The sequence below is a fragment of the Fervidobacterium gondwanense DSM 13020 genome, assembly GCF_900143265.1.
Classification (GTDB): domain Bacteria; phylum Thermotogota; class Thermotogae; order Thermotogales; family Fervidobacteriaceae; genus Fervidobacterium; species Fervidobacterium gondwanense.
The window spans coordinates 1-57,671 of record NZ_FRDJ01000008.1; the positions used below are offsets into that span (position 1 = coordinate 1).

The window sequence follows — 57,671 nt, forward strand, 5'->3', positions numbered from 1 at the left end:
TACCTTGAGGAGAGTTCTCAACAGTCCCACTACCGATGAAATCAGAAAAGAAAGAAAGATAGTTCTTTGAGACATCAATAGCTAAAATAGCCAAAGGAATCACCTCCGGATTGAGTACAGCCTTACAACCTCGCGGTACATAAGAAAACGAGGCAAAACATTTTCCGGCAAGTAAAAAGCTGTACTCTAGTTAGGCAATCTTATTTAAGAGAACAAAGTCTCAAGGAGGGGCAACCTGAAACTATTTTACCAGAGGTGTTAAAAAATATGCATTCAATTTTCAAAGACCAATTTTAATTTTTACCGAACTTATTATACGAGGAGGGTAGTAGATATCCTCTGGCATAAGCTTTACAACGCGCTCTACTTTACTGACTCCTATGCCAAATAATTTATTACCATTTCTGATAATCAAGAACCTTTTTTGTGTTTTATCAGTTTTACCTGCAAGCAAATATTCAGAACTTACGACTGGTACTAACACACCGTCAAATTCAATTTTACCGATCACTTCTTTTGGAGCGTTGGCAACAGTGTGAACTTTTGCGTCCTTGATTATGTACTGAATTTCTGAAGAGCTGACAGCATAACTATTCTTGCCTGATGAAAAAATTACGAACTCGTTTTCAGAAGTTTTTTGGAGCACTTCTTGCTCTGCCTTAATTATTTTTCCTTCCGCAAATTTTTCCTCTTTCATGTATTTTTTAAACAAGCTTTGAACATTCAATATGTTTATAACCACACCTTTTTCGACGTACTGATGCGAAACTATTACCCCTTCTGGTTCATTAGAGTGTTTCAAATTGTTGCCTTCTACCTCCATTATGCCTTTCACTCTGTCGACAATTATCCCTATTTCAAGACCTTCGTTGTTCAATATAACTATTCTTGCGTTTTGAAAGTTCTCCTCTCCACCCACAGCTTTTTCCGAATCTTTGATGAGTATTTTCAAATCGACTACTATCAGAATTTTTCCGTAATAATTTACAAGCCCTGCAACTTCTTCTGTTGCGAGTGGTAACGGTGTTATGTTTGATATTTGAGCAATGCCTGAGACAAAATTCAAAGGAACGGCAAAATCATTTTCTTCTAAAGCAAATACGAGCATCTTCTCAGAGGGCATCTTTTTCCCTCCTACTTAACTATCTTTCGCAAGTTCTCAACGACATCAATTATTTCTTCTGAAACTTCATTTATCACATCAAGACCAGCGAGTTTGTTATTCATTGCCAGAGAGGCTTGCTCAATAGAGAATGCTGAATCTACAATGGCTATTTTCAGTTGTTCGAGCGCTTTGTTGCTTTCCTCTATTGCAGAGTTCACCGAATTCAGCTCGCTGCTCATAGCATTAAATGCGGTGTCAAGTGAAGTTATCTTTTCCTTGAGATCTTCAGTGTATTCAATTGCAAAATTCGACTTCTCAATTTCCTGTTCAGTTTCTTTAATAGAAGATTCTAACAAGTCCCATATTTTCGAGGCTGTTGGCAGGATCTTTTGGAGATGATTTTTCATTTGTTCGGCATTGTTTTCAATTTCCAAAGCCAAATTTCGAATGTCGTTGGAGAGAACGATAAAGTTTTTCTTGTACTCTCCTGCCCTCGAGGCTTCAATGAAACCGCTGACGGCAAGTGTACCTGTCTTTAGTGCGATTTTATCTATCTTCGCGAGTATTCTTTCAACGTCATCGAAGTATGTCCTTATTTTTCCGATGCCTTGAAGGAGTTTATCCAAAATATCATTTATATTAATTAGTTTTGCACTAAGATCTTGTACGGCGGAGAAATTTGCCTCTACAAATCTCAAGAGTTCTGGTATCATTCCTTTGTTATCGTTGACCATTTTCGTTATGTCAGTAGATTGATTCACAAGTTTTCCAGCTATATTTGAAAGTTTTTCAACCATCTGACTCAAGAACGAGGACGATTTAGTAAGCTGATTAAGAGCTGCTCCAACTTGATGACTCGATGTTGAAATGTCCTGAACATAATCGCGCAATTCCCTTGCCGCGTTGGAAAGTTTCTGAGTTAGTAAAGGCAGATTTTTCGATGACTTTAACTCGCCCGAGAGAGAAAGCAAATTCTGTGAGTATTTGTTAAGGTTTGCAAAAGTTTTCACCTCTTGATTGAGCGCTGTTGAAGATTGTATAGTAGCACTTGCTATCTGCGATGCCTGTAGCTCAACTTCGAGGAAATTCCTCAGCATTTGATCAGACAGTTCCTTTACGAGATCAAAATCCTCGTTTTGCTTTGAGATGCTGGAAATGAGATCCTGAAATTTGGTTGTTATCTCATCTAAGATTTGTGAAATCGCATCGCCTGTCTTTTTCAAATCTTGGGTAGCACTTGTCAGACTTTCACTGTTGTTTGCTATATCATTTGATGCCTTTTGCAGATTGTCGAAGACTGATTTTGCGGTCTCTGCCTGCTTTTCCGCTTCTTGGGCAAGATTTCTTATTTCATCGGCGACAACGGAAAAGCCTGCCCCCACTTCTCCCGCTCTGTTAGCTTCTGTTGCTGCATTCAAAGAGAGGATAGTTATGTCATCCGCTATGTCCAAAACGTCGCTAAGAATATGCGACAAATCAGCCAATTCTCTGCCAAGCGTACTGACAACGTTTAGAATCTCTGTGTTTCTTTTATTAATTATGTTAGCGGTTTTAATTATGTCTTGGATATAAAATGACGTGTTTTGCGATAACGTTTGCGAGTTCTCAGCATCTTCTTTAATTTTGGAGAGAGAGGCTTTTATACTTGCTACCGATTTGTTTATTTCGTTAACTGCTATCTTTGATTCTTCGGCTGTGGAAGCGTATTCTTGAGCCATTGTTGCCAACTGTTCCATTGTTTTTTGTATTTGTTGTATAGCTGCTGCGGATTCTTCGACAGTTGAGCTTAATTGCTCCGCCGCCCATATGATGCGCTCAGCAAAGGCTGTCTGTCTTGCACTCAATTTACTTTCCGATAAAGTTGTTTGCGCTTTCTGAATAGTTTCGCCGACATTCTCAGGTTTTTCCGTGCTAAGTTCTGATGGTTGTACATGAACATCTGCTATCTTCTTCTCACCATCTGGTACCTCGAGCCTCTTTTTATCCATGGTTGCCCTCCACCTCCGGTATTCTATCCTTATTTCTCAGTGACAAAGTCAAGAACTGCCAGAACCTGTCAGGATCAAGAATCAAGGCTACTGTTCCATCGCCGGTAATCGTCGTTCCGCTATAGAAGTTTCCCGGACTGCCGTATGGAAGTTCCATTCCAACATATTCGCCTTCTTCTATTATCTTATCCACAGTTAGCGCAAACCTGCTTTTTTCTGTTTTGACAATCAAAGCGTAGTATTTGCCACGTTTATCAAACGTGCTTTGCGTAGATGGACTACCTGAACTGCTGAGCAAATCTCTTGCTGAGAAGATAGGTATTAATTCCGTCATATATCTGATGAATTGTTGATTCTTGTACGAATGGATGTCTTTGATGTGGATGTTCTGTACGGCCTGGAGGTATTCCATTGGGATGGCGAATTTTCGATTTTCAACTTTAAATATCAGTGCTTTAATGTAGAGTGTATGTAGTGGTATTTTTAAACTTATTTTTGAACCCTTGGAGGGGATCCAGTCAAGATTGACCTGCCCGCCGATTTTGTTCATCGTTGACAATACTATATCCATTCCGTATCCGCGTCCGGAGATCTGACTGACTTGATCCTTTGTTGAAAATCCGGGAAGGAATATTAAATTCGCTACTTCCTTCTCTGAAAGCTTATCTGCTTCTTCCTTGCTAATAAGGCCTTGTTTCACGGCTTTTTCTTTTATCTTTTTCGTGTCAAAACCTCTCCCGTCATCGCTTATTTCAATCATTGCGAAGTTACCACTGTAGCTCGCAGAAATCTTTACAGTACCGGTTTCTGGTTTGCCGAATTGTTTTCGTTCTTCAGGATACTCTATTCCATGATCTACCGCATTCCTGAGCATGTGCGTTATGGGATCCACAAGTAACTCTACGATATCTCTATCAACCTCTACATCTTCACCTTCAACAATAACTTCTATTTTTTTGCCCAAGTTTTTAGCGAGCTCTCGTGTTGTTCTACGGAATTGGTTAAAAAGGTATCTTAACGGTATCTTTCTGACATCCAAAGCTACATTCGACAATTCGTACGTAAGCCTCGAAAACTTTCTCTCGAAATTCTCAATAACTTCTGCTGCATTATCAGTAAAGTGGCTTGTTCTAATAAGATGTCTGAGTTCGTTTTTCATCGTGATGAATTCACTTGCAATTTTGTAAATCTCGTAGATTTTAGTTTTTGCCACCCTTATAGTCTGGAGTTCTGAAGAGATTGGTGATTTTGGCTTTTCTGACTCTATTCGCGTTTTAGGTGTTTCTTGACGCTTTTCAGGTGCGATTCGCGGAGCCTCTTTGAGAATTGTATTCAGTTGTTCTAACGCACTCTTTACATCGCCTGAATCTAAGTGTTCCTTTATACTTGAAACGCGCAATGCTTCTTCTTTTCTGCCAAGTCTTTCAAATGTTTCGCAAATTGTTTCCGCCAAACTCAATGCGATTCGGGAAGTTTCTGATTTTTCAATCGGAGTTTTTGAATCAAAATTGTTCAAAAGATTCATAAGCTCTGAAATCAGGTCATTTATCTGCGATTCTGATAAAGCTTCAGTTACTTTATATGGTTGTACTTTTGGTTTCTCGTGTTCTTTCTTACTGGTTGTTTCTGACAGTCTTTCCAGTAAAACGTTAAGTCTCTCGGTTTCTTCAAAAGGTGTATCGGAAGATATGGCGTTCTGAAATTCTACAATAATATCGACTATTTCATAAAGAATTTCAATATCAGCATTTTCACCCAACTGAATTTTGCTCGACACGTACGTTTCAGCCAAATGCACTAATTCTTGGAGATTTTTGATGTTTTCTAACGACTTTATGATGTTTCCGATTTCTTGAGATAGGGAAAGTACCAACCTTGCACCACCTTTTATGCTGTGAAAAGTTCTCATGATAGAGTGGGCTACGTCCTTTTCAAATGTCTTTTCATAATCCTGGATAAGTCGATCTAATTCCTGTATTCTATCTTCAAGCTCGTCTAAAAAATCTTTAAGAGTACTTTGTGCGAGTTCATGCTCGAATTTTTTCTCCTGTGTACTTGTTTGCTCTTCTTGTTTGCCTTCTGTGTTAGTGTTCTCTTTAACATTTTCCTCATCCTTGCTGTAACTCTCTTCTTTTTGTTCCGAAGGCTCTTCGTTTAGTGATTTTGCCTGAGTCAAAAGATTGCTGAGTTGAAAATTCTCTGGTTTTATCTCTATAAATTCTGTGCTTTCGCGTACTATATCCTCAAGCTGAGAGCATATTTTCCGCACTTCGTTAATGCTGTCAAACATAAAATCGATAAGTTTGTGTGTTGGCTCAACGCCTGAATTAAGAACGTCTTTCAGTGAGCTCTCAATGAAATGTGAAAGTTCTACGACATCTTGCAATTGTAGGAAACCTACAACGCCCTTAATAGTGTGGAAAGCCCTTATCAAGTCAGTCAGCTGTGATTCAGACCACTGGTTTATTACTATTATCTCTTCTGCTTTTGAAAGCAACGTCTCCACCTCTTCAATTATTGCACGAACTATCTCAAATTCTTCTTTTTGGAATTTCATCCTTTTCCTTCCTCCAATATTTGTTTTACCAATTCTATGATGGAGTCTGGTAGAATTGGTTTTATTACGTAGGCACTTGCACCAGATTCCTGGCAACTCTTTGTTCATTCCTTTCATCTACAGTGGTAACAACTATTATCGGTAAATTAAGCGACAGCTCTTTTCGTATTCTTTTTATCATAGTTATGCCGTCGAGTACCGGCATGTTTATATCGGTGATTATACACCTTATTGATGAATTCTGTGGGTGTGATACCAATATTTCAATAGCCTGTGAACCATCCACGGCTTCTAAAACCTCATAACCTGCGAATCTAAGTATATGCGCAAGGTAGTTTCTTGTAGTTTTGGAATCATCGACAATCAGGATTTTAGAGCTCATCTGTCATCACCATTCCTGTAGGTTTTTGATAAACAACCACATTGTTTATCCTTCTTGTGTTGAAAGAAGTGGATATCCGCGCCAAAGACTCTACTTGACTTAAGAAGAGAAAGCCTCCCGGAACAAGCATTCTGTAAAATGTTTGGATGACATCTTTTTTGGATATGTCAGAGAAGTATATCAGAACATTCCTGCAAAATATGAAGTCATAGTTTTGACCAAGCATTAACATTCTTTCAGTGTCCATAAGGTTAACCTTGTAGAACTTTACAAAACGCTTTATTTCGCTATTTAAGACATAAGAGTTTCCATCTTTGAAAAAATACTTCTCCAAATATTTAGACGGTACATTCCTAACATCTCGTTCTTGATAAACACCTCTTACCGCCTGTTTTAATACGTTATCATCAATATCAATTGCATCGACCCAATAGGAAAAATCATCTTCTAACATTTCTCTCAAAATGATTGCAAGTGTGTAGGGTTCTGCGCCATTCGAACAGCCAGCCGAAAGGACCTTGAATGTTCTATTGCCGTTTTCTATTAATTCCGGGATACAATACTCTGCAAATGTTTGAAGCTGTGGAAATTCCCTAAAAAAGTATGTTTCATTGATGGTGATGCTCTGTATCAATTCATTAAGCTCACTTTTATCTTTATCCAAGAATTTTAAATATTTGAGGTATTCCCTGAAATCATCGATTCCAAGAACTTTTAGTCGTTCTTGCAACTTCAAGTTTGTTATGTACAGCTGTTCGTCATTGATGTAGATTCCACATTTCTGATAAACGATATCCCTTATTTCCTTAAATTCTCTGTAGCCAAGTTCCAAAGTCATTCACCCCAGGAGAATATGTTTGAGAAACTAATAGTCACTTTCTAAGTTATGCAATGCCCGCATTGCCGCTACGTACAATGCAGCTTGTTCAAAGCCTTCAAGATTCTTTGATGCATCCTGGATTATTTCAAGTATTCTTGGCTTTACATGTCCGCATGATTTTAGGATGTCTGAATTTGCTGATCCGATAAAATCTAAGACAGCTACGACGATGTATTTGTCTTTGTTATCAAGGAGTTCTGAAATATTTGAAATTAAGTAATCGGGTTCAAAATGAGCCATTAACCGTACAAGTTCGTATTTATTAACAGAAGGCGTTTGCTCAGAGTTGAGTAATTCGCAAGTGTATTTTATAAGCTTCAACTTCTCTGGCTTGTCCAATGAAGCGGCATACTTTGAGGTGTATGATTTGAGGAAGTCTATTAATTCCTTGTAATAAATGTCCTTCTGCTCGATGGCCTTTTCAATGAATTCGATGTCTTCTTTTCTTGATATGGCGCTCAAAAAACGCAAAAAGGAGGGGAGTATTATTGGGGTATAAATATCTATCGGAGAGATTATCGATGGGAGTTTTGTAAAGCAGGTTTCGTCGCAGATTTTCTCAAGTGATTCTAAAGCTGTAGATATAAGCATCGGTTCATTTATTCGGTTCATAACGTCTATCATTTTGTCTACATACTTTGACTCGTAGTATTCGCCTATATATTCGACAGCAGCTATAACGTTGTTCAGCTCCGGATCATCTAATCCTTTTGCAATTATTTCTACCGCATCAGGACTTTGCGTCATGTTTAATATATCGAGTGCATGTTTTCGAATATGCTTGTTTGGATGCTCGACTAATTTTTCCAATGCTTCCCTCGAAGCTGGCCAGATTTGGGCTAATATAACCGACCCAACATTCCTCGCATGTGCATTTTCCGAGAAGAGTAAGGTTGCTACTTTATCCGCTATGTCAGGCGACTGAATCTTGGAAAGGATCAAAGAAGCTCGTTCAATGAGAACTCGTGGACTATCTGAATTTAGTATATTGAGTAGGAAATCTATATCATCGTCCACGTAATTTTGCGTGATAATGTTTTTTTCTATTTTATCAAGCTTTTGAAATGTACCTTCTTCATAGGGGAGCATCCTATCCCTCCTGGGTGTTGAAAGTTCACATGAATATTATATCACTTTTTTATTTGTAAATACAGCTTAACAAAGAGTGCTTTTTTATGATGTATGGTAAAATTATTCAGTAGAATATGTATTCTAATTCAAAAGGTGTGAGTGACTATGAACAGGTACTTATTGCTCGTTGTTGTAGTGATCTTTGCTTCATCTACATTTTTTCCTTACAATGTTTCATTTAAGAACTCCGTCGTTACTTCCGGCGGTCCGGTGACAATGTTGGAACTCACCGAGGCTTCAGACACTGATGTACCACCAGAAGTGCTTGAAAAGATAATCGTTGCATACTTGCCAGTTGGCAATTCGATATTGCTAAACAAGAGATATCTCGTGAATCTAATAAAAAAACGCGTCGGAGTTGTTGATGCTGTAATTGATGACGTGCCTGTCTTTGTACAAGCGAGGGCAACAGAGGTCAATCTTGAAGGCAGACAACAGGATATTTTAGATAGTCACTCATTACCTCAGAGAGTCATAGAAGAGTTATCAAAACACTATCCCAAAGATACCGTTTTCAAGTTGAAGAGCCAGACAGGTCAGTTGTTAGAGCACGATAGTTATCAAATTTCCGTTCAAGTTTCAAACAAAGCGTATCCGTTTGTTAGGGTGACATTCAAAAAGTCCGGCCGGACGGTTGGTTATGTGACTCTACAGTATGATGCTATCTTAATTAGGAAGGTGGCATCTGTAAATAGAAAAGTAGATAAGGGAGAAATTATAGGTGTAAACGATGTAAAGTACGTTGAGGTCAATGTTTTAACCTTAAATAAAGTCCCTGTTTTTGAAGAAGATTTGCCACTCATGACTGATAAGGTCTTTCTCAAAGACGAGATTTTGGATCAAAGGTATATGAAAGATGTCCCGATTATCGTCAAAGGTCAGCTTGTTAAAGCTTATAGTGTTGTAGGTGGAATAATGGTATCAACGTTAGTACAAGCTTTAGAGCATGGGTATGTAGGGAACGTAATTAGATTGAAGAATTTGGATAATGGGGCAATAATAACAGGTACTGTGAAAGAAGACGGAAGTGTGAGCGTTTTGGAGGTGAAGTGACTCGTGAAGAAGATAAACTATCTAAGTTTTGTTGTTTTCTTTATTCTGTTTACATCCGTTGGTTTTTCAACATCTCTTTACACGTCATCCACAAATCCTCAGTTTCAAAATCTTTTAGGTACATACAAACCTTCAAAAGTTGGCGACTACGTAACTATAGCCGTTTATGAATCGCCGAGGATTTCAACTTCCTCGCAAGTTAATTCTCTTACCGGTGCGTTTATAAATGCCATAAACACTGGGACAAAGCTCGTCGGACTCGACCTGAGCAAGTATTTGCCAGCTAATTCATCGAGCACAGACAAGAGGGACAACAAGAGCCAGGCTAATGCTGTCATCGAATTAACCGCAGTCGTCAAGGAAGTGGACGCGACTGGTAAGATGTTTTTAGAAGGTAGAAAGCAGATTAAGGTGGGAAATGACCTAAGAGAGATAATAATTACCGGCTGGGTGCACCCACAGGCGATAAAACCGGGAAATATAGTAAATTCAACAGACCTCATAAACGCACAAATTTGGGAAAACGGAAAGGTTGTTTTCCAGGATGACCCGCAGCAGAGTTCTTGGCTTGGTTTGTTACTCTCTGCCATCGCAGGTTTGTTCAAGTAAGAATAGTAAGGACAAGGAAGTGATAGGTGATGAGAATGAAAAGGACGGTAGTTGTAATTCTAATCGCACTACTCAGCATATCGACAATTTTTGCAGCAAATGTGAGGATAAAAGACTTTGCAAAATTCCGCGGTGCAAGGGATAACCAGCTTTTTGGTGTTGGACTTGTTGTCGGTCTAAACGGTACTGGTGATAGCGGTACTTTGAATTCAACACTCCTGGCGAATATGATGAAAAATTTTGGCATAAGTGTGAATCCAAACGACTTAAAAACGAGGAACGTCGCTCTTGTCATGGTCGTTGCTGATATACCACCGTTCTATAAATCCGGCATGAGGCTCGATGTTGAAATAGCAAGTATAAATGATGCGAAGAGCTTGAGAAATGGGATTCTTGTTCAAACACCGTTGTACGGTGCTGATGGAAATGTATATGCCGTTGCACAAGGTCCAGTTTCGGTTGGTGGCGAAGAAGTTAAAGGGACTGCAAACCTTCAAAAGAGATTTCCGGTTGTAGGCTACATACCGGGTGGTGCTATAGTTGAAAGAGAGATACCAATGAGCATCGTTGATGCTAATTCTATTACGATACTTTTGGATAGACCTGATTTTACAAACGCTGCAAGAACAGCTGTGGCAATAAATACAAAATTCGGAGTTAATATTGCAAAAGCAGTCGATGCAGCGAGCATAAAGGTGAATATACCGAACGTATTCGCTGATGATGTGATTTCTTTCTTGGCGCTCTTAGAAGAGATAGAAGTTCCACTTGATACAATCGCACAGGTTGTAATTAACGAGCGAACTGGGACAATTGTCTTCGGTGGGGACGTGAAGATTTCTGATTTCGTACTTTCTTATGGTAATTTCGTCGTTGTTATATCCAACGGTCAGATAGGCGACAAGCAGGCAACGATTGGAAACCTTGTTACAGCGCTTAAATCACTCGGCGCAACACCACAGGATATTATCGCAATCGTCCAGGAACTGTACAAAGCAGGTGCGCTCTTTGCTCAGCTGAAGATTATGTGATGTGAAACTCTCTGTTATTATGGAGGGAGCGGAAAATGGGAATTGATATAAAGAAAATAGAGCAACTTACAAAGAATTTCAATTCGCCAGAATATCAAAAACAGCTCCGGAAGGTCTCCGAGGAGTTTGCTGCTTGGTACGTGTACGAGGTATTCAAAAAGATGTATGATACAGTACCAAAGAGTGGACTTTTACAGGAAAGCTTTGGCGAGCGCTGGTTCAGAGAGATGCTCTTGCAACAGTACTCACTAAAAGCTGCAAGAACAGACTTAAAGGACTTGTCGGATATGATATACAGAAGCTTGGGCGGTAAGACCTTGAGCGAAGATGTTAACTCGGCTAAGAGTTTCGAGAATAAAATGAATATGTTAAACGCCCTGAACTCTCTGATTTCTCAAAATAAGGAATCTGGAGAGTGACGGCGAGCTGAAAAGTGTGAACTCACCTGAATTTCCTATCACTACGTACTGACTTCCTATCCTGTTAAGTGCACTTCTCAGCAAGTATGCCTTTGTCTTCACTGAAAATTCAGCACTTGCCTCGGCGTTGACTGAACCTTTGTATGCAATCGAGCCTTGCTGGGAGACTACAACGATTTCATCATGCCTTGAGTACACCTCTACATCGGAGAACCTTCCTGAGATGAGTGAACGGCGCAGAAGCCTTTGGATTTGTTCTTTGTACACGCGTGCGACAGGTACAATACTCCGCACGACTTCCCTAATTCTATCAGGTGCCCGCTCAGGTCTATCTCCACATATCGTGTAAACATCACCGCAGTATATAAGAAGCTTATCTGAATTTGGGTTATAAGAAAGCTCTATACTGTCGGTTTCTTCTGTATCTAATGCTTTTAGAAGATGTCTTGTTGAAACGTACGGAATGCTCAGAGAGAACCTTTCTGGTTTTTCGCCCGTACCATCGGATTGCTCATTTGTAGGCCTATTCTCAATCTTTGAATATGCAATAAGCCCAAGATGGCTTGATACAATCTCAAGTCGGTCAAAAGCGTAGAATAAATCTGTATAGCTACCTTCTTCAAGAAAGCATGAAACAAAATCAAGCTCAGAGAGGATACGCTTTTTTTGGAAAACTACTTTGTTCTCAAACCTTGGTAATTTAATCTCTTCTTGTATAAAGTTCATTCTCAGGCGCAAAAGCTCATTTTGGGACTTGAGCGTAAGTATTCCATCTTGGAATGACAACGTGAGTTTACCGTTCAGTTCAGATACGAACTGTTTCACAACATCGAGTGGTATCTCGAACGGATGGAGTGATTTGTAGAAAAATGTGGTGAGAGGGAAGAATCCGGTAAAGCAACCATCTGAAGCTTTCAGATAAAGCTTCTCATTTTCCGCAAAGAATGTGAGCTTTCTCATAGAAGGCTCAAGTGTGCCGCAAACCTTATCTGCCTTTTTGATAGCTTGCCTGATTTGTTCTGAGTCGACCTCGATTATGTAATTTCCCACCTATCTCACCACTTGCTCACCACTGAATTCCTACCATTTTCTTCACCATTCATCTCCAATCATTTCAAAGAGATTTGGCGACGGTTCAAGTCCCAGTCCATCGTTTTTGCCGTCTTCAAGCAATGCCATTCCAGCACGGGCTATCATTGCGGCGTTGTCTGAGCAAAATTCAAGAGGAGGAATGAAAAAGTTAAATTCCAAAGTGTATTCAGCAAGTTTCTCGCGAAGGCGGCTATTCGCAGCAACGCCACCTGCGAGGACTATATTTTCTATTCCGAAATCCTTAGCTGCTTTTGTGGTTTTGTGCAACAACACATCGATCATTGCTTCTTGAGCACTTGCTGCGAGGTCTTTAATCGGAAGTTCTTCAATCCCTGCATCCTTTAATCTCTTGATTTCGTAGAGCACGGAAGTTTTCAACCCGGAGAAGCTGAAGTCGTAGTCGGGATCGTACATCTTCGGTCTTGGAAATCCAAAAGTCTTTGGATTACCATCTTTTGAAATCCTGTCGATTTCTGGACCGCCAGGATATCCAAGTCCAAGCAGCCTTGCAACTTTGTCAAAAGCTTCACCGACTGCGTCATCTACGCTTCTACCGATTATCTTTATGTGCATCGATTCATTGACTTTCAGTATTAACGTATGCCCTCCCGAAACCATCAATACGATGTACGGAGGTCTGAGTTCTGGGTAAGCGAGATAATTGGCATAAACGTGTCCAACGATGTGATTCACACCAACAAGAGGTTTGTTGTATCTTATAGCGAGTCCCTTGGCAAAAGAAACGCCAACAAGGAGTGCACCGATAAGTCCAGGACCTTTCGTAACTGCTATTCCATCGATTTCATTGATGTCTATTTGTGTTTCTTTCACGAGTTGAGAAAAAAGAATCGGGAGCTTTTTCAAATGCTCCCTTGCAGCGATTTCCGGCACAACTCCGCCGAATTTCTTATGAGTTTGTATCTGCGAATAGACAAGGTTAAGAATAACATCGTTGTTGTTAACAAGTGCAATCGATGTTTCATCGCAGCTTGTTTCTATTCCGAGTACGAGCATGTCAGATTCCTCTCATTATGCTGATTCTTTCATATATATCTTCGGCTTTTCGCGTTTTGTTACGCATTCTTCTGTGATGATAACCTTTTCAACCGCTTTGAGGTCTGGTATATCGAACATGATGTCTATCATTACCTCTTCAAACACGCTCTTTAAGGCTCTTGCGCCAGTTCCCCTTCTCAGTGCTTCCTTCGCTATGGCGTACAGTGCCTCTTCCGATATCTCAAGCTCAACGCCATCAATTTCGAAGAGTTTTCTGTACTGTTTAAGAACGGCGTTCTTTGGCTCTTTGAGGATGCGAACCAAGTCTTCAACGCTGAGGTCACTGAGCGTACCTATGACTGGGAACCTTCCTACGAATTCCGGCATGAGTCCGTACTGGACGAGGTCATCAGGCGTGACATGCTTGAGTATCTCGCCAAGGCTTAATTGCTCTTTGCTCTTTATTGGTGCGTTGAATCCGATTGTGCTGCCTTCGATTCTTCTCTTGATTATCTCATCGAGTCCGTCGAAAGCACCGCCGACGATGAAGAGTATGTTAGTCGTGTCAACTTTAATGAATTCTTGATATGGGTGCTTTCTTCCACCTTGCGGTGGAACGTTTGCGATTGTTCCCTCGACAATTTTTAGTAAGCCTTTTTGGACACCTTCACCACTTACATCTCTTGTTATAGATGGGTTTGGCGATTTTCTTGCAATCTTGTCTATTTCGTCTATGTATATGATTCCGTACTGTGCGCGTTCAACGTCAAAGTTCGTCACTTCGAGCAGTCTCAATACAACGTTTTCAACATCTTCACCGACGTATCCAGCTTCTGTTAGAGGTGTTGCATCTGCGATTGCGAAAGGCACATCAAGAATCTTGGCAAGGATTCTTGCCATCAATGTCTTACCGCTTCCTGTTGGTCCTATGAGGATTATATTCGATTTCTCAATCTCGACATCTGACGTGTCTTTACCGAAGAACACACGCTTATAGTGATTGTATACCGCAACGGAGAGTATCTTCTTAACGCGCTCCTGTCCGATTACGTACTTATCGAGCTCCGCTTTTATCTGTGATGGAGTTGGTAATTCTTTCCTTTCTCTTGTACCTATTCCTGCTGGTTTAATTTTCTTATCACTCTGCAATATATCGTGGAAGAGCTCAACACACTCGCTGCAGATGTAGACATTTCCGGGTCCTGCTATGAGTTTTTCCACCTTATCCGCTGCGCGTCCGCAGAAAGAACAAAACTTTTGGGCCATACCTAACCTCCTTCAAACTTACCTTATCCGATTCGGCTTTCGAACAGATAGCAATACTATTATACGATGATATTATAAACCAAAATAAAAGTTTTTACAAATTCTAAGAAGTTAAGAGTAAATAAAATTTTGTTAATAATAAAAACCGGCACCATTGGTGCCGGGATTTCTGCTTTTTATGTTGATTACTCCACCGTCACGCTCTTTGCCAGGTTTCTTGGCTTGTCTGGGTCGTAGCCTCTCTTATCGGCTATGTAGTAAGCAAACAATTGAATTACTGGTGCGATTACCAACGGGTACAGATCTTCATGGACTTCAGGTACGTACAGTACATCGTGCGATATCTTCTGTATTTCGGTGTCGCCTTCGGTAGCGATTGTGAGTATCCTTGCGTTTCTTGCCCTTGTTTCTTCTATGTTACTCCTCATTTTTTCATACAGACTGTCTTTTGGAGCTATTGCGAACACTGGGAATGTTGGGTCGAGGAGTGCTATAGGACCATGTTTTAATTCGCCTGCGGGGTATCCAACGGCGTTGATGTAGCTTATTTCTTTCAGTTTGAGAGCACCTTCGAGCGCAGTTGCCGTGTTTACTCCTCTTCCGATATACATGAAGTGTTGGTAGTTTTTGTAGTGGTCAGAAACTCTTTCTATCTCTTTATTTGAGATTATCTTCTTTATAAGATTTGCCGACGAAACTATTTGTTTTGCAATCTTTTTGTGCTCTTCTGTCCAGAGGTTTCTTTTCTTAATCATGTAGAGTGCAAGTGTGTAAAGGAGTATAAGCTGGTTGACGTAAGTTTTGGAAGCGGCAACACCGATCTCTGGACCTGCGTTCATATATAAAGTAACGTCGCTTTCTCTTGTGATTGTTGAACCAACGACGTTAGAAATGGCGACGACTTTTCCGCCGGCTTTTTTAACAGCTCTTATGCTTTCAAGCGTGTCAGCTGTTTCGCCAGATTGCGATATGGCTATGGTCAGTGTTTCATCGTCAATTCTTATCGGTCTGTATCTGAATTCGGAAGCAACGTCTATCAGGACGTCGACGTTAAGGTATTTTTCTGCAAAGTACTTGAACACTAAGCCTGCATGGTAGCTTGTACCGCAAGCTACGAGGAGTATTCTCTTTATCTTTTCTATATTAAATTCATCGAGTTCGTGCATGACTGGATTGTAGTCGTCGTCAAAGCGTCCGACCAACGCGCTTTCTATCGATTCTGGTATTTCATCAATTTCTTTGAGCATGAAGTGTTTGAATCCGCCTTTTTCAGCGGCAGATTCGTCCCAAGTGATGTTTGTATGTTTTCTTATCACAGTATTACCCGAAAAATCTGTGATTTTCATTTTGTTGCCTTCTATAAACACAACATCGCCGTCTTCGAGGAAGACGACATCTCGTGTGTATTTGATGATTGGCGTGACGTCAGAAGCTAATACGCAGAGTTCGTTGTTGCAACCGACAACAAGCGGGCTTCCTTTTCTTGCACCAACCATTACGTTAGGATGGTCTGAGTGGATAACAGCTATTGCGAATGCACCTTTAAGGTGTTTTAAGGTATCAAGAACAGCCTTGTATAAATCACCCTTGTAATTTTCCTCTATTAAGTGGGTTATTACTTCTGTATCTGTTTCTGATTTAAATTTATGACCTTTCTGGATAAGCTCCGTCTTTAGCTCTTGGTAATTCTCGATTATTCCATTATGCACAACTGCTATTTTGCCTGTACAGTCTGTGTGTGGGTGTGCATTCCTATCGCTCGGAGCACCATGCGTAGCCCAGCGTGTGTGCGCAATCCCGCCCTTTATGACTTTATTTTCTTCAACAACACTTCTTAAAGTATCAACACGACCAACGCTTTTGCTCAAGAAAAGTTCCTGACCGTTAACAGCTGCCAATCCAGCTGAATCATATCCTCTGTATTCGAGTTTTTTTAGTCCGTCAATTAGATCAGTTACCTTAAATTCATGTCCAATAATTCCAACAATTCCGCACATTTATTTCCACCCCTCAAGTTCCCTTTTTAGATTTTCGTTCAGCCCGCCTTCGACTCCTTTTAAGGCAACGTTTAAAGCGTTTTTGATGGCTATTCTATCTGAGTTGCCGTGTGCTTTAACGACTATTCCATCGACGCCTAAGAAAAATGTGCCACCATAAGTTCTTGGATCCAAGTTTTTCTTGAGTTTTTTTAGCACTCTCGAGAACAGGAAAGCCCCTAAAATTCCATCAATGCTCTTTTTGGCTTCTTGCTTTAATATATGTGAAATGAGTTTCGCAACCCCTTCCATTGTTTTCAAAGCCACGTTTCCGGTGAAACCATCAGTTACGACAACGTCTACAGTTCCAAGAGCTATGTCGTTTCCTTCAACATTCCCGTAAAATGTATTATCGAATCGCTGTTTTAAGAGCGCATAAGCCATTTTTTGCATCTCGGTACCTTTATTTTCTTCTGTACCGACGTTTAGTAGACCTACTTTTGGGAATCTTTTCCCGAGAATCTTAGCGTATTCGATGCCCATTGCAGCAAATTGTGGTAAGTAATCAGGTCTTATTTCAGCATTTGCACCGCCATCAATTAAGACAGTGAAGCCGTTCAAACTTGGAATCGGGACTGCAAGTGCCGGTCTTTCTATTCCGGGAATTCTTCCAACCACAAGTGTAGCGCAAGCCAATAATGCTCCCGTATTTCCAGCGCTTACAAAAGCATCAATTTTTTTATCTCTGAGCAACTGAGCACCAACATACATGGAGCTTTCTTTTCTTCTGAGCGCGTCCGTTGGTTTGATATCCATAGGCAGGTAATCTCTGGCTATTTCGATGGAGAAATAGCTCTTGAGCGGATGGTTCTCAAGATCTTTTAAATCATTTTCAGTACCTATAAGCACGAGGTGGACATGTTTTTTTGATTTTTTAATTTCCTCGGCAAACAACAAAGCGCCGGCTTTCGTCTCTTCCGGCGCCTTATCTCCACCCATTACATCCAGTGCTATGCGAATCATTTCGCTACCTCAAACACCTGCTTCTTGCCGTAGTAGCCGCAGTTGAGGCATACTCTGTGTGGTTGTTTTGGAGCGCCACAGTTTGGGCATGTTGTCACTGCAACACTGAATGCTTTGTAAATCTTTGCTCTTTTGTGGTGTGTTCTGCTGTGAGAACGTTTCTGCTTTGGTACTGCCATGGTTATCCCTCCTGTTTATTCTTGATTTTCAACAATTTTTCGAATCTCGGATCTATATTTTCCTTTGGAGCATGTTCGCAAACATGGTCAGGCTCTTCGTTCAAATCGGCACCACAATATGGACACAACCCCTTACAGTCTGGGTTGCAAACAAAAACATCCGGCGCACTGCTTACAATGGCCTCGACAATTCGCTCTTCTAAGTCTATTATATCACCATTCAGTGGTATTTCGTTAGTGAGATCTTTGAGCTCCTCATTTCTTGGAAGCTGTTTCTTCTGAAAAGTATACACCGCTTCGATGACTCCGTCAATGTACATTTCAGATATTTTCAAACATCTGTCACAAGGTCTCTCAACATATCCTCTGACATATCCGCCAAGAACTATTTTATCATCAGCATGAGCGAGCACCATTCGAACTTTGAAACCATCGTGTAAAACTTTATAGGTGCCGGTGTGGAGTTCTATGTTCTCAGGTTTGTAGTATCCTTCAATAACCTTTCCTTTTTCTTTTATTACCTCTTTCACATTGATTTCCCACATTGAAATCACCTCGGAACTTTGGTATGATAATTATAGCCTGTTTTTGGGATTTGTTAAGTGATAAAATATTAATAAAGTGTAAATTTTTGAAAATTTCATGGTATAATTGTCAATTGGCTTGGGAAGTGGTGGTGAATTAATGGACTGGTTTAGAAAATTTTTGGACTGGTTTGCGAATATTCCGAAGTGGTGGAGTGGTATATCAAAATCACAAAAGCTAATAATCATCATGATTGCAGCCTCAGTAATATTGGCTGCAGTGTTTCTTGCTATTATAAATGCGCCAAAATACGTGTTATTACTTACAACTAAGACGGAGCAAGATGCAGGTCCTGTTATACAGCAATTAGAGTCATTGGGAATACCTTACATAGTAGAAGCCGGAAACAAGATATTGATTCCTTCAAATTACAACGTATACGAAGTTAGAATGCGACTGGCTTCTGCCGGAGTGCTTGGAGGTTCTAAAAGAGGATTTGAAATACTTGATGAAACTTCCCTTGGTGCCACAAGTTTTGACAAACAAGTAAGGTATCAGATAGCTCTGCAGGGTGAACTCGAGAGAACTATTTCTACTATTCAGGGCGTTGACTCAGTTCGAGTTGTTTTAACCTTACCGAAATATACATACTATGTCCGTGGCGAGATGTCGGAACCGCGCGCTTCTGTTATGGTCGTTATGAAACCGGGGCAGAGTTTAGCAAAGGAACAAGTTGTTGGTATAGTCTCCTTGGTTCAGGGTGCGGTCGAAGGTATAAAACCTGAGAATATAAAGGTTGTTGATCAAACAGGTAGAGATTTGAGCGGTCTTTTAAACCTCGATACTTCAACAGCTCTCGCTTCAACTAAAATGGAATTGAAGGTGAATTTGGAAAATTATTACAAGCAAAAGATAAAAGCGCCGCTTGAAAATGTATTCGGACCAGGCCGAGTGGAAGTCATTACAGATGTAAAACTGAACTGGGAGAAGATTGAAAAACAGATTACCACATACACTGCGCCAAACAAGAAAGAAGGGCTTGTGAGGAGCAAAGAAACTGAACAGGAGTATTCTACAAATCAAACAAGTGTTGGTGGTCCAGTGGGTACTGAATCAAATATTCCTCCAACAACATACGAAACAACATCGACGGGTGGTCAAACTACTTATCAGAAATCACATGAAATTGTTAACTACGAACTAAATCAGATTGTTGAAAATATAGTCAAAAATTCTGAAGGAGAAATAGAAAACGTTACACTTTCTGTAATCATCGACGCATCCTCGACGGTTTTAGAGAGAACACCCAAAGACCAAGTTGAGAATCTGATTAGCTCGATAATCCAAAAATCAGTTGACGCAAATACGCCTGAAGGTTCAGTGACTTATGCTATAGCTTTCATTCCGTTTAGCAGAGAAGTCGAAGAAAGCCTCTACCAGCAAGTCCAAAGCATGACAGAATTGCAAAAGATGCGCACAAGGCTTGTTCTCTTATTGCTCGCATCAATCTTGATATTCTTCGCCACGTACCTTGGATTACTGCAATATCGTAAGGTAAAAGCTCGCAAGTTAATGATGCAGCGTTACAAAGCACTCCAAGAAGAGGCGCAAAGAACAATCGAGGAACTTACGCAGGAAGAAATTCCAGCGGGAGCCGAAGAGGAAGCACTCTTGGAACAGCTTAAAGCTTATTTACAGCAGGTTGCAGAATCTGCGCCAGAAGATGTTGCTACTGTTTTAAAGGTTTGGATTGCCGAGAAAGGATGATTATATGGCAGGTAGGTTAACGGGAAGGCGAAAAGCGGCAATATTGTTGGTTACGATGGGTCCTGAAAAAGCTGCTAAAGTTTTGAAAAATCTTGAGGATTCCGAGGTAGAAGCTCTTACAATAGAGATTGCAAATCTTGGGAAAGTAACAAACGATGAACGCAGGGCTGTCCTTGAAGAATTCCAAAACTTAACAAAGGCACGTGAGATGATAATTAGCGGTGGCATAGATTATGCGAAAGAAATGTTAATAAAGGCATTTGGACCTGAAAAAGCAATGCAAATAATAGAACGACTAGTCTCTAACTTGTCTGTCAAACCATTTGAGTTCATGAAAACTGCTGACGTTGTTCAGATAGTAAACTTCTTACAGTCAGAACACCCTCAAACAATAGCCCTTGTCCTGAGCTTTTTGGAACCAAGAATCGCTGCTCAGGTACTTGGAGCTCTGCCGGAGAATTTACAGCTGGATGTAATAAAGAGAATATCTTTGCTTGAAAGAGCATCACCGGATGTTGTAAAAGAAGTAGAGAAGCTACTGGAGAAAAAGTTTGCTGGAGTTGCGACACAGACAATGAGTGCAGTTGGCGGTCTTGATACGGCTGCAGAAATCATGAACAGCCTTGACAGATCAACCGAAAAGACGATAATGGAGCGCTTAACGTACGAGTCGCCTGAACTTGCAGAAGAAATCAGAAGAAGAATGTTTGTGTTTGAAGATATCCTTAAGCTCGATGATAGGTCAGTGCAGCTTGTTCTGAGGGAAGTTAACTCGCAGGATCTTGCTGTCGCTCTGAAAGGCGCTTCAGAAGAGCTCAAAAACAAGATATTCAACAATATGTCAAAGCGTGCCCAACAACTATTAAAAGATGAGCTTGAATTCATGGGACCAGTTCGTGTGAAAGACGTTGAAGAGGCACAGCAAAAGATAATTAACGTTATTAGAAGACTTGAAGAAGCTGGTGAAATAGTTATTGCGAGAGGTGGAGGAGAAGAGTTAATAACATAACCAACCGTGGTTTTTGGACAAAACTTACTAAGGGAGAACAGAATTGTGATCTGGGATGAAAATGTGTACTGCGCTGTTGACATAGAGACAACAGGCATAGACCCTTCTGCTGGAGATCGAATTATCGAAATTGCAATCATACCAGTTTACAAAGGCAAGATTGTCAAAGAATGGATTTACTCATCGCTCGTGAACCCAAAAGTTGGAATACAAACGTATGCTCAGGGTGTTCATAAAATCTCGATAAAGGATATAGAGCAAGCTCCAGGATTGGATGAAATCCTCTCAATCGTTAGGAAGTATTCGAAAGACACGATTTTTGTTTTTCATAATGCAAGGTTTGACCTGACATTCCTTGACTACGCTGCAAAAGAAGTCGGACAGCTACCATTAGATATTTTTTACATAGATACTCTCGAGATATCTCAAAATGTTTACGGAAAACGCAGAAAACTGGAGAGCTTAGCCGTCGAGATGAAAATTAATCATAAGGTTACACACAGAGCATTTGACGATGCTTATGTTACTGCTAATGTTTTTATTAAGTTTTTTGAAAAATTTGGCTGGGAGATTATACACGAATTCTTGAGAAGGTGGGCGGGGAGGGAGTATTAATGGTAAAGAATTTCATACTCGATACAAATGTTTTGATACACGACCCGGAAGCGGTTTACGCGTTTCAAGATAACAACGTTTTCAACCCTTTGCCAGTTCTTGAAGAACTCGATAAGTTAAAACGTGAACAAGGAAGAGTTGGGAAAAACGCAAGGCAAGCAATAAGGGTTTTGGAAGAACTAAGAAATAATGGAAACTTGCACGATGGTGTAAAACTTGAAAATGGTGGTATGCTTTTTATATCGGTACTAAGTGAATCAGATTTTGACAAGCATCAGGTAAAATTCTTATTCGAAAAGTACGTTGACAACTGGATCATTTCCTACGCAATGTATCTCAGGCAGACCAGGAAAGAACCAACAGTGATCGTTTCGAAAGACATTAGTTTGAGGCTGAAGGCCGGAGCTCTTGGGTTACACGCTGAAGATTACCTGACTGATAAAAGTGAACTTTCACGTCTTCCTGTCGGCTACATGGTGGCGGATAAATTATCGGATATTGATAAATCCTTACTGTATCCAAATTTATATGTGGAATGCAATGATGGATTCTTTAGATTCAATGGTGAAGATTTTGAGAAAGTAGATTCCAAAATAAAAGTATTTAATGTAACCCCCAGAAACAAAGAGCAGTTATTCTCGCTTGATGCTCTGCTAAACGATGAGATTAAACTTGTTTCGCTTATCGGTATAGCTGGAACAGGTAAAACTTTTCTTGCGCTTGCAGCGGCTCTGCAAAAGATTTTGACAGAGGGTGTTTACGATAGGATTATCGTTGCGAGACCATTAATTCCAATGGGCGGGAAGGATATAGGTTATCTGCCTGGAGCACTTGAAGAGAAAATCTCGCCTTGGATGAGCGGGGTTATGGATAATCTCGAGTATCTCTGCAGGTTGAACAGTATTAGCTTTAAGGAATTGATGAAGAAAGATGTTATTGAGCTCGAAGCTCTAACATATATCAGAGGACGTTCGATACCAAGACAATTCATAATAATAGACGAAGCTCAGAATCTTACACCACTAGAAGTCAAGACGATTTTAACACGAGCTGGAGAGGGTACGAAGATAGTTCTTACTGGTGATCCGTATCAGATAGATACCCCATATCTTGACGAAAGCAGTAACGGTTTGGTCCATGCAGCTTCTAAATTCAGAGGCAAGGAACTTGCTTGTCACATAGTACTTAGTAAAGGTGAAAGGTCTGATTTGGCAAGTTTGGCCGCAGAATTGTTGTAACACAATGCAGAACTTCTGGATAAAGGGGAGGAATAGGTGTGTTAGTTGAGGTTAACAATTTAGCTTTATACGATGTTTATAGCGGTTTTTCCAAATACAGTGAGCAGATATTCCAATGCAAGGTCAATTTGTTGATAAAGCTCTCGAAAACCTATCAAGATGCGCATTTTGTTTTCTATAACGTAACTGGACAGTATGGACTTTTTGAGGATGTATATAGGATTCTTGAGGATCTATTCGATTCTTTCGAGATTTCAAACGACTCAGTTGATAAATTCAACTCCTCCCCAATCAACAATTTTCCAAAAATTAGGGTTGATGGTAACTTGGTAGAAATAAATGACTGTGAGACGATAGGTTTAAAGAAGATATTGAAGGTTGAAAACCTGAAATGTGAGTACAGTACATGCTATTATTACTTAGAAAATCCAAGTGAGAAAGATTTGGATGAGAAGATTTTCGGTATAAAAGTTGAAATTTTGCCGAAGAAATTTATAGAATCAGACCTTTTAAACTCACTGGATAGTACTGGCAAACGTTATCTTGTTTTGAAGCTTCTCAGAGGTGAAGAGATATGTTTGTAAGAAAAATTCATATTGACGGCTTTGGAAAGTTTGTTGATAAAGACTTTCAGTTCGGTCCGGGTTTAAATGTTGTCTATGGTCCAAACGAGAGTGGAAAAACTACACTCTCTAAATTTTTACTTTATTCATTGGCAAGAATAAATACAAATGTTTCTAAGTACAAACCATGGGGATTAGATGTCTTTGGGGGTTATGTTGAAACCTCTGATGGAAGGTACATATTTGGAGATGATGAGAACACGGCTCAGAAGTATGAAATGTCTGTTCTTGAGAACGTTGCATTTTTGCTTGAGGATGATGATTTGGAAACCATCCAAATCGATAAAAATATTTTAGAAAGCTCTCTTAGGAAGAAAACAGAGAAAAGCGAAGAGGGAAGATTAATCAAAGAAGCTATAAGACGTGCTGAGCGTTTGAATCTAAATGCTTGCTTATCCGGTTTGAATGAAAAGCTTAAAGAGGTAGAAAATGAAATTTCCGCAATCAGTGCAGAAATTAAGAAAAAAAACGAGGTTTTCGTCCAAATAAGAAAGTTGTTGGAAAGCAGTAGAAAGGTTGAAAGAGAGATAAATGAACTCAACATTGTGCTCGGCAATTTGAGAGAAGGACAGAAAGCAGAACTCCAAAGTAATATCTTTGAATTGAAAAAAGAACTTGAAAGCGTTAAATTGGAACTTTCAAAGTATTCTTGGATTGAGAGTATAGAGCCATCTGTTGTTGAGGAAATACAAAATCTTATATTGCGCTCCAATTCCATCAGCGCCCAACTTGATAATGTTGAGAATGAAGAAAAGATTTTAAGAGAAAAACTTGAGCAGAAGGAAAGAGAAATAGAAGATAAATTGAAGACCTTAGGAGAGACTTCGCAAGAGGAGTTGGAAAGCGTTGGTTTACGCCTGAAACATTTAAACTTGTTATCGAGAATGTATAGTGAAAGGGTCCAGAACGTTAGTGAAGAAGAGCCTTTATGGAAAGTGTTCCTCGAAAATCCAAACATACTTGACGATGTTGAGGAGGAAGAGCAAAGATACCGTGAAGAAGTCTCAACAATCGAATCCCAAAAGCTTGCGATCCAAGATGAGATCGAAAGGAACGAAGCAAGAGCCAAGTATTCACGGGACTTAGCCGTGCTTTCTACAAGCGCTGGAATCGTACTCTTTGTTCTCGGTCTCCTATTCAAGAATCTTTCAATCTTCATGTACGCTCCTTCCGCACTTTTCCTACTGCTTGCGGTCTTATTAGCTATAAATTGGAAAAAGAAGATATCATTAGTATCTGTACTACAAGAAAAACTGTTGCAGGTTTCAATGAGTACTCCAAAGCAACCTCAAACTCTGAAAATTCTCAGTAGCTATGGAATAGGCAATATCAAGCAACTGCGCAAGAAGTATGCGGAATTCTTAGAATGGAAAGTTCAAAACATTGAGAGGCAAAGGCAAATAAATGAGCTTAAAGACATTGAGCAAGAGATAATAAGGGAGCTTTCAAAATTTGGCGTTACTGGGGCGGCGCAGATGATAGTGTCCGCTGTTGAGAATTTACAGAGAGTATTTAATGAACTCCAAGAAGTTCTATATGAAAAGGAAACTTTGGAAAGGAAAATTACTCAACTTCGTGGTGAATATCTCTCGTTGCAGAAGGAATATAAGAATATTGTAGAAGTCATTTCTGCTAAGCTTGAAAATTACAAGATAGGCAAAGAAGAGATTGAATTGTACAGAGCAAATTATGAAAGATACCAGACATTAAAAACAAGACACAGCGAACTGACTTCTTTAATAAGGCAGTTAAATGAGGAACTGGACAATGAGGATGTAAATCCAAAAATTCTTGAACTAAAAATTATCTTAGGAGAGCAGATAAGAAGAAAAGGAGAGATTGATAAAAAGATTGGTGAGCTGAATAGCCTCTATTCTTCGATAACAGTTGACAAAACAAAGTTGAGTGAGCTTTTTGCAGAGAAGGATATTTTGGAGCTCAGAATTGGCATAATCGGCAATTTAATTGCAAAACTCGGAGAGGTCAAGGAATTCTTGAACGAAAAGTTTGAAGCATTTGTTCAGGCTTACCATACAGTTTTTAACGACAAGTTTGTAAGATTCTTCGATAGAATTTCCGGAATGCCAAGGAATTTTGTTGTGATGCCAGATCTTTCTATCAAAATTGTTATTGAGGGGGACGTTAAAGACCCGGGAGAATATTTGAGCGGCTCAACGAAAGATTTGCTAATTTTTGCAATAAAGGACGCTCTTTATAAAACATTCTACGATGGAAACTTGCCACTTGTCATAGATAATACGCTAATTCGCTTTGATGATGACAGGCTAAAACGAATCTGTGAGTTCTTAAGGACTGAATCTGATTACAGGCAAATAATCCTGTTGACAAGCGACAGAAGGATACTTGATATATTCAAAGACTCAAACGTTCATATGATAAATCTGGAGGGGTGAAAATGTACAAGCGTGTCTTATTAAAACTCAGTGGTGAAGTCTTGAGTGGGGAGTCACAAAAAGGATTTAGTGAAGACCATGTTGAATATCTTATAAGGGAAATTAAAGCGGTCTCTGAGTATGGAGTTAAACTCGGAATAGTTATAGGTGCAGGTAACCTTTTCAGGGGTAGAGATTTCGAAGGTCTTCGGCCGACGATATCTGATCAGATAGGTATGCTTGGAACAGTAATAAATGCGCTGTATCTTAAAGATAGGTTCGAGCATGCTGGGATAAGAACTGTTGTTGTTTCGCAAATAGTCAGCCTTCCAAGCGTAAAACTTATAAATTATGATGATATAGATCTTTACTTTGATGCGGGGTATGTTGTGATCTTTGCTGGTGGTACGAGCAATCCTTTCTTCACAACTGATACTGGTGCGGCGTTGAGGGCAGTTGAAATGAAGGCAGAGCTGTTAATTAAGGGCACAAAGGTTTCAGGGATCTATGATAAAGATCCGAAAGTATACAACGATGCTGTTAAGTACAGCGTTATAACCTACGACGAAGCGATTGAAAAAGGTCTGAAAATAATGGATACAGAAGCATTCTCGATATGCAAGAGGTACAACATGAAGATTCTTGTAATGAACTTTTTCGAAAATAATAATTTGATAAAAGCTATTCGTGGAGACAATGTTGGAACCCTTGTTGTTCCAAAGTAATTTTAGGAGGTAAGGTAATCCCTGATGGATGAAAATAAAACAAGCATATGGTATCCTGGGCACGTTCAAAAAGCAAAAAGGCAACTCAAAGAAAACTTAAAGAAAGTTGATATAGTTGTTGTGGTGCTTGATGCTCGAGCTCCTGTTGCCACAACAAGTTTTGAGTTAAAAATATTCAAAGATAAGAAAGTAATAATACTGTTAAATAAATCTGATCTGGCTAATGAGGAACTTAATAAAGAATGGCAAAAGGAGATATCAAAATATTTTCCGGTAATTCTCGTAAACAAGAATACCGATAGAAGGAACATAATCCGCCTTATTAAAAGTGTTCCGGTAAAATCTCCAAATCCAAGAATAGTGGTTGTCGGGGTGCCAAACGTTGGAAAATCTACCATAATAAACAAGATAATCGGACGGCACAAAGCAAAGACGGGAGCACAGCCTGGAGTTACTCGTGGAGTTCAGTGGATAATGGTGGATGGGTTTACAGTTCTTGACTCTCCGGGGATTCTTTTTTCTGAAGTTTTTTCAAAGGATATTGCAGCTAAACTGCTTCTAATAGGTTCTGTTCCTGTTGAGAATGTCACAGATGAGATATATAATCGTGCTTTTGCAATATATGCCGAGGTAGCAAATGTTGGGGAAGATATGGATATATATTTGAGAAACTTCGGAAAACAGCGTGGATTCTTGAAAAAGGGTGGAGAAGTTGATATTGAAAGAGCTAAGAATCTGTTTTTCAAAGAACTTTCCGAAGGTAAGTTCGGAAGGTTTACATACGATGTTGACATCAGCAAATTCGAGGAGGTGCTTTAAATGGTCGACGTAAGGATAGTTAACTCTGTTTTGGCTTCTGCGCAAGGAACATATGAAGCGGTGTTGCAGATGCAAGCTCAATTTGGTAAGCCACAAGCAGTTAAGAATATAACCCCTAAGTACAATATAGTTACAGTCATAGGTTTCCTTGGTGATATTGAAGGTAATTTTGTCTATTCATTTAGCGAGACGACAGCGTTAAACATAGTTTCTAAGATGATGGGAATGGAATATAATACTTTAGATGAGCTTGCTCTAAGTGCAATAGGGGAGCTTGGTAACATGACTTCAGGCAGTATAGCAATGAACCTTGAAAAGCTCGGCTACAAGATCGACATTACGCCACCAACGGTAATTACAGGTAAAGATATGATGATTACTGCTGAAGGGTTAATAATTAGACTTCCAGTTTCGCTATTTGAAACAGAGGATTTAGAACTTCACATTGCTATACGAGGAGGTAAGTGAACCTCAAATAAGATCAGTGAGTTTTCACTGTTTGACATTGTTGAATATTCTTTATTGAAGAAAACGAGGTGTTATATAGATGGTCGTTGTGACTGGTGTGCTGAAAGAAGAAATAGTGGGCGTTTTTAGAGAGATGTTACCTCTGCTTGAGAACGGCGAACTGATAAAAAGAAATTATGCACGTGGGATAATCGGTGGAAATGAGGTAGTCACTCTCTACGGTTTAGTTGGTAAGGTTGAGAGTGCAATGCTTGCACAGGCGATAATAGATAAGTTCAACCCAAGGTACATTATACACTGCGGTTCAGCTGGAGCCATTCATCCTGAACTGAAAATTGGAGATTTAGTCTGCGGTAATGTGTACTTCGAGCATGATTTTAAATCAGAAAAGAAAGTTCCTATAGAAGCATCAACAGCTCTAATAGAAAAAATATCGGACGTTTACGACAGTATAAACTTTGGACCTATAGTCAGCGGAGACGTTTTGGTAAGTGACAAGGAAACGAAGATGAGGCTTTACGAAACTTTTGGCGCGTATGCTGTTGATATGGACAGCGCAGCCATTGCAAAGGTTTGTTACCAAAATGGGGTTGAATTCTGTTCACTTAAGGTCATCGTTGATACAAGCGAAGAACAAGCTCGCATCGAGTATGAACAAAATTTCAGAAAGTTTGCAAGCTTACCCTCAACGATCATTTCTGAATTGCTTGATAAACATCTTTTGTGAAGAAGTACGAATCAGCAACGGGGTTGAATATATGAGAAAAATTCGCACTAATAAGTCGGAAACTGAAAGTACAAATATCGATTCTGATTCCAAGGTTTCGTCAAACGTATTTATTGTTGACGAAAGTAATTATTTTTCGCGTATTGACAAATTCCTGAGGAACGCGCTCAAGAATGTTCCGCTGAGCGCTATTTATAAAATCTTGCGAACAGGAAAGGTATACATCAACGGCAAAAAAGCAAAAGAGCCTTCGGAGAAGATCGAAATAGGTGACAGAATAGAAATAAGGGGCGAAGATGTATCAAAGTATAACCGAGATTTCAAAGAACTCAGACCCGCAAAGATGAAGCTGAATATACTGCTTGAAGATGAAGATATAATAGTTCTCAACAAACCAGCGGGGGTATCTGTCCATCCTGGAAAGTTCGTTAATAAACCATCACTCATAGAAGGTCTCAAATACTATGGTGAGAAGAATGGATTCGAACCCTTTCTTGTGCATAGATTAGATAAGGACACTTCAGGTGTCCTTATTGTTGCTAAGAATCGACAAGTAGCACGAGAGTTAAGTGAACTCATATCCTCACGAGATGTTGAAAAGGTTTACATCGCATTGGTGTTTGGAATAGTCAAACCTCAGAGGATCACACTGCCTGTTGATGGACAAGAGGCGGTTAGTGTTGTTAGCCCGATTAATACATTCAAATCGAGATTATCCTCAAAAGCACAGGATTTAACTCTACTGCGTGTTGAGATTGAAACTGGGAGAAAACATCAAATTAGAAAGCACCTTGCTGGAATTGGCGCGCCAATTGTTTGTGACAACGATTACGGAGACTTCAGAATGAACAGAGAATTCGAGAAGAAGTACGGACTTAAGAGACACTTTCTGCACTGCAATAGAATGTCGTTTTACTTCAAAGGTAGGTACTACAATTTGGAAGCAGAGTTGGGCGATGATCTAAAACATGTTCTAAAAGTAGTGGAATCAGAAAACTCTCGAAATCCTAAGAGGTGATAAAAATTGAAACTCCCGCTCTTTCCTAAAAACGAGAAATACGTAAATACAGTCATAACAGTTTTTGCGGTACTGGCTTCGATTTTCATTATATTTCGAATGCCGAACGATAAGGCTAATCTTTCCGTAGCGGTTTATTTTGAAAATGATAAAAGCATATTGTTTTATTCAGGCACTGAAAAAATACCAGACACTGTCAAAATAGTAGTGCCTGTTGAAGGGATAAAGGACTCTCCAAAAGATTTTTTAGAAAAGGTTAATAATAAATACGTTGGAGTTATGGAATTTTATGGCGATACGAAGTTCATACAGGAATTCTACAGAACCACCGGGTACAAGAATATAGTAAAGGTTCATTACGTAAAACCTCAAGAGCTATCGAGGTATAATTCTTATACACTCTTCAAGAGACTTTGGAGAGCCGTTATGGAGAGAAGCATAAATGTGATAATTCTGCCGGAAGGGGAATTATCCACACAGGCTCTAAGCGAGTTCAAAAAGTTCTTTCAAGTTGAGTCTAACATACCAAAACCAGATGATACGACTTGGAAAAACAAAGTATTTGGAATCGTACTTGCAATGTATGTGATTGCCCAAGCACCTATTGGTGTTTTATCATTTCTTTTCTTCAATAATTATTGGCTGTTTGTCAGTGTTATTAGCATTTTCGGAACGGTAGTGGCATATTTTATTTCCCAAAACAGATTTACAAAAGTCGCAAATGTGTTTATCTTGGGAGTCTTAACGAATTTCGCTTTGTACAAATTTGAATATCTGAACGATATAGAAGTGTACAGAGGTGTAAAACTTTCCCTGACTGTCCTCCCCTTTATAGTTGCTCTAATAACGTTTCGAGATTTGTACAAAGAGAAATCTATAAAAAGGTGGCATATTATAACAACTGGTGTTGTTGGAATTGCAGCAGTTGGTTATATGCTTTTGCGCAGTGGTAACTATGGCTATGTTTTGGACTTTGAAGAAAATCTACGGATAATGCTTGAAAACATGTTCATTATCAGACCGAGGATTAAAGAGTTGTTATTCTTACCGATGTTTTTCATTGCGGGAAATGTTGAAAACAAATTCATTAGCGGTATCCTTACCTTTTTCGGCACTTTCGGTTTTGTCTCGATATTCAATTCATTCTGTCATTTAAAAGCACCGATATACATAGTTTTTTATAGGGAATTTACCACCGTTCTTGTCTCGATCGTGGTATACTTGGTACTTACTATTTTCAAGAGTCTTCTCATGATTTGGACAAACAAAAAATAAAAGCGGCTAAAAGCCGCTTTTTTATTTGTGGTGGGTGTGGTAGGAATTGAACCTACGACCCCTTCCTCGTGAGGGAAGTGCTCTTCCACTGAGCTACACACCCTGAGAAACTAAGGCTACGTTTATTTTATCATATACTCTCCAAATTTCAAGTATTTAAAGGAGATTAACTGAGGTTAGCTAAAGCAACTTTCTCTTCGCTGGTTAAAAGGCTGTCTACCTCAAGAGTCAAAATCATCTCATTTGGAAGTTTTATAACTCCTGAAATAAACTTCGCATTAGCCATTCCGGCAACATGAGCAGGTGGTTCGTCTATAACATCCTCAGTCACAGTCAAAACTTCCCTGACATCGTCTACGAGGAATCCTACTTTCTTTCCGTTTTCGAGCTTCACAACAATGACTTTAGTTTTTTCTTTATTATCAAAATCTTCAAGCATGAACTTTTTTCTAAGATTAATAATTGGAATAATCTCACCCATAAGATTTATTATTCCTTCAACATAGTCCGCTATATTTGGCATTCTTGTTGTCTTTTCGTACTCTTTAACTCTTTCTACTTTCATTATATTGATAGCAAAAACTTCTCTACCGAGATGAAACGTTAAGAATTTCAGTTCCATAACCCCACCTCCAAAAATTTGTGTAAATTGATGCACATCATATATTCTATCACAGGTGTGGGGGAAAAGTGAATATTCATTTAAAAAGCGAAATTATTACTGAAAGTGCAAATGAAATACCAGCATACATCAACCAGCGAAATCCAAGAGCATTGCTCTCTTTCGACTTTCGTTCGTTTTGGTTTCTATATGCTCGAAGTCCGATTTCAAAAAATACTATCGCCACTACCATAGCTGCAACAAAGGCTATGAAAAAAATATTTGAAATAATATATGATATTCTCATATCATCACCCAAATAGTCGTAGTTTAGAACGCAAGGTTTATCTTCGGTTTGTTAACATCTATCTGACTCGCAGTACTACCTGCAAGTTTCATAGCTTCACGCCATGTTGTGAGCAAATCTTCCAGCAACACCTTTACATCATCGAGCTTCTTTTTATCTTTCTTGATATTCGCTTCTACTAGTGTTCTAAACATGTAATTGTAAAGGGCTCTTAAATTGTGTGCTATTTCTCCGCCTTTCTCCATGTCTAATGAGAGGTTCAATTCCATAATTATATCCTGAGCCCTCACAATCTTTGCGTTAGCGTTGTTGAAATCTTTTTCGTCTATAAGCCTCTTTGCTTCTTCAATTACGCTTATACCTTTTTGAATAAGAAGCTCTATAAGCTTTGCCGGACTTGCGGTTAAAACCATCTGTTCTGTGTAATCCATATGTCATACCTCCTTGTTCAGTTTACATGTTCAATAGTTTCGAGTACTTTGGAAAAGTATTCTATATAGTAATCTAACACGTCTGGGATTTTATTTTCGATTACATCAGAAATCTCAAAATTATCCCTTCTATCAAGGACTTCGACAAGCTCTTTCAGAATCAGTGTAACGTCTGATTTATTTGTACCAAGTGCGAGTTCGTTGTCACTGAGCTTTGTAATCTGAATCGTAGAATTTCTAAGGTTTTCCATCGCTGAAAGCCCTTCAGCGAGATCCTTTATCGCCTTCCACCCTGCTTCTTCACCAGTAAGTATGCTGCTTGCAACTTGCGGTAGCAAAGTCTTGACGTGTTTTATATATCCTAAAACATCATTCAAGGTTTCTTTCAGAAAACTCATCGTATCTTGCGTTTCTAACTCGATGAGAAGCTCTTCGTCCAATCTTGCTCCTTTCAGCTCATCTACAAAAGCTACAGGAATGTCCTTACTGTTTATTCTCAGGGTCTTTAAGACATGTCCCTCTGGCAAAACACTTTTCAAAAGCTCGCCAAAACTCTCAAAGAGCCCCGATTCGAACTCCTTTTCAATACCGTTCAGAATGACTTTAACCATCCTTTTCACCTCTTCAAATACTTAAATCTTTTTCATTTCCTTGAACTTAAAGTAAGCCCTCATAATACCCGCAACTGTCTTTGCGTCAGTTATCTCGCCACTTATACATTTCTGCACAACATGTTCGAAATCCTCAATCTTTGTTTCAATTATCTCATCTTCGTCCGGATTAGAATCTCCGGGCGTTAATCCCTGCGCCAAGTAAAGATGTATTACTTCATTTGAAAAACCGGGCGTTGTGTGTATATAGCCTAAATAAGTATAAGATTTTGCTGTGTAACCGGTTTCCTCCTCCAGTTCACGCTTGGCACATTCAAGAGGGTCTTCACCGGGCTTGTCAAACTTACCTGCAGGGATTTCCAATAGTTTTGACTTTATTGGATATCGGTATTGTTCAACGAGAATAACTTTTCCATCATCGGTTACCGGGACAATAGCAACTGCACCCGGGTGGAGTACGTGTTCTCTTGTGCTCATCGCTCCATTTTCAAGGACCACTTCGTCTCTGAGTACAGTCAAAAGCACGCCACTGAATATCACCTTTGAACTTATCGTCTTTTCCATACGTTTTCTTAACCTCCTACATTTGAATTTTCTAAAAATTTATCATCGATTTTACATCAGTTGTCAGAATATTCTTACCGTCAGTTGTTATTATCAATCCAAGAGATTTTGAAAGCGCAATCGATAACACGGACTGCCTGAAATCGGAATAGGTACCTATGCTATTATAATTCTCATCCCATACTTTGAGAAGATTATCAGAGCCTGCGGTAATTATTTTTCCATCGTAAAGGATAACCTTGAATATAGTTGAATTGTGCCCTTTAAAGCTTTTTATGTCTTTCAGTTCCTCGTTCAAAACAAACACCCTACCGTCCCAGCCAGCAGTATAGATTCTTACTTTTCCGTTTCCATCAGCCACACCTTCGATAGTCCAAAGTGTCTGCGGTGACAATTTCAGGCTGGAGATTCCCTTATTGCTAACTGACACAACGTACCCTTCCAGAGTGGAGATGTATGCTGTTGAGCTTGAATAGGACCAAATATCAGTTGCAGAGAATTTTATGTCGTAAATTGCTTTCAGAGAATAATCCTTCAAATTCCAAAATAAGACCTTCCCATCCCAGCCACCGCTTATGAGCGTATCTCCCACAACGAACAAACTCCAGACGTATCCAGTATGCCCAACCAACGTTCTTTTCAGCTTTCCTGTCTTCAAATCCCAAAACTTTATAGTTCTATCGTTGGAAGCGGATATAACTGTATCTTTGTATCTCACAACTTTCTTTACCGAATCTGCGTGGTCATCAAGTACCATAGATAATTCTAACTTCCCGCCGACGTACTTCCATACGCTCACTTTTCCATCTTCATGTCCACATACGATTATGTCATCAGCATATATAGTAGATATCTTCCCAATATCGCCTGAAAATTTCCTGCTGGGCATAACGTTAGTGAGCTCTACAACCACACCGTTTGACAGAACCGCATACAGAACATTGCTTGCCTTTTCATCTTTTACGACATCGAGAACAGGTGCTTCGAAACTCAGAGATTTATCTTTAATCTTGATACCGTTCCCTACCAAAATAAGATCTTTTCCGGATAAATATACACTGTAGAGTGGAGAAATTTCGGAATTCTTGAGCTGCCAGCTCTTGCCGTCAAAGATAGCGTATTTGCCATCGAAGAAGAAAGCATAAAGACTGCTATTCACCATCAAGATAGAAACAGCACAACTTGGATAGTTGTAAATTCTCGAAGCCTTTCCGTTTTTTGTATCAAAAGTGTATACATTTCCCGCGTTTGTGCCTATGTATATCACATTGCCACTGTATGATAGAGCCGTTATCCACTCGCCCTCGAGTTTTAAGACAGGTTTAATGCTCCACCTGTCTGTTTTCTCGAGCAAATAGACTTTTCCGAGTGAGCCTACGTAAAAGAGATTATCTTTGAGCTTTAGGTAACTGATTAAAGCGTCTTCAGTTACGATAGACGCAGTCAATTTTCCGCCTTTCAATAAAAAGAGCTTTCCAGAGCCTGAGCCGACTACGATTTCATCCTTTGCCTCAGCAACGAATCGTGCAGATGTGCCTATATTGTATGACCATTTAAGCAAACCCGTTTGAATGGAATAATTCTCAACATTTCCATTTTCCCTTGCAACGATAAGTTCATTATTCTTGTAGGATTTTATTATCTTGGCTGAAGAGAAGAAATGCCTTGGCGACTTAGCTTTATAATCACCCGTAATTGAATATGAATATATCTCCCCCTGCCTGTTGCCTGCAAAAATCGTTGCTCCAACAACCTTCAGAGTACTTACCTCCGATGGCGAAACATTAATCTTACGCATCTTCTTAAAAGATCCAGCTTTCTTCTCAAATAAAAAAACACTGCCCAACTGTGAAACATAAAGATAGTTACCTTGACTATCGATTGCCTCGACAGGTGAATCCAAAGAAAGTACCTTTCTGTATTTAACATCCCTGCCAACTATCTGAAACTCATAAACAGTACCATTTGCTGTTCCCACGATGAGAGAACTCTCCATAATACTCATCGCATTAACCATAGAACCCAACTCGAACATTTTCACCAAAGAAAAATCAGCTATGTTGGAAAAAACAACACGCCCATTCTCATCTCCGCTGACTAAGAAATCACCAAAGACAACGATCTTGCGTACCCACGCATCGTGGTACTTCAAACGTTTAAAAAGCTTGAAATCTTTCCATACCAAGATACTGTTGTCCGAACCGCCTGAAAACAGATAGTTCTTGTAGAAAGATAGCGTAAAAACAGAAGCTGTATGCCCCTTTAACGTATAGAGGAATTTTAGGTTCGATTTATCGTACACCCTAATCTCATTATCTGGCTTATACCCTCCAACAGCTATATATTTATCACTCAGCGCAACGCACCTTGCCCAGCTACTGTGAGTTGTAACTGTGTTTAGGAGCACGAGCTCCTTACTCCACACTTTTAACGTTTCATCTGCGCTTACTGAATAAATCAAATTACCGTCTGTTTGGAGCTCCCAAACGGCATCTTTGTGACCAAAGAGGACGAAATCGAGGGGGAATGAAAGTGTTGTCAGCAAAATAACGAAGACGAAAATAGCAGGAAATGGACTTCTCTTCATCTCGTACAACCTCACAATGACAATCATAGGGATATTCACCTTGTTCAGAGTTATTATACACCTATTGTTAAGAATCTAACTTTATCTCTAAGCAATATAAAGATTTCAATAAAATTAATTGTGATTGACTTTAACAAGTCAAAAGTGATAAAATTCATATAGATATAAACTGAAACAGGCAAAGTGAAACAGTATTGTATCTGAAAGGGGATTGATATTATGTCTCTTGATTCGCTAGTTGGTTATATGATGTTTTCTGTAATTATCTCTGTTGTTACTCTAGTACTTGCAATTGCCTATGGCGTCGTGATTTATTTTGCCATAAGGAAAACAAGAGAAATGTTGTTAGAAATTCATTCATCATCAAAGCAATTATTCGAAATTGTTCAGCGCATTGAACAAAGGAGTGAAGTACTAAATACTGTGGACTTAAGGTTACAAGCCATAGAGATGCGACTGAAGGAGCTCAAGGAAGCTGTTTCTAACCAATTCTATGAAACAAAAACAAACTTATCAGAAATAGGTAGCTCCTTAGATGATACCATGAATCACATAGGGGAGATTGATTCTAAACTTATTAGACTAAACCAAATTTTCGAACAAAATAAGGAAACTATAGAAAGACAGCTGAAAGAAATCGGAGAAAACGTTTCTAAACGATTTGATGAAACAAAACTGAATATATCCAAAATAATTAATTCCTTGGATGAAACTAAGAGTCGAATAGAAGAAGTAGATTCTAAATTATTAAGGCAAAACCAAATTCTTGAACAATACCAAGAAACTCTAAAAGAGTTACTTGAATTAAATACTAGAACGAGCGATTTGATTTCACAAACGGAAATGCTAAAGATAGAAATTCAAAGACTCAGGGACGTTCTAAACGAACCATTAGATCTCTCAGAGTGGGTTGATGGAAATGGAACAAGCAAAGAATGAGACTATAATAAATTACATAGCCTATTTACGTGACATAAGCAGGAAGATCGGAACCAAAACAGATTTTGCTAAGATTTTTACGAACGCCCTTAAGAGAAGGGGAATGGGCAGCTACGTGATTCCGATATCTAACAGTCAGGAGTTTAAAGTGGTATCAGAAGATACTGTTGATATCAGGCGGAATAGTAGACTTTATGAAGCACTCCTCAAAATCTATCCGACGTTGGAAAAATATTCAGATAAGAAGTTGTTTCTCGGTGTAGGAGGTGTATTTGGTCAAAGGAAATATGCTGGTCCATTTTTAGTTGCTGAGTGCGAAATTGAAGCTTATAAAGGAAGTGGTTTTTCTTTATACATAGACGTTTCATCGTCAGTACTCAACTATGACCTAATTTCAAAGTTACTTGACAAAAAACGAGTTGTTGCGGATGATGAGGAAGAGTATGTTGACCCCGAGTTAGAGAAAGAAATTGAAGCTATAAGTGACATAGAGGATAAATTATCAGTCATAAGCGGAATTTCCGAGCTCTTAGAATTTGGTCAAAAAGCTTTCAAACTATTACAAGACAGTCTGAATGATTTCAAAGACATATTTGATGTTTCCAAAACGTGTTTAATCAATTTACCTGAAAATGATACCTTACATTCAAAAGATTTTGAAGATCATGAATGGATTGATAGATTGGATTTTCTTTACAAATCAAGCAAAATTCTCTTCTTAAACGAAGGATATTTATTCATGGCTCAGGTTCCCAATGAAATATCTACCTATCAATCTTTAAGCCGATTGATCGATGAAGTTAGAAAAAATGAGAGCTTTGAGAATAGAGTGCTTGAGAAATTGCTGAACGGTTCCTTTTTCAGCGATATTCAACGTACCGAGTATGAACCAGAGGAATTTGAAAATATATCAACAGTTATAGAAAAACTTATGCCAATTCCCTTGTCACCGGCACAAGTGAGAGCCTTGCAAAATGCTTTCAGCCACGATATGAGCTACATTCAAGGTCCTCCAGGTACCGGAAAGTCTCACACGATTTCTGCAATGGTTTTAGCGGCAATATTAACAGGAAGAAAAGTTTTTGTTGTATCACAAAAACCACCGGCAGTAAAAGTTGTAAAAGAAAAAGTAGAAGGTGTTTTGAAGGATAATGACTCTAACTTAAAGATTTTACCGCTCATATACTTTGACAAACAAACAAAAGCTGATCTTAAAGATTCATTGAAATCTCTACTGAATGAATATTCTAATCCGTATTACTTGGAATCGAGAATTAAGACTATAAGAACCAAGAAGCAAGAAATAGAAAATCAACTTCAGTCAAAGATTACTGATCTTAATAGGATTCAGAATGAGTATGAAGAAAGTTTAAGAAAACAGAAGCACTTTATCAATTTAAGCAATGAGCTTCAAAAGATGAAAGACAAGTTCAGATATGCTTATAACTATGATTTGTCAAAGGAGGTGTTAGCAAACGTATCTGATGACAACTTGAAGAAAATATCAAAGCTATCTGTGCTAGCGAGAAAGCTTGACAACATTTCAGAAAATAGGGTCACAATACTTTACAAAATAAACCTTGGAAAGGTTGTCATGAAAATATCACCTGTTAAACTTAGTGGAAGAGTAATATTAAACATTCTCAAAAGAAGGATTTTCCACCAATTTCTTCAAGACATTATCAACGTTGGTTCTCTGAATCTAAGTATTCGTCGCACAACAATTAAGGACCCGGCCTTTTTACAAGAGGAAATATCAAGGATAAAGAAAGAGCTTTGGGACTTGAAAAGGCACTATATAGTGCTGGAGAATCAAGTTAGAATCTTGGAAGGTATTCGTACATCTCGTGAGCAGATAGAGTATTTTTCAAAGCTTTTATCGTACAAGAAACCAACACTAATTAAAGAATACCAGTCATATATCGACTGGGAAAAGATATTGGAAGTATTTCCTGTGTGGATTTCTGAAATCAGGAATCTCACAGAGATTTTACCGGTGAAAGCAAATATGTTCGATTTAGTTGTAGTCGATGAAGCTTCACAAGTTAACTTAGCTGAAATTATTCCCGCTTTTTATAGGGGAAAGAAAATATGTATAGTTGGTGATCATAAGCAACTCAACCTAAATGCCACAGGGTTAGATTTTCTTATTAGCAAGAATCTTGACAGACTGACGTGGGAAAAGTATCGTCCAAACAACCTGACATATCAGGAAGCTCGTGCAAAACAGCTTACTGTAACAACTTCTTCAATATTAGATTTCATAATGCAGGACGAGAGAGCTTTAGCACTTCCTCGTACGATGTTGGATGAGCATTTTAGATCCCTACCCGCCTTGGCTAAATTTAACAACGAGAAGTTCTATGAGGGAAAGCTTAAAATAATGACTGAAACACCTGAAAAGATTTCATTAACGTGTTTCTTCCCAATAAAGGTTAACGGAAGGAGACAAAGCGATAAAACTGTTATTGAAGAGGCTGAGAAAGTAATAGAGATTATTACTGAACTTATCAAGTATAGAAAATGCAAAGACTTTGAACTCCATCATTTGGTACCAAAGGATTTTACCATAGGTGTGGTATCGTTTATTAGAAATCAAGTAGAACTAATCAAAGACCTAATTTATGAAACATTCGACCCTGATACTACAGGAAAACATGATATTATTACAGGAACTCCTGAAGAGTTGCAAGGTCATGAAAGAGATATAATGATACTTTCATTGGCTTTGGATGAGAGTTCATCGAGGAGTTCAACATTCTATGAGAATAAAAATCGATTTAACGTTGCAACTAGCAGAGCTAAGTACGTTACCTTTGTTGTTTATTCAAGTGTACCTGATAATTTTGCTTTAACGAGAGCATATTTCAGCAATTTTGGATTTGAACCCAATGTCTTTGGTAGTACCGAGCAACAGAAATTTACATCACCAATAGTTTGGAAGCTGGACTTAATGGCAATGGAATCGGAATTTGAAAAAATCGTATTCAAATACCTAAATGAGTACATACAAGGGAGAAAAGAAGTATCTGAACTTAAAATATTCAATCAGGTAAAGTCTTGTGGTAAGAGGCTGGATTTTGTAGTTTATAATCCTCGAAATGGTCATTATGTTGCGGTAGAAGTTGATGGAGTACATCATTTTGTTGAAGATGGTCGAAACTATTCAGAAAGCCATATCGAAAGGATGGAAATGCTCAGAAGGGCTGGTTGGAAAATAATTAACACGCCGTACTATAAGTGGTACAATCATGGATGGCTTGATGAAAATTCTGAAATCTTAAAAAGAGAAATAGAAAGGATCTATAAGGAACTTGATAAATCGCTTGGCATAAGAATAGATTAAATTATCGAATTTGGAGCTGCAAATAATTCTAAGCCCTGGATTGTCCAGGGCTATTTGTTTAATCTTAACCTGAACGGCGATCCAAATGTTTGCAATAAGCAGAAGAATGTGATTAAATATTATAAGCTTCAATAACTTCTTTCTTCAAGGAGCTGGTCTTACGAAACGATACTGGGTTAAACTGAATCCTATTGTCTACATCGTATTTGGCGGATTACTGTTTGCCAATTTTCTTATCTACAACAAATACATATGGCTACTCGATATAGCTGCCGCAGGTTTCGTTTGGCATTACCTTAACCTGCTTAACACTGCAAAGAGAGTCGCAGTAAACGTAAAAGCCAGGGCAAGGGTTTTTGCAAATGAACCTTTTGAGCTAAGCATTGAGTTAATCTCCAAGAACAGAAGTAGCGTAACCATTGAAGTGATTCCGCCCGTGATTATAAAAAAAGAGCCAGTCTTCATCACGCTTCAACCAGATAAAAGAGAAGTCGTCACATTCACAACGGCATTCGGCACGAGAGGAATCAAGAAGTTGGGGGCTTATTCTGTTAGAATCAAGAGTTTCACAGAACTTTTCAGCATTTATATAACAGAGGAAATAAATTCAGACGTGAGGGTACTGCCAAATCTGGAAGAAGCCGACGCCTCGGTTGAGAGGATATTGGAAATGTTGCCCGTTTTGAAGAGCAAGTACAAACTCGCAGAGGATATTTCGTACATAAAAAACATACGGGAATACCAAAACGAACCGATGAACCGCATCCACTGGAAACAGAGCGCAAGGATGGACAAACTGATGGTGAAGGAGTACGAATACTCAGGAACTGCGAAAAATTACATCGTCTTGGATTTGAATTTACCGGGTGGGATATATTCAAAAGAAGCTTGGAGATACATCCATAAAAAATATCAAGAAGAGTCCATCAAGGCAGTTGCGGGTTTGGTTAAGCACTTCTCCGAAAGGCACGAAAAGACTAATCTCTTCATCTCGCACTCGAAAGGCATATACGACATCACAGACAGCGACTACGTCTTCTTCTTTGACTACCTTTCGGAAGTTGAGGGAGCTATCGATAACAATAATTCCACCACGGAACTGCTCGAGCATATCATAGAAGGCGTTCAGCCGACTGATACGGTGCTGGTAATAAGCATGTTCTTGACGAAAGAGGAAGTGGAGAAACTGATTAGACTGCGTTCAAGATGCGGCAGGGTTCTTGTCCTACTCATGCCGTATGGATATCGCGAAGCGACAACGAAAAAATTCAAGTCGTACTTTGACGTCCCGGTTGAAATCAGAGAACTCTACAAATTCGCAAGAACACTGGAAGAGGAGAACATAATCATCCAGATATGGCACGAGAACACGAGCTTGGTGGAAGGGCTGTTGAAGATATCAGGTTCTGAAATGTGAACAGAAGGTGAGCTGATGATATTATGACATTAGCTTTATCAAAATTCTTAATTATGTTCTTTTCATTTGCCAGTATTGAAAAGAGCTTAATACTCAATATCCATTTTTGGATATACTTAGCTCTTGCCATAATATCAATCATATTTATGTACAACAAAAAGAAACTACTCACTTCAATTTTTTCGATTGTAACAATACTATTCAGTATCTCTTTCTTGGAAACATATGTACTTGCTTGTATATCAGCACTGTTGCTCGTTTTAGCCTCGCTGAGCAAAAAATACTCGAACAAATGGTTGATAAGCTTTATCTACATATTTATCCTCAGCTTAACGCACCATTCACTGTCTCCGATTCTTGCTCTGATCTACATCTTGCTGACATTCCCTGAATTGATGCAACCTAAGAGAAATGGAGAAAATAAAATATGGATATTTGTATTGTTGATAGCATTAATCTTTATTGCTCCCTTACCTGATTTAAGGTTCAACACGGACGCTTTGAAAGAAGATAACGGTGTTGTGTATACACCTAAGGATTTAAATGTTACTCCAGAACAAAGCGGAAATACTCAAGCAGTGCAAACAAACAAGAAAAACACCGCTGAGAACTTGAACAAATCGGAAAGCTTAACTGCAGATGCTTATGCGGAGAGAATTTCGCTAATCAGAAAAATAGATTATTTTATCAACATTGACTTCATTGTCGGACTCGTAATAGGCTTGATATTCATAGCATACATCTTTACATCTGTCCTGAGAACTTCGGACAGCAAGCAGAAAAAGAAATTGGTAAAATCACTTGTCCTAAGCTTAGCAGTTTTGATAACCTTCTTTGCAATTTTTCCATTTGTTTTGAACATAGCTGGAAATAGAACAGTAGAGAATATAAACCAGATGAGAACTGCAACGAACTCAACATCATCAGGAACATCAGGCTTAAATTCTGTTGCGCAAATCCCAAAAACTTCACAAAATAACACTGCTGAGATTACTAAGAACAGCTTGAACGATGAACTCAACAAACTAAGGCTCATACTCATATTCAAATTCATCACAGCGGTGATTGGAGTGGCTTCTCTAATTTGGATTGGGAAATCTTTCGTAGAGATGTTAATGACAAAAGAAGTAGCACAAGAACAGGCGGAAAGTGCCAACGCTCAGGGTGAGGCTACCGGATACAGAACACCGCACAGTTACGATGAGATATTAAAAATGAACGGTGCACAATTCGTGCACCATGCGTACCACTATATACGCCAGACATTTTATCCAACGCTCAATCACTTGACGCCGTATGAGCTGCTTGAAAAATTCCCTTCAAAAGAATTGAGGAACTTAACCGATGCATATGTCTTGGTTGAGTATGCCTTTAAAGTTAATGTCGAAGATGAAAATATAGAATCTCTTAAACTCAGCTTTTCACACTTTATAAAAGAAATGGAAGCATTGCTATTTGCAAGAGATGACAACAGAGAACAATTCATTTGATAAACTCATTCTTTGCTTATAACGGCAACCTTACTTAGTATACTTTCTATAATCTCCTCTTTCGTTTCCCTAAGAATTTTCGATTCTGTAGTTTGGATTATTCTGTGGACAAGTACGTACGGAGCAACGTTTTTAACATCGTCAGGCAAGACAAAGTCGCGGTTGTTCAAGTAAGCCCACGCCATGCTCATGTGCATCAATGCCAGACTGCCCCTTGGGCTCGCGCCGTATTTGAGTGATTCGTGATTTCTCGTAGCATCGACTATGCTGACTATGTATTCTTTCACCTCGTCGCTAACTCTTACGCTTCTTACTTTGCTTTTTTCCTGTGCAAACAACTCACCGTTACCAACAGGTTTGAGTTCTTCAATTGGATGTCTAACTTTTTGCGATTCCAGAACTTCCATTTCACTTTCTTTATCGGGATACCCAATGCTTATGCGTACCATGAACCTGTCAAGCTGAGCTTCTGGCAGAGGGAAAGTGCCTTCGTATTCTATTGGGTTCTGGGTTGCGATGACAAAGAAGTTGTTCGATAGTTTTCTGGTTACGCCGTCTACTGTGACTTGTCTTTCTGCCATCGCTTCAAGTAGTGCGGATTGTGTTCTTGGCGTAGCGCGGTTGATTTCATCGGCTAAGAGTATGTCTGTGAATATAGGTCCTTCTTTGAATGTGAATGTGTCGTTTTTCCTGTCGTAGATGGACAAGCCTGTTAGGTCTGTGGGCAACAAGTCGGGAGTAAACTGGACACGTTTGAAATCCAGTCCTAAGGATATCGCAAGTGCACGTGCGAGGATTGTTTTGCCTACGCCCGGGACGTCTTCCAACAAAACGTGCCCGCCAGCGTACATTGCGGCAAGTACGAGTCTAATCTTTTCGTCTTTTCCCTTTATTACTTTCTTGACGTTTTCTAAAACTTTTTCATGCAATTTTTCCATTATTTTCTTCCCCTGTCTCTTATGAAGTTTTCAATCGACCTGTCCCAAGTTCTTTCCCCTTCTTTTGTGAAGAAGCAACCCGGTATTTCGCCGAGGCTTCTGTGATAAGCCACACACTCGCAGCACTTTCCTCTTTTGTCGCACGATGTGTAGGTGCATGTACAATTCTTGAGGTTCCTTTCGAGTGATGGACAACCTGTCGGCATCGATATTCCCCCCATTCTTGTTTTCTTACTTTGTAACAATAGTTCATATATTATTATATCGAACCTTCTAAAAATTCCAAGTCTTCTTTATGTTCAGTTCTCTATCAACTAACACAAGCCTTGCCGGATATCCTTCTGCGATTCTTCCACCTTTCAAGTTTAAGTCTATGCACGTGTTGTATGAGCTTACCTTTGCAAGCTCTGTCAGGGAACATTTGGTAAATTTTGCGAAGTTCTTGAGTGCCTGAGAAAATCTCAAGGTGCTACCTGCAAGTGTGCCATCCATTAGTCTTGCAATTCCATCTTTTACTTCAACAGGCAAATCACCAAGGACATATTTTCCATCTTTCAATCCTGCAGCTGAGATGCTGTCTGTTACAAGCATTATCTTGTCAGCGCCTTTTATTTTGTAAACTAATGCAACAAAGTCTGGCGATGAATGTATCCCGTCTGCTATTATTTCAAGCGTGAAGTCAAAGTATAGACCTGCACCGGTAACACCCGGCTCCCTGTGGTGTAGTGGACTCAACGCGTTCGGAAAGTGTGTTATTCTCTTGAAACCTTTTAGAAAAGCCTCCTTTGCTTGGCTGAACGTTGCGTTTGTGTGACCTATGGAGATCCTTATTCCCCTATCTTCGCAACTTCTTGCGAACGATTCGAATGTATCGTATTCTGGGGCGACGGTTATCATACTGATTTTAGATAAGTCGATGTATTTTTCGAGTTCTGTGATGTCATGTGGTGGCTTTCTGATATAGCTTTGGTTGTGAGCTCCTTTCTTGTCTGGTGATATGAAAGGTCCTTCTATGTGTAATTTTAGGTCGTCGCATATCTGAATTTCTGAGAGTTTTTCAATGGGGCATGTCACTGTGGTCGGCTGGAAATACCAAACGCCTTCGAGCGCTTCATATTCTTTGAATTTTCCATAGTCTTCCAAAGAAGCGGTCATGGTATCGATGCCTTTGATACCATGTATGTGCGGGTCTACGAATGCAGGTAGAAGAATGTGTTCGTATGATGTCTTGTTCTCTTTTTCAATTTTCAGTATGATATCGTCAAACTCAACTGAACCTACGTATTCACCATCGACAGGATCGACGATGAGGACGTTCTCAATAACCATCCGGATCCCTTCTTTCAAGAGATTTCAGTTATCCAAAATCACTGACTTGCTCAATCCCTTCGGTTTATCTGGATTTAAGCCTTTGAGTATCGCTCTTTTGTATCCTAATAGCTGACCATAAAGAGTCAAGAATTGAACCTCAAACTCTGGTCTGTCTGTCATCGCGTTCAGTATATGCACACTGCCTCCTCGACTTACAATATCGTTAGCCAGGTCTGTCTCCAATTTGTGAGGTTCTCGATATTTAGAGAAAATTACTACGTGCGCGTGAGGTGATAGCAGTGCAATAGGTCCGTGCCTGTATTCGAGAGTTTCGTAAAATTCTGTATGGTCCAGAGACATCTCTTCAACTTTCAATGCACTCTCTTTTGCTACATAGTATCTTTCTTGGCATCCTAAGAAGACGAAATGAGATTTTTCTTTCAGCAATTCTTCGCTTAGGAGTGAATCATAGCTTTCTAGATATTCATCAGGTGATATTGGGTATCTCTCAATTCCGTTGAGAAATAATCTCAAAATCGCAGAAAAACTCGAAGTCATTACAACGGATTCTTCATGTGCAAAATCGAGTTCGTAATTCATATCACACAAGGCACTTAAAGGGCTATCCTTTTCACAAGTGATACCTATGCTTTCTATCTTACCTTTCAGCATTTCAGCAACCTTTAACGTCTCCGTTGTTGTTCCGGTGCGCGACAACAAGAAAGCTACATCGAACTTTCTCGCAATTTCATCAGCGGTATTTTCCAGCAACACTTCACCAGAACTCGCAGCCTCTGCAAAAATCCCTTGTTTTTTCAAAATTTCAGATAAGATTAGCCCGGCGTTATACGAACTTCCACAGCCGATGAAGATGTATTTCTTACTTTTTGAAAAGCTTGGTGGGGTCAAGTTATTAGCCATACCAATTAGATTGTTGACCCTTATGATTTCTTCGTAAGTTTTGTAACCGAAATCCATGTCTTAACCTCCTCTAATTTTAAAGTGGCAAAGCTAATTTGCCGAGAATTGATGTTTTCATTGCTCCAGTAACTACTTTTTCATGAGCCAAACCCCTTAGGAATAGCTCTCCCAAGAACGCAATTGCTGTTGCTTCTCTAAAGTCTATCAACCACTTGTCAGGAACAGTAATTTCATAGCCAAGGGTTTTTATATCCCAGAGCAGTGTTTTGTTGTATGCTCCTCCGCCAACAACTACAAGTTTCTGTGTATTTGGCAGGTGTTGTTTTAAATTAATTGCTATCATCTCTGCTGTAAAGCGCGTTACCGTTCTTAATAGATCTTCTTTAGATGTTGAAACGGGTGTTTTTAGAAATCCTTCGTTGTAAACTTCTCTTCCAGTTGTTTTAGGTGGCTTTTTGTGTATGTAGTCAGTATTTTTTTCAATCAAGTATTCCAACAGTTCATTATTTATCCTTCCTTGTGCTGAGAGTTTGCCATTATTGTCATATCGGATGTTGAAATGTTTTTGGCAAACTAAATCAATCAAGCAATTACCTGGTCCGGTATCAAATGCCACAAGATTGTTGTTATTGTCATATGCTGTAACATTGGAGATTCCACCTATATTCAATACAGCTGTTTGTTGGTCCGTTAGCAAGAAAACTGAATCTAAATATGCACTAATAGGTGCTCCTTGCCCGCCTAAAGCTACGTCCTTTTTTCTAAAATCGTAGATCACAGGTTTTCCAAGCTGTGTAGCCAAAACATCGGCTTCTCCTATTTGAAGTGTTGCCCCATGCTCTGGTAGGTGGTAAATAGTTTGTCCGTGGTATGCTACAAAATCATAATCCCAACCCAGCTGGTTAATCATTTGAGCGTGTATCTGTGCGAGTTCAAAGTTTAGAAGTGTTATATTTTCAACATTGGAAAGAGATTTATTGTATGAATCCACTATCTTTTTTTGAAGTTCTTCTTCATATGGAATCGTTAAAGCACTTTCTACACGAAAGTTTATAGCCTCGTAGTTGTATGTAAAAACAACATTGGCAATATCGAGACCATCTGCAGAAGTACCGGACATCAAACCGAGTACTTTATGCACAGGCTTGTTGATTGAGCTGAGGAACTCGTTCCAATCCCAGATTTTGATTAGCTTGTTCAATCTCTTCACCTCACTGAAAGATGCATACGCGTTAGCGTAGTAAACGAGAGAATATAACGTTATGTAGTAGAGTGCGGATTCTTTGGATTCTGTCGTCCCATCGATTGTAAAAGACTTTGTTGGTTAGGAAGATTACGTGGAGTCCTTCTTTGGTAATCCAGAGGCTTGTTCCGGTGAAGCCTGTGTGGCCGAACATGGTCTCGTTTCCAAAATCGCCTGTGCTACCACCCTTGACAGGTGCCATCCATCCTATGTGCCTTTTGAAACTCGGGTCAGCCGGGTCTTGAACCAAAGTTTGAGTGAAGAGTCTTACAACGTTCTTCGTTACGTATTCTCCACTGAGCAGTCTTTTAACAAACGTATGTATGTCTCTGACTGTGGAGAAGAGTCCGGCGTTTCCACTCACGCCACCGAGGTAGTACGCAAGTTCATCATCAGGTTCGCCTCTAAGCCTCTTGCCCTCTCTTTCACTCGTCGGTGCACAGCATTCTATATCCTTAGGTTTGAAACACGTATCTGGCAAATTAAGTAATTTACTTACATAGGAATCAAAACTTTCGTTGGTGATTTTCTCTACAATCGCCATTAGGGTTATGAAGTTCAAGCATGAATACTGCATCTTACCTTTGCACGTAGGCTGTATCCTGAGCACTTCTCTCTTTAGATCTTCACCCTTCAGTATACGCCATAAGTCGCTGTAAGGTTGCATTCCGGAAGTGTGTGTTAAGAGTTCGAATATCGTGATATTTGCTTTTTCACCTTCAACGTCTAAGAAATGCCCTACCTTGTCATAGAGGTTTAAATACCCTTCTTCAAATAATTTCATTATTCCAGTAGTCGTGGCGATGACTTTTGTTAGACTCGCCAAGTCATAGATTGTGTTCACATCGGTTGATTTAATTTCATCAACGGTGCCGTACGTCTTTTCATAGAGAGTCTCGTTCTCAGTTCCAACGAGCAGAACCGCACCTGGATAGATTTTACTTTCAATGCCTGATTGTATGATTCTATCGACGTTGCTCCAAAGATTAGCAGATGCCACTTCAAACACCTCTTTTTTCTGAGCTGCTCTTTTTATGTTCCCTGCGGAAAGTAGCAAGCCACTTTGTGGTCTTCTCCTAATAACTGTGGTTTTTCTGACTTACATATATCCTGTACGTATGGGCACCGCGGATGGAATGGACAACCTGACGGTGGGTTTATTGGACTTGGTGGTTCTCCTGTCAAAGTTACTTTGCTGAACTTTCTCTGCCTCGGATTCCAGCCCGGTACCGCTTGAACGAGAGATATTGTATAAGGATGCTGAGGATTCGTGAAGATTTCCTCCGCCTTACCCTCCTCAACCACACTGCCAAGGTACATGACGTATATTCTGTCGCTCAAGTACTGCACAACATCCAAGTTGTGCGATATGAATAGATAGCTCATCTTGTATTCGTCGCGGAGCTTAAAGAGTAGATTAATTATCTGGTTTTGAACTGACACGTCGAGTGCTGAAGTTGGTTCGTCACAGAGAATCAGCCTTGGTTTAAGTGCTATGGCACGAGCAATAGCTATTCTCTGCCTTTGACCACCTGAGAATTCATGTGGGTATCTCTCTAACATATCGGTGTTCAGACCGACTCTTTCTAAGAGTCCTTTTACGTAATCTTTCTCTTCGTTTTTGTTATCAAAGAATTTGTGCGCTCTAAGAGGTTCTGATATTATATCGTAAATGCTCATTCTCGGGTCGAGCGAATCGAACGGATTTTGGTATATCATCTGAACGTCTCTTCTGAACGTGCTGTGTATCCGCCCGAGCTTGTAAGTTATGTCGTGCTCACCATTCTTGTGAAATATTATCTTTCCATCTGTCGGCTCGTGTATTTTTACTATCAGCTTTGCAAGGGTTGTTTTACCGCAGCCTGATTCCCCCACAACGCCTACAACACTATTTTCTTCAATCGACATGGTTACATTTTCTAATGCTTTAACCCAACCTTGCACTTGTAGAAAGACTCCACCTCTTATTGGAAAGTACTTTCTAAGATTTATTACATCAATGATTTTCATCTAATTTCACCTCACAAGATCCATTAAACTTCGGCTCTTTCTTTGGTATAAAGATGGCAACTGACAAATTGTGAGTTCACACGTGTTATCTCTGGTTCGACATTTTTGCAAACGTCCATAGCGTGTTTACACCTCGGGTGGAACGGGCAACCTTGGGGAATCTTTGTTGAGCTTGGCACGAACCCGGGTATGTACGGTAATTCCTTGCCCTTCGCGGAAGATTTTATATTCGACTCAAGAAGTCCGCGCGTGTAAGGGTGGAGAGGTGATTCGAAAATGCTATACACACTGCCTTGCTCAACTATTTTGCCGGCATACATGACAATAACTCGGTCAGCAATCTCGGCAACAATTCCTAGGTCATGGGTTATGAATATCGTGGACATTTTAAATTCTTCTTTTAATTCACTCATCAGGTTTAGCACTTGAGCCTGAATTGTTACGTCGAGTGCTGTTGTTGGCTCGTCTGCGATGAGAATTTCTGGATTTGTTATCAGGGCTAAAGCTATCATTATTCGCTGTAGCATGCCACCGCTCATTTGGTGTGGATATTCATCATAGCGTCTTTCTGCATCTGGAATGTGAACCTTCTTAAGCATTGAAATTATGAGCTCTTTAGAGTCTTTTTTCTTTATACCGAGGTGTTTCTCAACAACCTCTGCTATCTGGTGTCCAATGGTGTAGAGAGGGTCAAATGATGACATTGGCTCTTGGAAGATCATAGTAATGTTTTTTCCACGAACTGAATTCACGACTTTCTGAGAATCTAGCGGCGTGGATTTGAACTTAATTTCCCCGGAAATTATTGCCGGTGGGGATTTCAATAATCCTATTATGGCCTGAGCTGTTACGCTCTTTCCACAGCCTGATTCACCTACTATGGCCAAGGTCTCCTGTCTTCCGAGAGCGAAGGATATTCCATTAACAGCTCTTACGATTCCTTCGGGTGTCTTGAAGTGTACTTTCAGGTCTATTACTTCGAGAATATTTTCAGAATTCTTGTTTTCGTGTACTGTCATAGGCGACATCCTCCTATACCTTTTCAACGGTCCTGTATGGGTCGATTGCGTCTCTTAAGCCATCACCCATGAAGTTGAAAGCCAAGACAGAAATCATAATGAATGCACCTGGAATTATAAGCCACGGGTGTACTGCAATCTCCGTGAGTGATTGAGCGTCTTTTAGCAATAATCCCCAGCTTGTCATTGGTTCTTTGATTCCAAGCCCAAGGAAGCTGATAGTGCTTTCACCTAGTATCATCCCGGGAATCGATAGAGTCGCGACGACTATTAAGTAGCTCGATAGGTTTGGTATGATGTGTCTTGTTATGATTTTGAAATCTTTAGCACCGCACACCTTTGCAGCGAGGACGAAATCCTTTTCTTTTAGGCTCAAGGTCATTCCACGTACGACCCGCGCAACTCCAGTCCAGCCAATGAACGAGAGAACGATTATTATTCCAATGTATACCCAAGTGCTTGGCCAGCTTGGAGGGAGGATAACTGATAGAGCAAGCCAGAGCGGAATGCGTGGGAATGACCTCAATATCTCAATAAACCTCTGGATAGCTATGTCTATCCAGCCACCGTAATATCCCGAAATCGCACCTATTATCGCTCCTATGACCAAACTAATGAACGTGCCAAGTAGACAAGCTGTCAGAGAAACTTTCGAGCCGACGAGTGTTCTTGAGAAAACATCTCTTCCAAACCTATCCGCACCGAATAAGAGTATCATTGCCTCCTGAGGGTCTGCCTCAAGTCCGAAAAGATGCAACTGACTCTTAATTCCGAAGAATGAATATTCTTCGCCTTTTACGAACAGTCTTATCTTGTAGATCTGAGACTTGTCCTCTTGGTAGTTGAGCAGAAAGGTTATTGGGTCTCGTTCTTTCTTCAAACCGTACACAAATGGACCTACGAACTTCCCCTCGTGGAAGAGATGGATCTTCGTTGGTGGAGCGTAAGAAAACTTTGAATGAGTCGTCTTGTAGCTGTATGGGGCTATAAAATCGCTGAAAATCATCAAAATATACAAAAAGACGACTATCCAAAAACCGAAAACGCCGAGTTTGTGTTTTTTAAATTGTCTGATTACTCTCTTAGAAATCATCGTTTCCACCCCTTAAGCAACCCTGATTCTTGGATCCACAAGGGCTAATGTTATATCAGCGAGTAAATTGCCTATCTGTGTTATCAGAGCGATGAACATGAGAAATGACATAACTAAATATTGGTCATGATTGAGTAGGGCATTGTAAAAGAACGGTCCTATCGTTGGCAAGTTTAAGACAATAGATGCGAGGATTGTTCCGCTAAAGACATTCGGAAGTTCCATTCCTGCAATGCTTACAAGCGGGTTTAGTGCATTCTTTACCGCATGTCTTCTTACAGTTCTTTCATCCAGTCCCCTCGCTCTGAGTGCGTTTACGAATGGTGAGCCAACAGTATCGAGCAGATTTGCACGCATTACACGATACAAACCTCCGACGCCACTAACACCGATTACTATAAGTGGTATCCACAGATGTTTTAAAAGGTCAATGAATTTAGCCACTGACCACGGTGTGCCTATGAATTCTGGCGAAAATAGTCCACCTATGTAGGTATATCTTGCGTTGAGTGCGAAAAACATTAAGAGCAGTGCCAAGAAGAATTCTGGAATAGATATACCAACAAAGGCGATAACGGCAAAAGTGTAATCCCAAAAGCTGTAAGGATGGAAGGCCGAAAAAATTCCAAGAGGAATAGCTATAACCCATTGGAGAAGTATGGTCATTAAGGAAATTCCAACTGTCCAGCCCATTCTTTCCCATATCAAATCAAAGACAGGCCTCTGGTAAGAAAAGCTGTAACCGAAATCCAGCTTCGTTACGATATTCTTAACCCACAGCATGTATCGATAGTAAGCGGGCTTGTCAAGACCAAGCTCCTGGCGTAATGCTTCAATCTGTTCAGGAGAGATTCTCGGATTGTCAAGGTACTGAGAAAGGAAATCACCCGGTTGAAGCTCGGTTATTATAAAACATATTATCGAAATAATTACCATCATTGGAATCATTATGAGTACCCTTCGAATAATGAAGCTTGTCAAATTGCTCATCCAATTCCCTCCAATGTACAGCTTCTTAAAAAACGAGGGGAGCGAAGCTCCCTCTCTTTTGGTTAACTTCGCATATTGTGGATCCTTTATTTTCTAAATGTTGTCCATACGGTGAATGTTGGTAATCCTTCCTTCGATTGGACAACATTTCCTATACTCTTGTGACAGCCAAAGAAGTTCATCTGCCTTGCTACGAAAATTACTGGTAAGTACTTGTAATACAGTTCCTGCCACTCATCGTATAGAGTTTTTCGCTTTTTTTGATTCATTTCGATCTGTGCTTTTTCAAATATGTCCCAAATTCGTTTCTCCCAATCAAACATTTCAGAGAATACAGGTGATGGAGGATTCGTATTCTTATCCATTGTTGAATAGTGCCAGTAGTACAGCTGCTGACCTGGTTGCCATATTGCTTTCCTAAGCTGTGGGTCTGGTTGGTTACCGAATGCGCGGATACCACATTCGAAGTTACCTGCGCCGAACATTTGTCCAACGACTGACGAATCAAGTATTTGGAGATTTGTTTTAACGCCTATTTTCTTAAGTTCCTCACTGAATACATAAGCAATTTGTTGGTAATCTTTTGGTTGGTTTTGAACAAGTATTGTGAATTCAAACGTTGTGCCGTCGGGGAAGTCTCTTAAGCCGTCCTTGTTTTTATCAACTAACCCGAGTGAATCAAGAATGCTCGCGGCTTTCTTCAAATCAAACGACCTCATCAACTGCTCAACCTTTGGATTGTAGAACGCTTTATTCGTCGGTAGTACAAGACCACCACCAGGAATTGCGAGGCCATTGTAGATTTCTTCAATTATCCTTTCTCTGTTTAAAGCATATTCCATAGCTTCTCTGAATTCAGTTTTCCTGAACAACTCTCTTAGCTTTGGATTAGCGACATCAAAGTTGAAAGCTATGTGGACTGGGCTTGGAGTAGAGCCTATTGGTTTGGAAGCAAATAGTAGATATGGGGCATTCCCAGCAACTTCGATTTGCTTTAGTCTTGGATAATCTGATGCCGAAACAGCAGTGTAATCTATTTCACCAGCAATAAATTTAGCTAATCTTATCTCTGCGTCCTTTATGATTAGATATTCCAGCTTATCGAAGTAGGGAAGCTGGTTGCCGTATTTATCTTTTTTCCAGAAATAAGGGTTCTTCTCAAGGACGATTTTCTGGTCAACTATAACTTGTGAAAGTTTATATGGTCCATTGACTACGATCTCAGAAGGAGGGGTATTTGTTAGCCAGAGTTTATTAACAGATGCTAAGTCGTTCTTATCAATAAGGGGTTCGAGCTTGTGTTTTGGATATATGTACACGGCGGTTAAGACTGTTAAGAATGCGCCATATGGTGATGGTAAGTCTGCTCTTACAACCTTGTTGTTAATCTTCGTCCATGTGACGGGTTTATTCACGCCCTTTTCATCTGGTATCGTGAACCTGTCGACCGAATTACCGCGAGCATATTTGTTCATGACAAAGTATTGCATCGTAAATATCACGTCATCTGCCGTTATCGGTTTGCCATCAGACCAGTATGCATCTCTTATGTAAAACCATACTTGCTTTCCATCACTTGAGACAGTCCATGATTTTGCAATTGCAGGTCTAATCTCGTTTGTTATAGGATGGTATTCAACGAGTGGGGACATAAGTGGTCCCATGATAACACTGTACGCCGATGAATCAAGCGAACCGTAGAGCAGGAATGATTCAGGTGTTGAAGGCAATGCTAATCTTAAAGTACCACCGAGTTTCGGCTGAGCAGAATTTGTTAACATTGCGTCTTCTATGAAGAAATCCGTTGCCGTGAAAACCACCGCTATCAGAATCCACAGAACAAAGAGAACCCTTTTCATGCCCCTTCACCTCCAAAGTGAGATAGTCAAACTTATTATATTCCCTATTCCACTTTTCTCAAAATAAAGAAAAATTGAGAGAAGAGGAGCTTATGAACAATAATTGACCTTATTTTTTGATTTCTTATGTTATGTCAAAAAAGCAAGAAATTGTTAAAAGATATAAATGTTATATCATTAAGATATACGTCTGAAACTCTGCCAATCACTTCTTTGGCCTTGATTTAGATTTGACCTGAAATCGTAATGTCATACCTTTGAATACGTTTTATGCTTTAGAAAGATTTAATTTTACATATATGAGTGTAGTAGTAAGTAGTAATAGGTAAGGTATGCACGCTTTTTACGGTTGATGTTATTTCCGATCTGAAGGAATGGTTCTTTGGAGCGCACTGCGTCGATAGTACGAATAGTCAAGTTTGTTTTGCAATCAAACAGTCTCAGATATTGTCCATGCTTCTTGAGATAAAACTGGGGTGAAATAACTAGTGTAGATGGTAAGCCAGTAGACACTGTAGTTTATTTTTAGACATCTGTGGATTCATGTTAAATTCGAAAGAAGTATGAAGTGAGTAGAACGGCAATTTCCGAAGTTCAGCCGCACCTTATCTGAAATCAGACAAACAGCACTTTAAGTGCCGAAAGAGATGAATCCTTCTGGTTGAAGTTCTTTAAAGGATTTTGGGTAGTGGAAAAGAAATTGTTCAATTCTTGCGATATGGAATCACCTTGGTTCAGATGGAAAATCACGATGTCACGCGAAGAGTTTGAACAGAGTATCAGTAAGAGACTTCCTGCCAGAGAAAAAGCAGACCAAATATTGAAAGTGGATGCGGTGAGAACAGTTGAAGGTAAAGTTATACATGTTAACGAGCTCAACTCTCAATGGTGAACATAAAGATTTAATCGCCATTTGAAGAGGTAAGAGTGGCTTAGTCATAACCTTGCGGATCATAGCAGAGAACGGTGTGTACGATGTTGATAAAGAGTACAACATACGTTTCGTTAGAAGGCTGACTAAATCGATAACAGGCTTTTCAAGAGACATTCTTCTCGAAAGCAACGCTTTGACAATTGTAAACGACTATTCAGTTGTGCCGAGTGGTTACTTCGAGCTTCTCGTTGAAAGAAGAGACAATAGAATACCTCAGGTTACATTCTACGGGGTGGCAATGACCACGATGTTGGTATGAGTCAGTATGGTGCTAATAACCTGGCAAGAAGGGGAAGAGATTATCAAGAGACTCTTAGTGCATTGTAAGAAGAGGAAACTGTGAAAATGGATTAATTCAATCAGGAGGACAATGAAGATGGTAAGGAATGGAATCGATGTGCTTGATTATCAGTCTCTCAAAAATTACAGAATAGGCTTGGTCAGTAATTATTCTTCAGTTAATTCTAAGGGTGAACTGCTTACAGACATACTTCTAAGTAAGGGATTAACTCTTAGAAAACTCTTTATACCAGAGCACGGACTTTATCTAGCAGCAGACGGAATGGAGATATCTGATTTTTTTCACCCTAAGTTAGGAATTCCAGTTATAAGCGTTTACGGAACTAGAGATGAAGTCTCTTGTGAGATGCTCGAAGATGTCGATTTGATAATGTACGACATTCAAGACGTGGGTCTTAGATATTACACCTTCATCTACGCTTTAGCCAATATGATGAAAGCTGCAGCAAAGTGCGGCGTAAAATTTCTCATCTTAGACAGGTTTAACTTGCTTGGAAGAAAGGTCTTTGGCCCAAGAATGCCAGAGGGTATTAATTCAATAATCGGCGGTTATGAACTTCCTGTACAGTATGGCCTGACAACGGGTGAACTCGCATTGTATTACAAGAAATACCTTAAGCTCGATATAGATTTGGAGATTGTACGGTGCGAAAATTGGAACGGGGAGGCGTTTCCAGAAACAGGAATTTTTTGGAACGTTCCTTCCCCTAATCTTCCAACGTTTTCATCACTATTGTGCTACGCAGGCATATGCTTTTTCGAAGCAACTAATTTGAGCGTTGGAAGGGGCACTACAAAGCCTTTCGAATTCTTAGGTGCACCCTGGGTTGATGAAAATGACATGTACGAGTATCTCAAGCATAGATTTCCGAATCTTTTCTGCCGGAAACGGCAGTTTATACCTCAGTATAGGGAATACGCACAAAATGTATGTAACGGCGTTGAATTTTTCCCAAAGCAGGATGATAACTTCTTTGAAATCGCGGTTGCATTGTTTGAGTATTTTGAAAAATATGAAGAGTTTAAAGTTGATTATCAAAGGTTGGAAGTTTTCACAGGTGTGAGGGAATTCATGAAAAATAAAGAAAAATTCTTGAGTTTTGACCTTTGTTCATACCTCGAGTATGTGGAGGATCTACTCTTGTACAATTAAAACCGGAATCTTAGGAGGGGATTTAGTGAGAAGGATAAACGAGGAAAGTATCGGAAAACTATTTATGATTGGCATTTACGGTACGGAGCTAACAAAAGAGACGAGAGATGTTCTTGCACACATAAGACCTGGGTCTGTCATTCTTTTCTCTCGCAATATAGTAGGTCCAGAGCAAGTTAGGAAACTGATAGATGATATATCCAACTTCCTTGGTTACAAACCTATCATCGCTGTTGACCAAGAAGGCGGGAATGTTGTGAGGCTGAAAGATGGATTCAACACCCTCCCAAGTCCAATGGCTTGTGCTGCAAGCCGCGATGTAGAGCTCTTCAAGAAGGCAGTCTACTTAACATCCTTGGAGATGAGAGCAGTCGGTGTGGATTGGAATTTGGCCCCTGTTGTAGATATAAACGTTAATCCGTTGAATCCAGTAATCGGAATACGCTCTTTTGGCGACGAGCCAGAAATTGTAACTAAGTTTTCGAACGCTTTCGTGGAAGCGTCGGAAGAGGCAGGAGTTGCGACGTGCTTAAAACACTTCCCCGGTTTGGGAAGCGTTTCAATCGATCCGCACTTTGACCTGCCAGTCATAAACAAGACAATTGATGAACTACTCAATTTTGATTTGGTACCTTTCAAAAATGTGAAATGCAATGCATGGATGCCGTCTCATGTGTACTTTCCAAGAATTCAAAAAGATGGTCTGCCAGCCTCTCTA

54 protein-coding genes and 1 tRNA gene (1 of these 55 running past the window's edge) are annotated in these 57,671 nt (G+C 39.6%); 24 read left to right on the forward strand and 31 right to left on the reverse strand.

Features of this window, described 5'->3' with window-relative positions; translation table 11 throughout:
- Nucleotides 1-280 precede the first annotated feature (280 nt).
- The 6 genes from BUA11_RS07125 to BUA11_RS07150 all read right to left on the reverse strand — a co-directional run bounded on the left by BUA11_RS07125 (nucleotide 281) and on the right by BUA11_RS07150 (nucleotide 8,001).
- A complete protein-coding gene (locus tag BUA11_RS07125; RefSeq protein WP_072759926.1) occupies nucleotides 281-1,123 on the reverse strand; it encodes a chemotaxis protein CheW in 843 nt (280 codons plus the stop codon).
- Nucleotides 1,124-1,134: 11 nt separating this feature from the next.
- Nucleotides 1,135-3,093, reverse strand: coding sequence for a methyl-accepting chemotaxis protein (locus tag BUA11_RS07130; protein ID WP_072759928.1), 1,959 nt, complete (start codon nucleotides 3,091-3,093; stop codon nucleotides 1,135-1,137).
- Nucleotides 3,086-5,650, reverse strand: a complete 2,565-nt coding sequence (locus BUA11_RS07135) for a chemotaxis protein CheA (RefSeq protein ID WP_072759930.1) — start codon at nucleotides 5,648-5,650, stop codon at nucleotides 3,086-3,088. The genes BUA11_RS07130 and BUA11_RS07135 overlap by 8 nt, the downstream gene beginning before the upstream one ends.
- Before the next feature lie 64 nt (nucleotides 5,651-5,714).
- The gene (locus tag BUA11_RS07140; protein ID WP_084634398.1) at nucleotides 5,715-6,032 is read right to left on the reverse strand and encodes a response regulator; all 318 of its coding nucleotides are present in this window, start codon (nucleotides 6,030-6,032) and stop codon (nucleotides 5,715-5,717) included.
- Nucleotides 6,022-6,864, reverse strand: coding sequence for a CheR family methyltransferase (locus BUA11_RS07145; protein WP_084634399.1), 843 nt, complete (start codon nucleotides 6,862-6,864; stop codon nucleotides 6,022-6,024). Before BUA11_RS07145 ends, BUA11_RS07140 begins: the two co-directional genes overlap by 11 nt.
- Nucleotides 6,865-6,897: 33 nt before the next feature.
- Nucleotides 6,898-8,001 (reverse strand): HEAT repeat domain-containing protein, encoded by a 1,104-nt coding sequence (locus BUA11_RS07150; RefSeq protein WP_072759934.1) that lies wholly within the window; start codon nucleotides 7,999-8,001, stop codon nucleotides 6,898-6,900.
- A gap of 147 nt (nucleotides 8,002-8,148) precedes the next feature.
- Here BUA11_RS07150 and flgA point away from each other — a divergent pair, with 147 nt between their 5' ends.
- The 4 genes from flgA to BUA11_RS07170 are packed head-to-tail and all read left to right on the forward strand — an operon-like array spanning nucleotide 8,149 to nucleotide 11,155.
- Nucleotides 8,149-9,096 carry a flagellar basal body P-ring formation chaperone FlgA gene (gene flgA, locus BUA11_RS07155; protein ID WP_072759936.1) on the forward strand — a complete coding sequence of 316 codons (948 nt, stop codon included), beginning with the start codon at nucleotides 8,149-8,151 and terminating at the stop codon, nucleotides 9,094-9,096.
- 3 nt (nucleotides 9,097-9,099) lie between these two features.
- Complete coding sequence (locus BUA11_RS07160; RefSeq protein WP_072759939.1) at nucleotides 9,100-9,705, forward strand: flagellar basal body L-ring protein FlgH; 606 nt, start codon at nucleotides 9,100-9,102, stop codon at nucleotides 9,703-9,705.
- Between the two features lie 35 nt (nucleotides 9,706-9,740).
- Nucleotides 9,741-10,736, forward strand: a complete 996-nt coding sequence (locus BUA11_RS07165) for a flagellar basal body P-ring protein FlgI (RefSeq protein ID WP_072760101.1) — start codon at nucleotides 9,741-9,743, stop codon at nucleotides 10,734-10,736.
- Between the two features lie 35 nt (nucleotides 10,737-10,771).
- Nucleotides 10,772-11,155 (forward strand): rod-binding protein, encoded by a 384-nt coding sequence (locus tag BUA11_RS07170; RefSeq protein WP_072759953.1) that lies wholly within the window; start codon nucleotides 10,772-10,774, stop codon nucleotides 11,153-11,155.
- On the opposite strand, the gene BUA11_RS07175 is transcribed toward BUA11_RS07170, so the two are convergent.
- From BUA11_RS07175 to BUA11_RS07205, 7 genes are all read right to left on the reverse strand, one after another.
- Nucleotides 11,105-12,205, reverse strand: coding sequence for a hypothetical protein (locus BUA11_RS07175; protein ID WP_072759955.1), 1,101 nt, complete (start codon nucleotides 12,203-12,205; stop codon nucleotides 11,105-11,107). The two genes, BUA11_RS07170 and BUA11_RS07175, sit on opposite strands and share 51 nt — an antisense overlap.
- Before the next feature lie 42 nt (nucleotides 12,206-12,247).
- Nucleotides 12,248-13,261, reverse strand: a complete 1,014-nt coding sequence (tsaD, locus tag BUA11_RS07180; RefSeq protein WP_072759958.1) for a tRNA (adenosine(37)-N6)-threonylcarbamoyltransferase complex transferase subunit TsaD — start codon at nucleotides 13,259-13,261, stop codon at nucleotides 12,248-12,250.
- A gap of 15 nt (nucleotides 13,262-13,276) precedes the next feature.
- Nucleotides 13,277-14,509: an ATP-dependent Clp protease ATP-binding subunit ClpX gene (gene clpX, locus BUA11_RS07185; RefSeq protein ID WP_072759959.1), complete on the reverse strand. Its 1,233-nt coding sequence runs from the start codon at nucleotides 14,507-14,509 to the stop codon at nucleotides 13,277-13,279.
- A 185-nt stretch (nucleotides 14,510-14,694) separates the two neighbouring features.
- Nucleotides 14,695-16,506 carry a glutamine--fructose-6-phosphate transaminase (isomerizing) gene (gene glmS / locus BUA11_RS07190; RefSeq protein ID WP_072759961.1) on the reverse strand — a complete coding sequence of 604 codons (1,812 nt, stop codon included), beginning with the start codon at nucleotides 16,504-16,506 and terminating at the stop codon, nucleotides 14,695-14,697.
- Entirely contained in the window at nucleotides 16,507-17,508 is a 1,002-nt protein-coding gene (plsX, locus tag BUA11_RS07195; RefSeq protein WP_072759963.1) for a phosphate acyltransferase PlsX, read from the reverse strand.
- Entirely contained in the window at nucleotides 17,505-17,687 is a 183-nt protein-coding gene (gene rpmF, locus BUA11_RS07200; protein WP_072759965.1) for a 50S ribosomal protein L32, read from the reverse strand. Before rpmF ends, plsX begins: the two co-directional genes overlap by 4 nt.
- 2 nt (nucleotides 17,688-17,689) lie before the next feature.
- A complete protein-coding gene (locus BUA11_RS07205; protein ID WP_072759966.1) occupies nucleotides 17,690-18,232 on the reverse strand; it encodes a YceD family protein in 543 nt (180 codons plus the stop codon).
- Between the two features lie 139 nt (nucleotides 18,233-18,371).
- Here BUA11_RS07205 and fliF point away from each other — a divergent pair, with 139 nt between their 5' ends.
- From fliF to BUA11_RS07265, 12 genes are all read left to right on the forward strand, one after another.
- On the forward strand, nucleotides 18,372-19,979 hold the full coding sequence (gene fliF / locus BUA11_RS07210; RefSeq protein ID WP_072759968.1) for a flagellar basal-body MS-ring/collar protein FliF: 1,608 nt from the start codon (nucleotides 18,372-18,374) through the stop codon (nucleotides 19,977-19,979).
- A gap of 4 nt (nucleotides 19,980-19,983) precedes the next feature.
- On the forward strand, nucleotides 19,984-20,988 hold the full coding sequence (gene fliG / locus BUA11_RS07215; RefSeq protein ID WP_072760103.1) for a flagellar motor switch protein FliG: 1,005 nt from the start codon (nucleotides 19,984-19,986) through the stop codon (nucleotides 20,986-20,988).
- Nucleotides 20,989-21,033: 45 nt separating this feature from the next.
- Complete coding sequence (locus BUA11_RS07220; protein WP_072760104.1) at nucleotides 21,034-21,603, forward strand: 3'-5' exonuclease; 570 nt, start codon at nucleotides 21,034-21,036, stop codon at nucleotides 21,601-21,603.
- Nucleotides 21,603-22,841 (forward strand): PhoH family protein, encoded by a 1,239-nt coding sequence (locus tag BUA11_RS07225; RefSeq protein WP_072759970.1) that lies wholly within the window; start codon nucleotides 21,603-21,605, stop codon nucleotides 22,839-22,841. The genes BUA11_RS07220 and BUA11_RS07225 overlap by 1 nt, the downstream gene beginning before the upstream one ends.
- Nucleotides 22,842-22,879: 38 nt before the next feature.
- A complete protein-coding gene (locus BUA11_RS07230; RefSeq protein ID WP_072759971.1) occupies nucleotides 22,880-23,425 on the forward strand; it encodes a hypothetical protein in 546 nt (181 codons plus the stop codon).
- A complete protein-coding gene (locus tag BUA11_RS07235; protein ID WP_072759974.1) occupies nucleotides 23,416-25,878 on the forward strand; it encodes an ATP-binding protein in 2,463 nt (820 codons plus the stop codon). Before BUA11_RS07230 ends, BUA11_RS07235 begins: the two co-directional genes overlap by 10 nt.
- 2 nt (nucleotides 25,879-25,880) lie before the next feature.
- On the forward strand, nucleotides 25,881-26,582 hold the full coding sequence (gene pyrH, locus BUA11_RS07240) for a UMP kinase (protein WP_072759976.1): 702 nt from the start codon (nucleotides 25,881-25,883) through the stop codon (nucleotides 26,580-26,582).
- A 24-nt stretch (nucleotides 26,583-26,606) separates the two neighbouring features.
- A complete protein-coding gene (locus BUA11_RS07245; protein WP_072759989.1) occupies nucleotides 26,607-27,401 on the forward strand; it encodes a YlqF/YawG family GTPase in 795 nt (264 codons plus the stop codon).
- Nucleotides 27,402-27,869 (forward strand): chemotaxis protein CheX, encoded by a 468-nt coding sequence (locus BUA11_RS07250; protein WP_072759992.1) that lies wholly within the window; start codon nucleotides 27,402-27,404, stop codon nucleotides 27,867-27,869. It begins immediately after the preceding gene.
- 79 nt (nucleotides 27,870-27,948) lie between these two features.
- A complete protein-coding gene (gene mtnN, locus BUA11_RS07255; RefSeq protein WP_072759994.1) occupies nucleotides 27,949-28,596 on the forward strand; it encodes a 5'-methylthioadenosine/S-adenosylhomocysteine nucleosidase in 648 nt (215 codons plus the stop codon).
- Between the two features lie 31 nt (nucleotides 28,597-28,627).
- Complete coding sequence (locus tag BUA11_RS07260) at nucleotides 28,628-29,614, forward strand: RluA family pseudouridine synthase (RefSeq protein ID WP_084634400.1); 987 nt, start codon at nucleotides 28,628-28,630, stop codon at nucleotides 29,612-29,614.
- A 6-nt stretch (nucleotides 29,615-29,620) separates the two neighbouring features.
- Nucleotides 29,621-30,889: a DUF5693 family protein gene (locus BUA11_RS07265; RefSeq protein ID WP_072759996.1), complete on the forward strand. Its 1,269-nt coding sequence runs from the start codon at nucleotides 29,621-29,623 to the stop codon at nucleotides 30,887-30,889.
- Between the two features lie 28 nt (nucleotides 30,890-30,917).
- On the opposite strand, the gene BUA11_RS07270 is transcribed toward BUA11_RS07265, so the two are convergent.
- From BUA11_RS07270 to BUA11_RS07300, 7 genes are all read right to left on the reverse strand, one after another.
- Nucleotides 30,918-30,992 (reverse strand) — tRNA-Val (locus BUA11_RS07270).
- 63 nt (nucleotides 30,993-31,055) lie between these two features.
- A complete protein-coding gene (locus BUA11_RS07275; RefSeq protein ID WP_072759998.1) occupies nucleotides 31,056-31,511 on the reverse strand; it encodes a chemotaxis protein CheW in 456 nt (151 codons plus the stop codon).
- Between the two features lie 76 nt (nucleotides 31,512-31,587).
- The gene (locus BUA11_RS07280; RefSeq protein WP_072760000.1) at nucleotides 31,588-31,797 is read right to left on the reverse strand and encodes a hypothetical protein; all 210 of its coding nucleotides are present in this window, start codon (nucleotides 31,795-31,797) and stop codon (nucleotides 31,588-31,590) included.
- A gap of 23 nt (nucleotides 31,798-31,820) precedes the next feature.
- Complete coding sequence (gene fliS, locus BUA11_RS07285) at nucleotides 31,821-32,228, reverse strand: flagellar export chaperone FliS (protein ID WP_072760002.1); 408 nt, start codon at nucleotides 32,226-32,228, stop codon at nucleotides 31,821-31,823.
- 17 nt (nucleotides 32,229-32,245) lie between these two features.
- Nucleotides 32,246-32,839 carry a hypothetical protein gene (locus BUA11_RS07290; RefSeq protein ID WP_072760004.1) on the reverse strand — a complete coding sequence of 198 codons (594 nt, stop codon included), beginning with the start codon at nucleotides 32,837-32,839 and terminating at the stop codon, nucleotides 32,246-32,248.
- 21 nt (nucleotides 32,840-32,860) lie between these two features.
- Nucleotides 32,861-33,403, reverse strand: a complete 543-nt coding sequence (locus tag BUA11_RS07295) for an NUDIX domain-containing protein (RefSeq protein WP_072760006.1) — start codon at nucleotides 33,401-33,403, stop codon at nucleotides 32,861-32,863.
- 31 nt (nucleotides 33,404-33,434) lie between these two features.
- Nucleotides 33,435-35,990 carry a WD40 repeat domain-containing protein gene (locus BUA11_RS07300; RefSeq protein ID WP_178137759.1) on the reverse strand — a complete coding sequence of 852 codons (2,556 nt, stop codon included), beginning with the start codon at nucleotides 35,988-35,990 and terminating at the stop codon, nucleotides 33,435-33,437.
- A gap of 219 nt (nucleotides 35,991-36,209) precedes the next feature.
- Between BUA11_RS07300 and BUA11_RS07305 the strand changes: the two genes are divergently transcribed.
- From BUA11_RS07305 to BUA11_RS07320, 4 genes are all read left to right on the forward strand, one after another.
- Nucleotides 36,210-36,929 (forward strand): hypothetical protein, encoded by a 720-nt coding sequence (locus BUA11_RS07305; protein ID WP_011994510.1) that lies wholly within the window; start codon nucleotides 36,210-36,212, stop codon nucleotides 36,927-36,929.
- Nucleotides 36,910-40,275 carry an AAA domain-containing protein gene (locus BUA11_RS07310; RefSeq protein ID WP_178137760.1) on the forward strand — a complete coding sequence of 1,122 codons (3,366 nt, stop codon included), beginning with the start codon at nucleotides 36,910-36,912 and terminating at the stop codon, nucleotides 40,273-40,275. The genes BUA11_RS07305 and BUA11_RS07310 overlap by 20 nt, the downstream gene beginning before the upstream one ends.
- Before the next feature lie 436 nt (nucleotides 40,276-40,711).
- On the forward strand, nucleotides 40,712-41,692 hold the full coding sequence (locus BUA11_RS07315) for a DUF58 domain-containing protein (RefSeq protein WP_238374578.1): 981 nt from the start codon (nucleotides 40,712-40,714) through the stop codon (nucleotides 41,690-41,692).
- Nucleotides 41,693-41,715: 23 nt separating this feature from the next.
- The gene (locus BUA11_RS07320; protein WP_011994513.1) at nucleotides 41,716-43,182 is read left to right on the forward strand and encodes a hypothetical protein; all 1,467 of its coding nucleotides are present in this window, start codon (nucleotides 41,716-41,718) and stop codon (nucleotides 43,180-43,182) included.
- 5 nt (nucleotides 43,183-43,187) lie between these two features.
- On the opposite strand, the gene BUA11_RS07325 is transcribed toward BUA11_RS07320, so the two are convergent.
- From BUA11_RS07325 to BUA11_RS07375, 11 genes are all read right to left on the reverse strand, one after another.
- Nucleotides 43,188-44,120 carry an AAA family ATPase gene (locus BUA11_RS07325; RefSeq protein ID WP_011994514.1) on the reverse strand — a complete coding sequence of 311 codons (933 nt, stop codon included), beginning with the start codon at nucleotides 44,118-44,120 and terminating at the stop codon, nucleotides 43,188-43,190.
- Complete coding sequence (locus BUA11_RS10480; RefSeq protein ID WP_011994515.1) at nucleotides 44,120-44,326, reverse strand: DUF6485 family protein; 207 nt, start codon at nucleotides 44,324-44,326, stop codon at nucleotides 44,120-44,122. The genes BUA11_RS07325 and BUA11_RS10480 overlap by 1 nt, the downstream gene beginning before the upstream one ends.
- 67 nt (nucleotides 44,327-44,393) lie before the next feature.
- Nucleotides 44,394-45,449, reverse strand: coding sequence for an N-acetylglucosamine-6-phosphate deacetylase (gene nagA / locus BUA11_RS07335; RefSeq protein WP_072760034.1), 1,056 nt, complete (start codon nucleotides 45,447-45,449; stop codon nucleotides 44,394-44,396).
- A gap of 24 nt (nucleotides 45,450-45,473) precedes the next feature.
- Entirely contained in the window at nucleotides 45,474-46,409 is a 936-nt protein-coding gene (locus tag BUA11_RS07340; RefSeq protein WP_072760035.1) for an SIS domain-containing protein, read from the reverse strand.
- Between the two features lie 19 nt (nucleotides 46,410-46,428).
- Nucleotides 46,429-47,553: an anhydro-N-acetylmuramic acid kinase gene (locus BUA11_RS07345; RefSeq protein ID WP_218587317.1), complete on the reverse strand. Its 1,125-nt coding sequence runs from the start codon at nucleotides 47,551-47,553 to the stop codon at nucleotides 46,429-46,431.
- Nucleotides 47,554-47,584: 31 nt separating this feature from the next.
- The gene (locus BUA11_RS07350; protein ID WP_072760036.1) at nucleotides 47,585-48,595 is read right to left on the reverse strand and encodes a serine hydrolase domain-containing protein; all 1,011 of its coding nucleotides are present in this window, start codon (nucleotides 48,593-48,595) and stop codon (nucleotides 47,585-47,587) included.
- 32 nt (nucleotides 48,596-48,627) lie between these two features.
- Nucleotides 48,628-49,605 (reverse strand): ABC transporter ATP-binding protein, encoded by a 978-nt coding sequence (locus tag BUA11_RS07355; protein WP_072760037.1) that lies wholly within the window; start codon nucleotides 49,603-49,605, stop codon nucleotides 48,628-48,630.
- A gap of 23 nt (nucleotides 49,606-49,628) precedes the next feature.
- Complete coding sequence (locus BUA11_RS07360; protein ID WP_072760038.1) at nucleotides 49,629-50,624, reverse strand: ABC transporter ATP-binding protein; 996 nt, start codon at nucleotides 50,622-50,624, stop codon at nucleotides 49,629-49,631.
- 13 nt (nucleotides 50,625-50,637) lie between these two features.
- Complete coding sequence (locus tag BUA11_RS07365) at nucleotides 50,638-51,717, reverse strand: ABC transporter permease (protein ID WP_072760039.1); 1,080 nt, start codon at nucleotides 51,715-51,717, stop codon at nucleotides 50,638-50,640.
- A 12-nt stretch (nucleotides 51,718-51,729) separates the two neighbouring features.
- On the reverse strand, nucleotides 51,730-52,707 hold the full coding sequence (locus BUA11_RS07370) for an ABC transporter permease (RefSeq protein ID WP_245789618.1): 978 nt from the start codon (nucleotides 52,705-52,707) through the stop codon (nucleotides 51,730-51,732).
- An 86-nt stretch (nucleotides 52,708-52,793) separates the two neighbouring features.
- Nucleotides 52,794-54,566: an ABC transporter substrate-binding protein gene (locus BUA11_RS07375; RefSeq protein ID WP_072760040.1), complete on the reverse strand. Its 1,773-nt coding sequence runs from the start codon at nucleotides 54,564-54,566 to the stop codon at nucleotides 52,794-52,796.
- A gap of 688 nt (nucleotides 54,567-55,254) precedes the next feature.
- On the opposite strand from BUA11_RS07375, the gene BUA11_RS07380 reads away from it, so the two are divergent.
- From BUA11_RS07380 to nagZ, 4 genes are all read left to right on the forward strand, one after another.
- On the forward strand, nucleotides 55,255-55,458 hold the full coding sequence (locus BUA11_RS07380) for a hypothetical protein (RefSeq protein WP_143145301.1): 204 nt from the start codon (nucleotides 55,255-55,257) through the stop codon (nucleotides 55,456-55,458).
- Between the two features lie 52 nt (nucleotides 55,459-55,510).
- Nucleotides 55,511-55,759, forward strand: coding sequence for a hypothetical protein (locus tag BUA11_RS07385; protein ID WP_072760042.1), 249 nt, complete (start codon nucleotides 55,511-55,513; stop codon nucleotides 55,757-55,759).
- A 117-nt stretch (nucleotides 55,760-55,876) separates the two neighbouring features.
- Nucleotides 55,877-56,953 carry an exo-beta-N-acetylmuramidase NamZ family protein gene (locus tag BUA11_RS07390; RefSeq protein ID WP_072760043.1) on the forward strand — a complete coding sequence of 359 codons (1,077 nt, stop codon included), beginning with the start codon at nucleotides 55,877-55,879 and terminating at the stop codon, nucleotides 56,951-56,953.
- Nucleotides 56,954-56,978: 25 nt separating this feature from the next.
- On the forward strand, nucleotides 56,979-57,671 hold the 5' end (the start) of the coding sequence (gene nagZ, locus BUA11_RS07395) for a beta-N-acetylhexosaminidase (RefSeq protein ID WP_178137761.1). Its footprint extends 816 nt past the window's final position; the window shows 693 of its 1,509 coding nt (coding positions 1-693); the start codon lies at nucleotides 56,979-56,981; its stop codon lies off the right edge, out of view.

Coding starts and splice junctions, on each gene's coding strand:
- BUA11_RS07125 (WP_072759926.1), bottom strand. CDS start 1,123: ATGCCCTCTGAGAAGATGCTCGTATTTGCTTTAGAAGAAAATGATTTT.
- BUA11_RS07165 (WP_072760101.1), top strand. CDS start 9,741: ATGAAAAGGACGGTAGTTGTAATTCTAATCGCACTACTCAGCATATCG.
- BUA11_RS07275 (WP_072759998.1), bottom strand. CDS start 31,511: ATGGAACTGAAATTCTTAACGTTTCATCTCGGTAGAGAAGTTTTTGCT.
- BUA11_RS07310 (WP_178137760.1), top strand. CDS start 36,910: ATGGAACAAGCAAAGAATGAGACTATAATAAATTACATAGCCTATTTA.
- mtnN (WP_072759994.1), top strand. CDS start 27,949: ATGGTCGTTGTGACTGGTGTGCTGAAAGAAGAAATAGTGGGCGTTTTT.
- fliG (WP_072760103.1), top strand. CDS start 19,984: ATGGCAGGTAGGTTAACGGGAAGGCGAAAAGCGGCAATATTGTTGGTT.
- BUA11_RS07150 (WP_072759934.1), bottom strand. CDS start 8,001: ATGCTCCCCTATGAAGAAGGTACATTTCAAAAGCTTGATAAAATAGAA.
- BUA11_RS07250 (WP_072759992.1), top strand. CDS start 27,402: ATGGTCGACGTAAGGATAGTTAACTCTGTTTTGGCTTCTGCGCAAGGA.
- BUA11_RS07295 (WP_072760006.1), bottom strand. CDS start 33,403: ATGGAAAAGACGATAAGTTCAAAGGTGATATTCAGTGGCGTGCTTTTG.
- BUA11_RS07375 (WP_072760040.1), bottom strand. CDS start 54,566: ATGAAAAGGGTTCTCTTTGTTCTGTGGATTCTGATAGCGGTGGTTTTC.
- BUA11_RS07135 (WP_072759930.1), bottom strand. CDS start 5,650: ATGAAATTCCAAAAAGAAGAATTTGAGATAGTTCGTGCAATAATTGAA.
- BUA11_RS07235 (WP_072759974.1), top strand. CDS start 23,416: ATGTTTGTAAGAAAAATTCATATTGACGGCTTTGGAAAGTTTGTTGAT.
- BUA11_RS07370 (WP_245789618.1), bottom strand. CDS start 52,707: ATGAGCAATTTGACAAGCTTCATTATTCGAAGGGTACTCATAATGATT.
- BUA11_RS07260 (WP_084634400.1), top strand. CDS start 28,628: ATGAGAAAAATTCGCACTAATAAGTCGGAAACTGAAAGTACAAATATC.
- glmS (WP_072759961.1), bottom strand. CDS start 16,506: ATGTGCGGAATTGTTGGAATTATTGGACATGAATTTAAGGTAACTGAT.
- BUA11_RS07205 (WP_072759966.1), bottom strand. CDS start 18,232: ATGTGGGAAATCAATGTGAAAGAGGTAATAAAAGAAAAAGGAAAGGTT.
- nagA (WP_072760034.1), bottom strand. CDS start 45,449: ATGGTTATTGAGAACGTCCTCATCGTCGATCCTGTCGATGGTGAATAC.
- BUA11_RS07170 (WP_072759953.1), top strand. CDS start 10,772: ATGGGAATTGATATAAAGAAAATAGAGCAACTTACAAAGAATTTCAAT.
- fliS (WP_072760002.1), bottom strand. CDS start 32,228: ATGGATTACACAGAACAGATGGTTTTAACCGCAAGTCCGGCAAAGCTT.
- rpmF (WP_072759965.1), bottom strand. CDS start 17,687: ATGGCAGTACCAAAGCAGAAACGTTCTCACAGCAGAACACACCACAAA.
- BUA11_RS07290 (WP_072760004.1), bottom strand. CDS start 32,839: ATGGTTAAAGTCATTCTGAACGGTATTGAAAAGGAGTTCGAATCGGGG.
- flgA (WP_072759936.1), top strand. CDS start 8,149: ATGAACAGGTACTTATTGCTCGTTGTTGTAGTGATCTTTGCTTCATCT.
- BUA11_RS07305 (WP_011994510.1), top strand. CDS start 36,210: ATGTCTCTTGATTCGCTAGTTGGTTATATGATGTTTTCTGTAATTATC.
- BUA11_RS07360 (WP_072760038.1), bottom strand. CDS start 50,624: ATGACAGTACACGAAAACAAGAATTCTGAAAATATTCTCGAAGTAATA.
- tsaD (WP_072759958.1), bottom strand. CDS start 13,261: ATGCTCGTACTCGGAATAGAAACAAGCTGCGATGAAACATCGATTGCA.
- BUA11_RS07300 (WP_178137759.1), bottom strand. CDS start 35,990: ATGAAGAGAAGTCCATTTCCTGCTATTTTCGTCTTCGTTATTTTGCTG.
- clpX (WP_072759959.1), bottom strand. CDS start 14,509: ATGGCCCAAAAGTTTTGTTCTTTCTGCGGACGCGCAGCGGATAAGGTG.
- fliF (WP_072759968.1), top strand. CDS start 18,372: ATGGACTGGTTTAGAAAATTTTTGGACTGGTTTGCGAATATTCCGAAG.
- BUA11_RS07365 (WP_072760039.1), bottom strand. CDS start 51,717: ATGATTTCTAAGAGAGTAATCAGACAATTTAAAAAACACAAACTCGGC.
- pyrH (WP_072759976.1), top strand. CDS start 25,881: ATGTACAAGCGTGTCTTATTAAAACTCAGTGGTGAAGTCTTGAGTGGG.
- BUA11_RS07325 (WP_011994514.1), bottom strand. CDS start 44,120: ATGGAAAAATTGCATGAAAAAGTTTTAGAAAACGTCAAGAAAGTAATA.
- BUA11_RS07280 (WP_072760000.1), bottom strand. CDS start 31,797: ATGAGAATATCATATATTATTTCAAATATTTTTTTCATAGCCTTTGTT.
- BUA11_RS07340 (WP_072760035.1), bottom strand. CDS start 46,409: ATGGATTTCGGTTACAAAACTTACGAAGAAATCATAAGGGTCAACAAT.
- BUA11_RS07225 (WP_072759970.1), top strand. CDS start 21,603: ATGGTAAAGAATTTCATACTCGATACAAATGTTTTGATACACGACCCG.
- BUA11_RS07140 (WP_084634398.1), bottom strand. CDS start 6,032: ATGAGCTCTAAAATCCTGATTGTCGATGATTCCAAAACTACAAGAAAC.
- BUA11_RS07355 (WP_072760037.1), bottom strand. CDS start 49,605: ATGAAAATCATTGATGTAATAAATCTTAGAAAGTACTTTCCAATAAGA.
- BUA11_RS07130 (WP_072759928.1), bottom strand. CDS start 3,093: ATGGATAAAAAGAGGCTCGAGGTACCAGATGGTGAGAAGAAGATAGCA.
- plsX (WP_072759963.1), bottom strand. CDS start 17,508: ATGATTCGCATAGCACTGGATGTAATGGGTGGAGATAAGGCGCCGGAA.
- BUA11_RS10480 (WP_011994515.1), bottom strand. CDS start 44,326: ATGCCGACAGGTTGTCCATCACTCGAAAGGAACCTCAAGAATTGTACA.
- BUA11_RS07320 (WP_011994513.1), top strand. CDS start 41,716: ATGACATTAGCTTTATCAAAATTCTTAATTATGTTCTTTTCATTTGCC.
- BUA11_RS07245 (WP_072759989.1), top strand. CDS start 26,607: ATGGATGAAAATAAAACAAGCATATGGTATCCTGGGCACGTTCAAAAA.
- BUA11_RS07390 (WP_072760043.1), top strand. CDS start 55,877: ATGGTAAGGAATGGAATCGATGTGCTTGATTATCAGTCTCTCAAAAAT.